General features: G+C 70.5%; 53 protein-coding genes, 4 tRNA genes and 1 pseudogene (1 of these 58 only partly in view). 42 read left to right on the plus strand and 16 right to left on the minus strand.

Going from position 1 to position 56005, the window contains the following annotated elements; genetic code table 11:
- Positions 1 to 146: 146 nt before the first annotated feature.
- Complete coding sequence (locus tag AC07CM_RS25210) at positions 147 to 1127, plus strand: ABC transporter ATP-binding protein (RefSeq protein WP_478878722.1); 981 nt, start codon at positions 147 to 149, stop codon at positions 1125 to 1127.
- On the plus strand, positions 1114 to 1995 hold the full coding sequence (locus AC07CM_RS25215; RefSeq protein WP_478878723.1) for an ABC transporter permease: 882 nt from the start codon (positions 1114 to 1116) through the stop codon (positions 1993 to 1995). Before AC07CM_RS25210 ends, AC07CM_RS25215 begins: the two co-directional genes overlap by 14 nt.
- 29 nt (positions 1996 to 2024) lie before the next feature.
- Here the strand turns inward: AC07CM_RS25215 and AC07CM_RS25220 are convergent, their stop codons facing one another.
- Positions 2025 to 2612: a flavodoxin family protein gene (locus AC07CM_RS25220; RefSeq protein ID WP_478878724.1), complete on the minus strand. Its 588-nt coding sequence runs from the start codon at positions 2610 to 2612 to the stop codon at positions 2025 to 2027.
- 195 nt (positions 2613 to 2807) lie between these two features.
- Here AC07CM_RS25220 and AC07CM_RS25225 point away from each other — a divergent pair, with 195 nt between their 5' ends.
- Positions 2808 to 4097 (plus strand): tetratricopeptide repeat protein, encoded by a 1290-nt coding sequence (locus AC07CM_RS25225; protein ID WP_478878725.1) that lies wholly within the window; start codon positions 2808 to 2810, stop codon positions 4095 to 4097.
- A 25-nt stretch (positions 4098 to 4122) separates the two neighbouring features.
- Here the strand turns inward: AC07CM_RS25225 and AC07CM_RS25230 are convergent, their stop codons facing one another.
- From AC07CM_RS25230 to AC07CM_RS25240, 3 genes are all read right to left on the minus strand, one after another.
- Positions 4123 to 4590, minus strand: a complete 468-nt coding sequence (locus tag AC07CM_RS25230) for a VOC family protein (RefSeq protein WP_478878726.1) — start codon at positions 4588 to 4590, stop codon at positions 4123 to 4125.
- Positions 4591 to 4631: 41 nt separating this feature from the next.
- Entirely contained in the window at positions 4632 to 5585 is a 954-nt protein-coding gene (gene rarD / locus AC07CM_RS25235; protein ID WP_478878727.1) for an EamA family transporter RarD, read from the minus strand.
- Between the two features lie 136 nt (positions 5586 to 5721).
- Positions 5722 to 6576 carry an SDR family oxidoreductase gene (locus AC07CM_RS25240; protein WP_478878728.1) on the minus strand — a complete coding sequence of 285 codons (855 nt, stop codon included), beginning with the start codon at positions 6574 to 6576 and terminating at the stop codon, positions 5722 to 5724.
- 91 nt (positions 6577 to 6667) lie between these two features.
- Between AC07CM_RS25240 and AC07CM_RS25245 the strand changes: the two genes are divergently transcribed.
- Complete coding sequence (locus AC07CM_RS25245) at positions 6668 to 7072, plus strand: winged helix-turn-helix transcriptional regulator (protein ID WP_478878729.1); 405 nt, start codon at positions 6668 to 6670, stop codon at positions 7070 to 7072.
- A 16-nt stretch (positions 7073 to 7088) separates the two neighbouring features.
- On the opposite strand, the gene AC07CM_RS25250 is transcribed toward AC07CM_RS25245, so the two are convergent.
- The 5 genes from AC07CM_RS25250 to AC07CM_RS25270 all read right to left on the minus strand — a co-directional run bounded on the left by AC07CM_RS25250 (position 7089) and on the right by AC07CM_RS25270 (position 13868).
- The gene (locus AC07CM_RS25250; protein WP_478878730.1) at positions 7089 to 8150 is read right to left on the minus strand and encodes a 2-oxoacid:ferredoxin oxidoreductase subunit beta; all 1062 of its coding nucleotides are present in this window, start codon (positions 8148 to 8150) and stop codon (positions 7089 to 7091) included.
- Positions 8143 to 10071, minus strand: coding sequence for a 2-oxoacid:acceptor oxidoreductase subunit alpha (locus tag AC07CM_RS25255; protein ID WP_478878731.1), 1929 nt, complete (start codon positions 10069 to 10071; stop codon positions 8143 to 8145). The genes AC07CM_RS25250 and AC07CM_RS25255 overlap by 8 nt, the downstream gene beginning before the upstream one ends.
- Positions 10072 to 10358: 287 nt before the next feature.
- Complete coding sequence (locus tag AC07CM_RS25260) at positions 10359 to 11018, minus strand: LuxR C-terminal-related transcriptional regulator (RefSeq protein WP_478878786.1); 660 nt, start codon at positions 11016 to 11018, stop codon at positions 10359 to 10361.
- Between the two features lie 146 nt (positions 11019 to 11164).
- Positions 11165 to 12529, minus strand: a complete 1365-nt coding sequence (locus AC07CM_RS25265) for a sensor histidine kinase (RefSeq protein ID WP_478878732.1) — start codon at positions 12527 to 12529, stop codon at positions 11165 to 11167.
- 157 nt (positions 12530 to 12686) lie between these two features.
- Positions 12687 to 13868, minus strand: coding sequence for a sensor histidine kinase (locus AC07CM_RS25270; protein WP_478878733.1), 1182 nt, complete (start codon positions 13866 to 13868; stop codon positions 12687 to 12689).
- Positions 13869 to 14105: 237 nt separating this feature from the next.
- Between AC07CM_RS25270 and AC07CM_RS25275 the strand changes: the two genes are divergently transcribed.
- The 12 genes from AC07CM_RS25275 to AC07CM_RS25330 all read left to right on the plus strand — a co-directional run bounded on the left by AC07CM_RS25275 (position 14106) and on the right by AC07CM_RS25330 (position 25552).
- The gene (locus AC07CM_RS25275) at positions 14106 to 14522 is read left to right on the plus strand and encodes an NADH-quinone oxidoreductase subunit A (protein WP_478878734.1); all 417 of its coding nucleotides are present in this window, start codon (positions 14106 to 14108) and stop codon (positions 14520 to 14522) included.
- A complete protein-coding gene (locus tag AC07CM_RS25280) occupies positions 14513 to 15130 on the plus strand; it encodes an NADH-quinone oxidoreductase subunit B (protein WP_478878735.1) in 618 nt (205 codons plus the stop codon). Before AC07CM_RS25275 ends, AC07CM_RS25280 begins: the two co-directional genes overlap by 10 nt.
- Positions 15127 to 16488, plus strand: coding sequence for an NADH-quinone oxidoreductase subunit C (locus AC07CM_RS25285; protein WP_478878736.1), 1362 nt, complete (start codon positions 15127 to 15129; stop codon positions 16486 to 16488). The genes AC07CM_RS25280 and AC07CM_RS25285 overlap by 4 nt, the downstream gene beginning before the upstream one ends.
- Complete coding sequence (locus tag AC07CM_RS25290; RefSeq protein ID WP_478878737.1) at positions 16485 to 17453, plus strand: complex I subunit 1/NuoH family protein; 969 nt, start codon at positions 16485 to 16487, stop codon at positions 17451 to 17453. Before AC07CM_RS25285 ends, AC07CM_RS25290 begins: the two co-directional genes overlap by 4 nt.
- Before the next feature lie 2 nt (positions 17454 to 17455).
- Complete coding sequence (locus AC07CM_RS25295; protein WP_478878738.1) at positions 17456 to 18025, plus strand: NuoI/complex I 23 kDa subunit family protein; 570 nt, start codon at positions 17456 to 17458, stop codon at positions 18023 to 18025.
- Positions 18022 to 18630 carry an NADH-quinone oxidoreductase subunit J family protein gene (locus tag AC07CM_RS25300; RefSeq protein WP_478878739.1) on the plus strand — a complete coding sequence of 203 codons (609 nt, stop codon included), beginning with the start codon at positions 18022 to 18024 and terminating at the stop codon, positions 18628 to 18630. Before AC07CM_RS25295 ends, AC07CM_RS25300 begins: the two co-directional genes overlap by 4 nt.
- A complete protein-coding gene (gene nuoK / locus AC07CM_RS25305; protein ID WP_391327434.1) occupies positions 18630 to 19016 on the plus strand; it encodes an NADH-quinone oxidoreductase subunit NuoK in 387 nt (128 codons plus the stop codon). Before AC07CM_RS25300 ends, nuoK begins: the two co-directional genes overlap by 1 nt.
- The gene (locus tag AC07CM_RS25310) at positions 19013 to 21007 is read left to right on the plus strand and encodes an NADH-quinone oxidoreductase subunit 5 family protein (RefSeq protein WP_478878740.1); all 1995 of its coding nucleotides are present in this window, start codon (positions 19013 to 19015) and stop codon (positions 21005 to 21007) included. The genes nuoK and AC07CM_RS25310 overlap by 4 nt, the downstream gene beginning before the upstream one ends.
- Positions 21008 to 21013: 6 nt before the next feature.
- Positions 21014 to 22588 carry an NADH-quinone oxidoreductase subunit M gene (locus AC07CM_RS25315; protein ID WP_478878741.1) on the plus strand — a complete coding sequence of 525 codons (1575 nt, stop codon included), beginning with the start codon at positions 21014 to 21016 and terminating at the stop codon, positions 22586 to 22588.
- Entirely contained in the window at positions 22585 to 24108 is a 1524-nt protein-coding gene (locus AC07CM_RS25320; protein WP_478878742.1) for an NADH-quinone oxidoreductase subunit N, read from the plus strand. The genes AC07CM_RS25315 and AC07CM_RS25320 overlap by 4 nt, the downstream gene beginning before the upstream one ends.
- A gap of 191 nt (positions 24109 to 24299) precedes the next feature.
- Positions 24300 to 25163 carry a zinc metalloprotease HtpX gene (htpX, locus tag AC07CM_RS25325; RefSeq protein ID WP_478878743.1) on the plus strand — a complete coding sequence of 288 codons (864 nt, stop codon included), beginning with the start codon at positions 24300 to 24302 and terminating at the stop codon, positions 25161 to 25163.
- Positions 25160 to 25552, plus strand: a complete 393-nt coding sequence (locus tag AC07CM_RS25330; RefSeq protein ID WP_478878744.1) for a YccF domain-containing protein — start codon at positions 25160 to 25162, stop codon at positions 25550 to 25552. The genes htpX and AC07CM_RS25330 overlap by 4 nt, the downstream gene beginning before the upstream one ends.
- Positions 25553 to 25559: 7 nt before the next feature.
- Here AC07CM_RS25330 and AC07CM_RS25335 read toward each other — a convergent pair whose 3' ends face one another.
- The gene (locus tag AC07CM_RS25335) at positions 25560 to 26837 is read right to left on the minus strand and encodes an APC family permease (protein ID WP_478878745.1); all 1278 of its coding nucleotides are present in this window, start codon (positions 26835 to 26837) and stop codon (positions 25560 to 25562) included.
- A gap of 150 nt (positions 26838 to 26987) precedes the next feature.
- Here AC07CM_RS25335 and AC07CM_RS25340 point away from each other — a divergent pair, with 150 nt between their 5' ends.
- The gene (locus AC07CM_RS25340; protein WP_478878746.1) at positions 26988 to 27254 is read left to right on the plus strand and encodes a GlsB/YeaQ/YmgE family stress response membrane protein; all 267 of its coding nucleotides are present in this window, start codon (positions 26988 to 26990) and stop codon (positions 27252 to 27254) included.
- A gap of 78 nt (positions 27255 to 27332) precedes the next feature.
- Here AC07CM_RS25340 and AC07CM_RS25345 read toward each other — a convergent pair whose 3' ends face one another.
- Positions 27333 to 27821, minus strand: a complete 489-nt coding sequence (locus AC07CM_RS25345; protein WP_478878747.1) for a YajQ family cyclic di-GMP-binding protein — start codon at positions 27819 to 27821, stop codon at positions 27333 to 27335.
- A gap of 225 nt (positions 27822 to 28046) precedes the next feature.
- Between AC07CM_RS25345 and AC07CM_RS25350 the strand changes: the two genes are divergently transcribed.
- Together AC07CM_RS25350 and AC07CM_RS25355 are read left to right on the plus strand one after the other, a co-directional pair.
- A tRNA-Tyr gene (locus AC07CM_RS25350) sits at positions 28047 to 28128 on the plus strand.
- A gap of 270 nt (positions 28129 to 28398) precedes the next feature.
- On the plus strand, positions 28399 to 28611 hold the full coding sequence (locus tag AC07CM_RS25355; protein ID WP_478878748.1) for a hypothetical protein: 213 nt from the start codon (positions 28399 to 28401) through the stop codon (positions 28609 to 28611).
- 24 nt (positions 28612 to 28635) lie between these two features.
- On the opposite strand, the gene AC07CM_RS25360 is transcribed toward AC07CM_RS25355, so the two are convergent.
- Together AC07CM_RS25360 and AC07CM_RS25365 are read right to left on the minus strand one after the other, a co-directional pair.
- Positions 28636 to 29292 carry an SDR family oxidoreductase gene (locus AC07CM_RS25360; protein WP_478878749.1) on the minus strand — a complete coding sequence of 219 codons (657 nt, stop codon included), beginning with the start codon at positions 29290 to 29292 and terminating at the stop codon, positions 28636 to 28638.
- 370 nt (positions 29293 to 29662) lie between these two features.
- Complete coding sequence (locus AC07CM_RS25365; RefSeq protein WP_478878750.1) at positions 29663 to 30922, minus strand: amidohydrolase family protein; 1260 nt, start codon at positions 30920 to 30922, stop codon at positions 29663 to 29665.
- A gap of 318 nt (positions 30923 to 31240) precedes the next feature.
- On the opposite strand from AC07CM_RS25365, the gene AC07CM_RS25370 reads away from it, so the two are divergent.
- From AC07CM_RS25370 to AC07CM_RS25415, 10 genes and pseudogenes are all read left to right on the plus strand, one after another.
- A tRNA-Thr gene (locus AC07CM_RS25370) sits at positions 31241 to 31313 on the plus strand.
- A gap of 45 nt (positions 31314 to 31358) precedes the next feature.
- Positions 31359 to 31431: transfer RNA gene (locus AC07CM_RS25375), tRNA-Met, on the plus strand.
- An 89-nt stretch (positions 31432 to 31520) separates the two neighbouring features.
- Positions 31521 to 31685, plus strand: a complete 165-nt coding sequence (gene rpmG / locus AC07CM_RS25380) for a 50S ribosomal protein L33 (protein ID WP_003948671.1) — start codon at positions 31521 to 31523, stop codon at positions 31683 to 31685.
- A 105-nt stretch (positions 31686 to 31790) separates the two neighbouring features.
- The gene (locus tag AC07CM_RS25385; protein ID WP_478878751.1) at positions 31791 to 32243 is read left to right on the plus strand and encodes an FAS1-like dehydratase domain-containing protein; all 453 of its coding nucleotides are present in this window, start codon (positions 31791 to 31793) and stop codon (positions 32241 to 32243) included.
- A 7-nt stretch (positions 32244 to 32250) separates the two neighbouring features.
- Complete coding sequence (locus AC07CM_RS25390) at positions 32251 to 32679, plus strand: MaoC family dehydratase (protein ID WP_478878787.1); 429 nt, start codon at positions 32251 to 32253, stop codon at positions 32677 to 32679.
- 137 nt (positions 32680 to 32816) lie between these two features.
- Complete coding sequence (locus AC07CM_RS25395) at positions 32817 to 33386, plus strand: TetR/AcrR family transcriptional regulator (protein ID WP_478878752.1); 570 nt, start codon at positions 32817 to 32819, stop codon at positions 33384 to 33386.
- A 104-nt stretch (positions 33387 to 33490) separates the two neighbouring features.
- Positions 33491 to 34933: a DHA2 family efflux MFS transporter permease subunit gene (locus AC07CM_RS25400; protein WP_478878753.1), complete on the plus strand. Its 1443-nt coding sequence runs from the start codon at positions 33491 to 33493 to the stop codon at positions 34931 to 34933.
- Between the two features lie 33 nt (positions 34934 to 34966).
- Positions 34967 to 35347, plus strand: coding sequence for a DUF3291 domain-containing protein (locus AC07CM_RS25405; protein WP_478878754.1), 381 nt, complete (start codon positions 34967 to 34969; stop codon positions 35345 to 35347).
- A gap of 179 nt (positions 35348 to 35526) precedes the next feature.
- Positions 35527 to 35620 (plus strand): annotated as a pseudogene (locus AC07CM_RS25410).
- An 83-nt stretch (positions 35621 to 35703) separates the two neighbouring features.
- Positions 35704 to 36759, plus strand: coding sequence for a UDP-N-acetylmuramate dehydrogenase (locus tag AC07CM_RS25415; protein ID WP_478878755.1), 1056 nt, complete (start codon positions 35704 to 35706; stop codon positions 36757 to 36759).
- Positions 36760 to 36829: 70 nt separating this feature from the next.
- Here the strand turns inward: AC07CM_RS25415 and AC07CM_RS25420 are convergent, their stop codons facing one another.
- On the minus strand, positions 36830 to 37462 hold the full coding sequence (locus AC07CM_RS25420) for an NAD(P)-dependent oxidoreductase (protein ID WP_478878756.1): 633 nt from the start codon (positions 37460 to 37462) through the stop codon (positions 36830 to 36832).
- Positions 37463 to 37561: 99 nt separating this feature from the next.
- Between AC07CM_RS25420 and AC07CM_RS25425 the strand changes: the two genes are divergently transcribed.
- Positions 37562 to 38173 (plus strand): TetR/AcrR family transcriptional regulator, encoded by a 612-nt coding sequence (locus AC07CM_RS25425; protein ID WP_478878757.1) that lies wholly within the window; start codon positions 37562 to 37564, stop codon positions 38171 to 38173.
- Positions 38174 to 38218: 45 nt separating this feature from the next.
- Positions 38219 to 38929, plus strand: coding sequence for a hypothetical protein (locus AC07CM_RS25430; protein ID WP_478878758.1), 711 nt, complete (start codon positions 38219 to 38221; stop codon positions 38927 to 38929).
- Here the strand turns inward: AC07CM_RS25430 and AC07CM_RS25435 are convergent.
- A complete protein-coding gene (locus tag AC07CM_RS25435) occupies positions 38874 to 39914 on the minus strand; it encodes an adenosine deaminase (protein WP_478878759.1) in 1041 nt (346 codons plus the stop codon). The genes AC07CM_RS25430 and AC07CM_RS25435 overlap by 56 nt on opposite strands.
- Before the next feature lie 133 nt (positions 39915 to 40047).
- Positions 40048 to 41274 carry a pyridoxal phosphate-dependent aminotransferase gene (locus AC07CM_RS25440; protein WP_478878760.1) on the minus strand — a complete coding sequence of 409 codons (1227 nt, stop codon included), beginning with the start codon at positions 41272 to 41274 and terminating at the stop codon, positions 40048 to 40050.
- A gap of 260 nt (positions 41275 to 41534) precedes the next feature.
- Here AC07CM_RS25440 and AC07CM_RS25445 point away from each other — a divergent pair.
- The 11 genes from AC07CM_RS25445 to rpsL all read left to right on the plus strand — a co-directional run.
- Positions 41535 to 41607, plus strand: a tRNA-Trp gene (locus AC07CM_RS25445).
- Positions 41608 to 41714: 107 nt separating this feature from the next.
- Positions 41715 to 41999 carry a preprotein translocase subunit SecE gene (gene secE / locus AC07CM_RS25450; protein WP_020941654.1) on the plus strand — a complete coding sequence of 95 codons (285 nt, stop codon included), beginning with the start codon at positions 41715 to 41717 and terminating at the stop codon, positions 41997 to 41999.
- A gap of 80 nt (positions 42000 to 42079) precedes the next feature.
- Complete coding sequence (gene nusG, locus AC07CM_RS25455) at positions 42080 to 42955, plus strand: transcription termination/antitermination protein NusG (protein WP_478878761.1); 876 nt, start codon at positions 42080 to 42082, stop codon at positions 42953 to 42955.
- Between the two features lie 168 nt (positions 42956 to 43123).
- Positions 43124 to 43558 carry a 50S ribosomal protein L11 gene (rplK, locus tag AC07CM_RS25460; RefSeq protein WP_003998857.1) on the plus strand — a complete coding sequence of 145 codons (435 nt, stop codon included), beginning with the start codon at positions 43124 to 43126 and terminating at the stop codon, positions 43556 to 43558.
- An 84-nt stretch (positions 43559 to 43642) separates the two neighbouring features.
- Positions 43643 to 44368: a 50S ribosomal protein L1 gene (rplA, locus tag AC07CM_RS25465; RefSeq protein WP_478878762.1), complete on the plus strand. Its 726-nt coding sequence runs from the start codon at positions 43643 to 43645 to the stop codon at positions 44366 to 44368.
- Between the two features lie 162 nt (positions 44369 to 44530).
- Complete coding sequence (locus AC07CM_RS25470; RefSeq protein WP_478878763.1) at positions 44531 to 45430, plus strand: SCO4651 family lipoprotein; 900 nt, start codon at positions 44531 to 44533, stop codon at positions 45428 to 45430.
- 504 nt (positions 45431 to 45934) lie between these two features.
- Positions 45935 to 46465 (plus strand): 50S ribosomal protein L10, encoded by a 531-nt coding sequence (gene rplJ / locus AC07CM_RS25475; protein WP_360972843.1) that lies wholly within the window; start codon positions 45935 to 45937, stop codon positions 46463 to 46465.
- A gap of 114 nt (positions 46466 to 46579) precedes the next feature.
- A complete protein-coding gene (gene rplL, locus AC07CM_RS25480; RefSeq protein WP_478878764.1) occupies positions 46580 to 46963 on the plus strand; it encodes a 50S ribosomal protein L7/L12 in 384 nt (127 codons plus the stop codon).
- 571 nt (positions 46964 to 47534) lie between these two features.
- Entirely contained in the window at positions 47535 to 51020 is a 3486-nt protein-coding gene (rpoB, locus tag AC07CM_RS25485; RefSeq protein WP_478878765.1) for a DNA-directed RNA polymerase subunit beta, read from the plus strand.
- A gap of 98 nt (positions 51021 to 51118) precedes the next feature.
- Positions 51119 to 55018 (plus strand): DNA-directed RNA polymerase subunit beta', encoded by a 3900-nt coding sequence (locus tag AC07CM_RS25490; protein ID WP_478878766.1) that lies wholly within the window; start codon positions 51119 to 51121, stop codon positions 55016 to 55018.
- Positions 55019 to 55636: 618 nt separating this feature from the next.
- On the plus strand, positions 55637 to 56005 hold the 5' portion of the coding sequence (rpsL, locus tag AC07CM_RS25495; RefSeq protein ID WP_003948652.1) for a 30S ribosomal protein S12. It continues 3 nt past the right edge of the window; the window shows 369 of its 372 coding nt (coding positions 1-369); its start codon is at positions 55637 to 55639; its stop codon lies beyond the right edge, outside the window.

Consider the following 56005-nt stretch of genomic DNA (forward strand, 5'->3'; position numbering starts at 1 on the left):
ACCCCCCCCCCGCCCCCCCCCCTCCCCCCCCCCCCCCCCCCCCCCCCCCCCCACCCCCCCCCCCCCCCCCCACCCCCCCCCGCCCCCCCCCCCCCCCCCCCCCCCCCCCCCCCCCCCCCCGGCCACGAGGAATCGAGGGGGAGCCGATGGACGAACCGTCCGCCACGGAGCGGGACTCGGGAGACGCAGACGCGGCGGGGCACGTCATCGCCACGCGCGGTCTCACCAAGCGCTACCGCGGCGGACAGCTCGCCGTCGACGGTCTCGACCTGACCGTCCCGGCGGGCAGCGTCTTCGGCTTCCTCGGCCCCAACGGCTCCGGCAAGACCACCACCATCCGCATGCTGATGGGCCTGATCGAGCCGACCTCGGGCACGGTTCGCGTCCTGGGCCGCCCCATGCCCAGGTCAGGCCGCGCCGTCCTCCCGCACGTGGGTGCGCTGATCGAGGGACCCGCCCTGTACGGGTTCCTCTCCGGCCGCGACAACCTGCTGCGCTACGACGCCGCCGACCCGACCGCCGATCCGCGCACCCGGCGCGCACGGGTCGCGGCCGCACTGGACCGGGTGGGCCTGACGGCCGCCGCGGGCAAGAAGGCCAGGGCGTACTCGCTCGGCATGAAGCAGCGCCTGGGCCTGGCAGCCGCCCTGCTGCAGCCGCGCAGGATGCTGGTCCTGGACGAGCCGACCAACGGCCTCGACCCGCAGGGCATGCGCGAGATCCGCTCTCTGGTCCGGGAGTTGGCCTCCGACGGCACGACCGTGTTCCTCTCCTCCCACCTCCTCGACGAGATCGAGCAGGTGTGCACGCACGCGGCGGTGATGGCCCGGGGCCGCCTGGTCACGCAGGGCGCGGTGGCCGACCTGGCGGCCGGGGCGCGGGGCCGGCTGGTGGTGACCACACCCGATCCGGGCGAGGCGGCCCGGGTGCTGAAGGAGCAGGGCGTCGGGGACGTCACCGCTGACGGCGACCGGGTGACCGGTGAGCCGCCCGAGCGTGACCTCGCCGAGGTGACCGCGGCCCTGGTCACGGCGGGCGTCCGCGTGCGGGGCCTCACGCTCGAACGGGCCTCGCTGGAGGACGCGTTCGTGGCACTGACGGGGGAGGGCTTCGATGTCGCGGGCTGAGGCACCGCGGGCACCGGCGGTGCGCCGGACCAGTCCGCTGTGGACGTTCGGGCTGCTGCGCAGCGAGCTGGTGACCACCGTCCGCCGCTGGCGCACGCTCGCGCTGCTCGGGGTGCTGGCGGCGGTGCCCGTACTGGTCGGGATCGCGGTCAGGATCGAGACCCGGGGCGGTTCGACCGGGGGCCCGGGCGGCGGCGGGCCGGCGTTCATCGCGCAGATCACCAACAACGGCCTGTTCCTGGTGTTCACGGCACTCGCCGCGACCCTGCCGTTCTTCCTGCCGATGGCGGTCGGCGTCGTCGCGGGCGACGCGATCGCGGGCGAGGCGGGCGGCGGCACCCTGCGCTATCTGCTGGTCGCCCCGGCCGGCCGGACCCGTCTGCTGCTCACCAAGTACACGACGGTCATGGCCTTTTGCGTGCTGGCCACCCTGGTCGTGGCCGTCTCCGCACTGATCGTCGGCGCCCTGCTGTTCCCGCTCGGCGACCTCACGACCATCTCCGGCACCCGGATCACCTTTGCCGAGGGCCTCGGCCGGGCGCTGCTGATCGCCCTGGTCGTCGCCGCCTCACTGGTCGGCGTCGCGGCCCTCGGCCTGTTCGTGTCGACCCTGACCAACAGTGGCATCGCGGCGATGGCGACCACCGTCGGCCTGCTCATCACCGTCCAGATCCTCGACCAGATACCCCAGTTGCACGCGTTGCAGCCGTACTTCTTCTCCCACTACTGGCTGTCCTTCGCCGACCTGATGCGCGACCCCGTCTACTGGGACGACCTGGTGAAGAACCTCGGCCTGCAGGGCCTGTACGCGGCCGTGTTCGGCTCGGCGGCCTGGGCGCGGTTCACGACGAAGGACATCAACGCGTAGGGACGAGGGCGTCAACGCCCAAGGACGTCTCAGGCGTCCTCGTACGGGAAGCGGGCGAGCGGCGCCTCCTGGGCGAAGAAGGTCTTGGCGCGTGCCAGCGCGTCGGTGTCCTTGTGCACGTCCCCGCGGGCGCTGCCGTTGCCCAGCAGCACGCCGCCGAAGCGCATCCCCAGGTAGGCGGCGGAGTTGTTGAGCGTGCCCGTGAAGGGGTCGGCGACCGACGGCTCCCGGTCCGCGAGCGCGGCGATGCCCCACAGGGTGCGTCCGGCCAGCGTGGCCTTGAAGTCGACCTCGGGGGTGCGCAGCCAGGCCGACCAGTAGTCGAGGTAGCGCTTGGTGAGGCTGGACACCGAGTACCAGTACAGCGGCGAGGCGATCACGATGTCCGTCGCCGTGAGCGTGGCGTCCAGCAGCAGCCCGGTCTCGGTGTCCGCGGGCGGCCGCACGTGGTCGCTGTCGTGCCGCAGGTCCACGAAGTCGGGCAGCGGGTGCTCGGCGAGACGGATCCACTGCTGCTCGGCGTCCGCGGGCAACTGCTCGGCGGCAGCGCGGGCCAGGAGTTCGGTGTTGCCTTCGAGGCGGGCGCTGCCCAGGACGAACAGGAAGCGGCGGCTCATGGGTCCCCCAGAGTGAGGCGATGTCGTACCGCGAATATAAGCGTGTGCATTTTATGCACACGCAAGCAGTCTCCTCAAGGGTACGGCTGGTGCGAGGCTGTGACGTCGCGGTTACGCGGGAGCCGCCCTGAACCGACAGACTGGTTGGTAGGACGCGTACGACCGGATCGCGACGCCGGGGGAGCGAGGAAACCGATGTCTCGACTCAGCTTCGAGAAGAAGCGGGCGCAGCAGCCCGTGGCACACCCTGCGACGGTGTATGTCCGGGTGTCCGGCGCGGGCAGCGCGTCGGTGGGCGGGACGGCGGTCGTCGCGGCACCGGGCGAGGACATCCAGCAGGCCGTGCTGAACCACCTCCAGCGCCTGGCCATCAGCCTGGGCACGCCCATACTGGCCACCATCCACGACGAACGCGCCGGCTGCGTGGTTCCGCTCGAGGTCGCGGCGGACGGCTCCAGCACGGTGGCGGGAGATCCCGTACGAGTCGCTCCGCGGGGTGCGCCGGAGGAACCGTCCGCCGTCGCGCCGCGGCCGGCCGCCGGCACCGGGGCGGGCACGGTGAAGACTCCCACGGGAGTCTTCGGTCCTCCGCCCGTCATGGACGCACCCTCGACACGGGCCACGGCAACGGCCTCGCCGGACACCGACCCTGCCGCGGATCGTCCATCGGCCGCGCCGGACGCAGACCCTGCCTCCGTTGCCGCCCCGGCCGCAGCCGAAACCCGCCCCGCCTCCGTTGCCGTACCCGGATCGGCCCCGCGGTCCGGCCCCGTTGCCGCGCCGGAACCGGCCCCGCCGTCCGGCCCCGTGGTGGTGGTTCCCGTACCCGAATCCGCCCCGGCGCCCGGCCCCGCACCCGCGCTCGTCCCCATGCCGGGCCCCACGCCCACCTCGGCCCCCGCCCCGCTGCTCGACCCCGAGCCCGCCCGGGCCACCTCCGCCACCCCCACCCCAGCGCGCGGCTTCGACGCCGTTGCCGAAGAGGTGCTCGGGGACGAGCCGGTGACCGAGACCGCCGAGGGTGCCGAACTGCTCGGCGGGCCGATGGCGCGGATCAACGAGGCCGTCCGGGACGGTCTTATCGACACCGCCGCGGAACTCGCCGACCGCACGGTCGTCGAGGCCTCCGGGGTGCTGGGCCCGCGCCACCCCGAGGTGCTGCACCTGCGCGAACTGACCGCCTACATCGCCTACCTGGCCGGCGACCCGGTCCGCTCCTTCCACCTCTCGCTGGAGCTCGCCCGGCTGCGCCGGCAGGCGCGGGACGCGGAGGCGGCCTACGGCAACGTGCAGAGCGCGGCCACCGCGTGGCGGGCGGTCCGCGATCCGGAGGAGGGGCTGCGGATGGGCCGCGACCTGATCGACCTGTGGACGGACCTCACGGCGGAGCCGGGACCCGCGGCCGAGGACCCGGGACCGCTGGAGTCCGCCCGCGCCCGGATGGTCCGCCTGACCGACCGCGCGGCCCGGGCGGCGCAGGCGTAAGCCACCCGCCCGCGCCCCCGGCCGGCTACTGGACGCAGAACTCGTTGCCCTCCGGGTCCGCCATCAGCACCCACTCGCCGCCGGGTTCCTTCACCTCGCGCAGGACCCGCGCTCCCAGCGCCTCCAGGCGTGCCACCTCGTCCGCGCGCCGGCCGTCGCCGGCGTGCAGGTCGAGGTGGAGCCGGTTCTTGACCGTCTTCGCCTCCGGCACGCGCTGGAAGAGCAGCCGCCGCCCCAGCCCGGTGCCCGAGTCCGGGTCGTAGGAGTCGTCGGGGTGCCGTACGGCGATCAGGTCACGGAAGGCGGGACGGCCGTGGTACTCGACGGTGGCCGCCTCGGGCAGCGCGCCGGACGACAGCAGCCGTTCGACGAGCGCGCCGTTGTCCTCGGCCTCGTAGTGCAGCGCGGCGGCCCAGAAGTCGGCCTGCGCGTGCGGGTCGGCGGCGTCGATGACGAGTTTCCAGTGCAGTGGTGCGGGTGTCTGCGTCGGCATGGACACCACTTATAGCGGCCGCCACTGACATCCGGTCCGGGTCAGGCGTCCACCGGGGCGGAGTCGGGCGCCGCCTCGACGCGGGACGGCACGATGACCACCCTCGGCCTGCGCGCGGAGCGCAGCGCGTCGGCCGTGAGCAGGCCCAGCGCCAGCCACACCAGCGCGAAACCGGCCCAGCGCTCGGCCGGCATCGCCTCGTGGAAGTAGAGGATGCCCAGCAGGAACTGGAAGACGGGGGCCAGGTACTGCAGCAGCCCCAGCGTGGACAGGGGTACGCGGATCGCCGCCGCGCCGAAGCAGACCAGCGGCAGCGCGGTGACGAAGCCGGTCGAGGCGAGCAGGGCCCCGTGTCCCGCGCCCTCGGTGGCGAAGGTGGAGTCGCCGTGCGCGGTGAGCCAGATCAGATAGCCGAGCGCGGGCACGAACTGCACGGCGGTCTCGGCGGTCAGCGACTCGATGCCGCCGAGGGCGACCTTCTTCTTCACCAGCCCGTAGGTGGCGAAGGAGAAGGCGAGACAGAGGGAGATCCACGGCGGTCGGCCGTAGCCGACGGTCAGGACGACGACGGCGGCGAAGCCCACACCGACCGCCGCCCACTGCGCGGGCCGCAGTCGCTCCTTCAGGAGCAGCACGCCCATCGCGATGGTCACCAGCGGGTTGATGAAGTAGCCGAGGGAGGCCTCGACCACGTGGCCGGAGTTCACGGCCCAGATGTAGACGCCCCAGTTCACGGTGATGACGGCCGCGGCCACCACCACGAGCCCCAGCCGCCGCGGCTGCCGCAGCAGTTGGCCGGCCCAGGCCCAGCGCCGTACGACCACCAGGGCGACGGCGACGAAGACGAGGGACCACACCATGCGGTGGGCCAGGATCTCCATGGCCCCGGCGGGCTTCAGCAGCGGCCAGAACAGGGGGACCAGCCCCCACATGCCGTACGCGGCGAAACCGTTCAGCAGCCCTGTCCGGTGCTCACCCTTGGACGTCCCGGCCACGGGCCCCTCCCTCTCCATTCCACACACGCACGCGAGAACGAAGGTAACGCCGAACACCCCCGCCTGTCATGCCCGTATCGCCATACGGTCATGACAGGCGGGGGTGGGGTGCTCGCGGGTTCTCCGACGGAGCGGTTCAGCCCTTGAGCGCGGCGGTGATCGCCTCGGCGAGCGGGGTGGCCGGGCGGCCGGCCAGGCGGGACAGGTCGCCGGTGGAGACGGCCAGTTCGCCCTTCGCGATCGACACGTCGACGCCGGCGAGGATCCCGGCGAGCGGCTCCGGCAGCCCGGCGCCGGCCAGGATGCCCTGCAGCGCCTCGGTGGAGACGGAGTTGTAGACGATCTCCCGGCCGGTCTGCCGGCTCAGCTCGGCCGCGTACTCGGCGAAGCTCCAGGCCTCGTCGCCGCCCAGCTCGTACGTGGTGTTCTCGTGCCCCTCGCCGGTCAGCACGGCGACCGCGGCGGCCGCGTAGTCGGCGCGCGCGGCGGAGGAGACCCGGCCCTCGCCGGCCGCCGCGACGACCGCGTCGTGCTCCAGCACCGGGCCCAGGTTCTCGGTGTAGTTCTCGTGGTACCAGCCGTTGCGCAGCAGGCTGTACGGCAGACCGGAGGCGAGCAGCGCCTCCTCGGTGGCACGGTGGTCGTCGGCGAGCGCGGCCGTGAGGCTGCCGGGGGCGCTCGTGTACGCCAGCAGCGCCACGCCCGCGGCCCTGGCCGCGCCGATGACGACCTTGTGCTGACCCGCCCGGCCCTTGTCGAACTCGTTGCCGGAGATCAGCAGGACCTTGTCGCCGGCCGCGAACAGGCCGTCGAAGGTCTCGGGCCGGTTGTAGTCGGCGACGGCGAGGCGGACCCCGCGGGCCGCGAGGTCGGCGGCCTTCGCTTCGTCGCGCACGACGGCGGTGATCCGCTCCGCCGGAACCTTCTCCAGCAGCTGCTCCACCACGTGACGGCCGAGGTGTCCGGTGGCTCCGGTGACGACGATGCTCATGATCCATAACTCCTTGTGGGATGCCTGTGGCACTCACTCTAGGAGCGGCACTAACCAAGCGAAAGTACCCACTTTGAAGTAAGGTACTGACGTGGCAGTAAGTGGAAAGGTCTCGGAGTCCGAGGCGCTGTGCCCGCACCGGCTCGTCCTGGAGCACGTCACCAGCCGCTGGGGCGTCCTCGTCCTGATCGAGCTGCTCGAGCGGCCGTACCGCTTCAGCGAGCTGCGCCGGGCCATCAGCCGGTGGGGCGGCCGGGGCGTCAGCGAGAAGATGCTCACCCAGACCCTGCAGACCCTGGAACGCGACGGGCTGGTCCACCGGGACGCCCGGCCGGTCATCCCGCCCCGCGTCGACTACTCCCTGACCGACCTCGGCCGCGAGGCCGCGGAGCAGGTGCGGTCCCTGGCGCAGTGGACGGACGCCCGCATGGGACGGGTGGAGAAGGCCCGTCAGGCATACGACGAGGCCCGGGAAGCGCGCTCCCGGGCCTCGTAGCGAAACGGGTCGGCGCTCAGCCGACGACCGTCCAGGTGTCCCCGCCCGCCAGCAGCGCGGCCAGGTCGCCCTTGCCGTGCTGCTCGATGGCCACGTCGAGCTGGTCGGCCATCGCGGTGTCGTAGACCGGCCGCTCGACGGAGCGGAAGACGCCGATCGGGGTGTGGTGCAGCGTGTCGGGGTCGGCGAGGCGAGAGAGGGCGAAGGCGGTGGTGGGGGACGCGGAGCCCGCGTCGTGCACCAGGATGTCCGCCTCGTTCTCCTCGGTCACCGTCACCACCCTCAGGTCGCCGGTCTGCCGGTCCCGGACGACACCGCGCGTGCCCTCGGTCCCGAACCGGATCGGCTGCCCGTGCTCCAGGCGGATCAGCGCCTCCTCGGCCCGCTGCTTGTCCTTCAGCGCGTCGAAGGCGCCGTCGTTGAAGATGTTGCAGTTCTGGTAGATCTCGATCAGTGCCGTGCCCGGGTGGTCGGCGGCCGCGCGCAGCACCTCGGTGAGGTGCTTGCGGTCGGAGTCGATCGTGCGCGCGACGAAGGACGCCTCCGCGCCGATCGCCAGCGACACCGGGTTGAACGGCGCGTCCAGCGAACCCATGGGCGTCGACTTGGTGATCTTGCCGACCTCGGAGGTCGGGCTGTACTGGCCCTTGGTCAGACCGTAGATCCGGTTGTTGAACAGCAGGATCTTGAGGTTGACGTTGCGGCGCAGGGCGTGGATCAGGTGGTTGCCGCCGATGGACAGGGCGTCGCCGTCACCCGTGACCACCCACACCGACAGGTCCCGGCGGGAGGTCGCGAGGCCGGTCGCGATGGCCGGGGCGCGGCCGTGGATGGAGTGCATCCCGTAGGTGTTCATGTAGTACGGGAAGCGGGAGGAGCAGCCGATGCCGGAGACGAAGACGATGTTCTCCTTCGCCAGCCCCAGCTCCGGCATGAAGCCCTGGACGGCGGCCAGGATCGCGTAGTCGCCGCAGCCCGGGCACCAGCGCACTTCCTGGTCGGACTTGAAGTCCCGCATCGACTGCTTGGCCTCGGCCTTCGGGACCAGCTGCAGCAGCCCGTTGGTGGCGTCAGTCATCGATGGCCTCCTTCAGCGCGGCGGCGAGCTGTTCCGCCTTGAACGGCATGCCGTTGACCTGGTTGTACGAGTGGGCGTCCACCAGGTACTTCGCCCGGACCAGGGTGGCGAGCTGCCCGAGGTTCATCTCCGGGATCACCACCTTGTCGTACCGCTTCAGCACCGCGCCGAGGTTGCGCGGGAAGGGGTTGAGGTGGCGCAGGTGCGCCTGCGCGATCGACTCGCCGGCCGCGCGCAGCCGCCGTACCGCCGCCGTGATCGGGCCGTAGGTCGAGCCCCAGCCCAGGACCAGCGTCTTCGCCTCGTGCGGGTCGTCGACCTCGATGTCCGGGACCTCGATGCCGTCGATCTTGGCCTGGCGGGTGCGGACCATGAGGTCGTGGTTGGCGGGGTCGTAGGAGATGTTGCCCGTGCCGTCCTGCTTCTCGATGCCGCCGATGCGGTGCTCCAGGCCCGGCGTGCCCGGGATCGCCCACGGGCGGGCCAGGGTCTGCGGGTCCCGCTTGTACGGCCAGAAGACCTCGGTGCCGTCCTCCAGCGTGTGGTTCGGGCCCTGCGCGAACTGCACCCGCAGGTCCGGCAGCTCCTCCAGGTCCGGGATCCGCCACGGCTCGGAGCCGTTGGCCAGATAGCCGTCGGACAGCAGGAACACCGGGGTGCGGTACGTCAGCGCGATCCGTGCCGCCTCCAGCGCCGCGTCGAAGCAGTCGGCCGGCGTCTTCGGGGCGACGACCGGGACCGGCGCCTCGCCGTTGCGGCCGAACATCGCCTGCAGCAGGTCCGCCTGCTCGGTCTTGGTCGGCAGCCCGGTCGAGGGGCCGCCGCGCTGGATGTCCACGACCAGCAGCGGCAGCTCCAGGGAGACCGCGAGGCCGATCGTCTCGCTCTTCAGGGCGACACCGGGACCGGACGTGGTCGTCACCGCCAGCGAGCCGCCGAAGGCCGCTCCCAGCGCCGCGCCGATGCCGGCGATCTCGTCCTCCGCCTGGAAGGTCCGCACGCCGAAGTTCTTGTGCTTGCTCAGCTCGTGCAGGATGTCCGAGGCCGGTGTGATCGGGTACGAGCCGAGGAACAGCGGCAGATCCGCCTGCTGCGAGGCGGTGACCAGGCCGAAGGCCAGGGCCAGGTTCCCGGAGATGTTCCGGTAGGTGCCGACGGGGAAGGCCTTGGCCGCCGGGGCGACCTCGTAGGAGACCGCGAAGTCCTCCGTGGTCTCGCCGAAGTTCCAGCCCGCGCGGAACGCGGTGATGTTGGCCCGCGCGATGTCGGGCTTCTTGGCGAACTTGCTCTTCAGGAACTTCTCGGTGCCCTCGGTGGGCCGGTGGTACATCCAGCTCAGCAGGCCCAGGGCGAACATGTTCTTGCTGCGCTCGGCCTCCTTGCGGGAGAGGTCGAACTCCTTCAGCGCCTCCACCGTGAGGGTGGTCAGCGGCACCGTGTGCAGGTTGTAGCCGTCCAGCGAGCCGTCCTCCAGCGGCGAGGCGGTGTAGCCGACCTTCTGCAGGGCGCGCTTGGTGAACTCGTCCGTGTTGACGATGATCTCGGCGCCGCGCGGCAGGTCGCCGATGTTGGCCTTCAGAGCGGCCGGGTTCATCGCGACCAGCACGTTCGGCGCGTCGCCCGGGGTGAGGATGTCGTGGTCGGCGAAGTGGAGCTGGAACGAGGAGACGCCGGGGAGGGTGCCGGCGGGGGCGCGGATCTCGGCGGGGAAGTTGGGGAGGGTGGAGAGGTCGTTGCCGAAGGACGCGGTCTCCGAGGTGAACCGGTCACCTGTGAGCTGCATGCCGTCGCCCGAGTCCCCCGCGAACCGGATGATCACCCGGTCCAGGCGCCGCACGTCCTTCGCTCCGCCCGGTTTGCGCTGCTCTCCCACGACGGCTGCGTCGGCCTGCTCCGCTGGGCTGCTGACCTGGCTGGTCACTGAACTGGACCTCCTTCGAGGCGGCTGTCCGGGCGTGGTCTTCCCACGGACCATCCCAGGATCAACCCTACGTCGGTTAGGGTCGCCTTCCCGCGGCCATCCGAATGATGGACGGCTTTTCGAGACGGCCCGTAGCGCTGACTTGTCATGATGTCCCGCACCGCTGAAGCGTCCATGAAGACGCTCGCCGCGATTCCTCCGGTTCTCTCCTGTCGCCTCCCACCCGGGTACCCGCCCCTCCACAGAAGCCGGACGGACTGACGCGCTGCTGACACAGTGTCGGCCCGTTACGAGTTCAGGTAGGTCAGAACGGCCAGAACACGCCGGTGGTCGCCGTCGCTCTGGGACAGTCCGAGCTTCACGAAGATGTTGCTGACGTGCTTCTCCACGGCCCCGTCGCTGACCACCAGCTGCCGGGCGACGGCCGAGTTCGTCCGCCCCTCCGCCATCAGCCCCAGCACCTCGCGCTCACGCGGAGTGAGCCCCGCCAGCACGTCCTGCTTGCGGCTGCGCCCGAGCAGCTGCGCGACCACCTCGGGGTCCAGCGCCGTGCCGCCCCCGGCCACCCGCACCACGGCGTCGACGAACTCACGCACCTCGGCGACCCGGTCCTTCAGCAGATAGCCGACGCCCCGGCTGGACCCGGCCAGCAGTTCGGTGGCGTAGCGCTCCTCGACGTACTGCGACAGCACCAGCACCCCGAGCCCCGGGTGCGCCTTGCGCAGCTTCACGGCCGCGCGCACGCCCTCGTCGGTGTGTGTCGGCGGCATCCGCACGTCCGCCACCACGACGTCGGGCAGTTCGCCCTGCGCGTCCAGGTCGGCGATGGTCTTCAGCAGCGCCTCCGCGTCTCCGACGCCCGCCACGACGTCGTGCCCACGGTCGGTCAGCAGTCGGGTCAGGCCCTCCCTGAGCAGCACCGAGTCCTCGGCGATGACCACCCGCACCCTGTCCTCCACGATCTCCCGGCCCCCCACAGCCCGACCTTCCGACGGCGTCTCGTACGGAAGTCCAGCATTCCAGCATTCGGGCCGTCATGCGCGGGAGCCGGGGAAAGCGCGGTGTCGGGGATTTCCCCGTCGGACGGGTTCGGTCAGGCCCGCCAGGGCAGCTCGGCGATCACCCGGGTGGGGCCGCCGGCCGGGGAGTCCACCACGAGGACGCCGTCCACCGCGTCCAGACGGCCGGCCAGGCCCGCCAGGCCCGAGCCCCCTGAGGCGTCCGCGCCGCCCACGCCGTCGTCCATGACCTGGATCATCAGCCGGTCCTCCGAGCGCCACACGTCCACCGAGGCCGAGCGGGCCCGGCTGTGCTTGCTGATGTTCTGCAGCAGTTCGGAGACGGTGAAGTAGGCGATGCCCTCGATGGCCGCCGCGGGCCGGGCAGGCAGGTCGACCTCTACCCGTACCGGCACCGTGCAGCGGGAGGCGACCGAGGACAGGGCCGCGTCCAGGCCGCGGTCGGTCAGCACGGCCGGATGGATGCCGCGTGCCAGGTCGCGCAGCTCCTGCAGGGCCGTCTTCACCTCGCCGTGCGCGTCCTCCACCATCCGGGCCGCCTCCCGCGGGTCCTCCCGCAGCTTCTCCTTGGCCAGGCCCAGATCCATGGCCAGGGCCACCAGCCGGGCCTGTGCCCCGTCGTGCAGGTCCCGCTCGATGCGGCGCAGGTCGGCGGCCGCCGTGTCGACCACGACCCCGCGGTCCGACTCCAGCTCCACCACTCGTGCCGACAGCCGCGACGGCCCGAGCAGCCCGCGCACCAGCAGTCCGTCCACCGCGGTCAGCGCCCGCACGATCCACGGCGTGGCCAGCGTGAACAGCAGTCCGACCAGCGCGGTCAGGGTGATCTCGAACGGGTTGTCGAGATAGACGGTGTGGTGCTCGTCGCCGTAGAGCTGCAGGCCGCCCTGGCCGCCGTACAGCGGGAACACCCAGAACCACAGCGGGTACGTCAGCAGCGCCCAGCCGTACGCCCAGAAGTTCACCGCCACGACGAACGAGAACACCGCCCAGGGGAACTGCAGCAGCGCGTACAGCAGGTGCCGCCACGAGCTGCCGCTCTTCAGGACCGCGCCCATCCACGCGAAGACGCCCGGCTTGGCCGGCCGCAGCGGCTCCGGGGCGGCCACCTCAAGACCCAGCAGGGCGCGCGCCCGCGTGCGCTCCAGCGCGCCGATGCCCCGGCAGCCGGCCAGCGCCACCGCCAGCACCGGTATCCCGAGGAAGGTCACCAGCAGGCCCGCGCCGAGCGCCACCATGGTGACCGTCCAAGTGAACAGCACGATCGCGATCGGCAGGCCCAGCAGCACATGGGCGAACTCGCGCAGGCTGCGCGCCTCGACGGGCGTCCGCAGGACGGCGGGCAGCAGGTGCCGCCGGTCCCCCTCGGGGGCGGTGAAGCCGGATCCGGCCGGGTGCCCGTGTCCCCGCCCGTACCCCTGTCCGTACTCCGTGGCCATCGGTGTCGTCCCGTTCTCCTCGTTCTGACGGCGTTGGTGCCGTGCCTCCAGCCTGGTGTGCGGCGCCCGCGCGGGCCATGGAGGCCGTCGGCGTCTTGGACCGGGGGTTTTCCCCACCCCCGTAGGGCGTCCACCGCCTCGGCGGGGGCGGCCCCGCTCAGTCCCTGCGGTTCCGCCACGGCAGCTCCGCCGTGACCACCGTCGGCCCGCCGACCGGCGAGTCGACCACGAACAGGCCGTCCACCGCCCCGAGCCGCTCCGCCAGGCCCCGCATCCCGCTGCCGCCCTCGAACCGGGCGCCCCCGCGGCCGTCGTCCCGGACCTGGATGAGCAGCCGGTCCTCCGAGCGCCACACGTCCACCGAGGCGGCGCGCGCCCCGCTGTGCTTGCTGATGTTCTGCAGCAGTTCGGAGACGGTGAAGTACGCGATGCCCTCGATGGCCGCCGCCGGCCGGTCCGGCAGGTCCGCCGTCACCTTCACCGGCACCGTGCAGCGCGAGGCGACCGAGGACAGGGCCGCGTCCAGGCCGCGGTCGGTCAGCACGGCCGGATGGATGCCCCGGGCCAGATCCCGCAGCTCCTGCAACGCGAGCTTCACCTCGCCGTGCGCCTCGTCCACCATCGCCGCGGCCGAATCCGGATCCTCCAGCAGCTTCTCCTTGGCCAGGCCCAGACCCATCGCCAGGTTCACCAGCCGCGCCTGCGCCCCGTCGTGCAGATCCCGCTCGATGCGGCGCAGGTCGGCGGCCGCCGTGTCGACCACGACCCCCCGGTCCGACTCCAGCTCGGCGATACGGCGTTCCAGCTCGTCGGAGGGCGAGAGCAGCCCGCGCACCATCGCCCGGTCCACGTTGCTCAGCCCCCGCGCGATCAACGGCAGCACCGGCCACAGCACGAACAGCGAGGTCAGCACGATGGTGAAGGTGAGAACCCCCCAGGGCAGCCGGATGAGGTCGTACAGCAGCGTCCGCCAGCCCACCGGGTCCTTCAGCGCCAGCCACAGCCGCTGCACCGGCCCGCCGCCCCGGGCGAGCGGCAGCGGAGTCGGCTCCTCGACGTGCACCCCGAGCAGCGCCCGGGACCGGATCCGCTCCAGCTTGCCCAGCTGGCGGGCGCCCAGCAGACAGACGGCCAGCAGCGGGAGCCCGACCACCGTGAGAGTGAGGACCCCGCTGACGAGCACCACGGTGAACACGTACGTGAAGCCGAACAGCGACGCCGGCAGGTTCAGCAGGAGATGCGCGATCTCCCTCCAGGTGTGCGCGCCCAGGGCGAGCCGGGCCGGAGGGAGGCGGTCGGTGCCGTCGGTCCGTTCGGAGGCGGAGGCGGAAGCGGTCATGGCGGCCAGCCTGCCGTGCCCGGCACCCGTCGCGCCATGCGGTCCGCCGCCTCCGTGCCCGGGGGAAAACCCCACCCTCCACAGGGTCCTCGCGTCTCACGGTGTGACGGGCTGCTTACCGCGTCTTTATCAGGGCCTAGACTCCCGTGCGTACAGATCCTCGAATCACGTCGCAGCGCGTTGCAGCGCTGAGGCACAAGGTCACAAGGTCACGAGGTCAGGGAGCGAGGGCGGACGGTGCGGGAGACGTGGGGGACCTCGACGGTCGCCGCGGCGGACGTCGCGGCCGGTTACTTCCGGTCGTACTCGGTCGTGGGACTGCTCGCCCTGATCGGCGTGCTCTTCGTCGCGGTCGCCTTCGGCGCCGGCCGCCTGCTGCGCCCGGTGGTGCCCACCCCGGAGAAACTCCTGACCTACGAGTGCGGCGTCGATCCCGTCGGCGAGGGCTGGGCCCACACCCAGGTCCGCTACTACGTCTACGCCTTCCTCTACGTGATCTTCGCGGTCGACTCGATCTTCCTGTTCCCGTGGGCGACGGTCTTCGCCGCCCCCGGCTACGGTGCGACGACCCTGGTGGAGATGTTCATCTTCCTCGGCTTCCTGGCCGTGGGCCTGCTGTACGCCTACAAGAAGGGGGTCCTGGCATGGACGTGAACGCCTCGACTCCGTCGGTCTCCGAGCCCGTGCCGCTTCCCGAGCCGAAGCGGCTGGGCGCGCTCGCCCGGCTCGCCCCCGAGCCCATGAAGGTGGTCCTGAACTGGGGCCGCCGCTACTCGCTGTGGGTGTTCAACTTCGGCCTCGCCTGCTGCGCGATCGAGTTCATCGCCGCGTCGATGGCCCGCCACGACTTCATCCGCCTCGGCGTCATTCCCTTCGCGCCGGGCCCCCGGCAGGCCGACCTGATGGTCGTCTCCGGCACGGTCACCGACAAGATGGCCCCGGCGGTGAAGCGCCTGTACGAGCAGATGCCGGAACCGAAGTACGTCATCTCCTTCGGCGCCTGTTCCAACTGCGGCGGCCCCTACTGGGACTCCTACTCCGTCACCAAGGGCGTCGACCAGATCATCCCGGTCGACGTGTACGTCCCCGGCTGCCCGCCTCGTCCCGAGGCGCTGCTCCAGGGCATCCTCAAGCTCCAGGAGAAGATCGCCCGAGAGTCACTGGAGGACCGGTACGGGCCTGCCCGGCCGTCCGCCGCCGCCCTGCAGAGCGGCCTCGTGAAGCCGCCGGTCCCCATGGCCGGCGAGGGGGAAGCGCGATGAGCACGGCCGGCTGGCTGCCCGCCCCCGCCGAGGAACTGTTCGGCACGGAGGCCACCGCCGAGGAGGCCTACGAGGTCCTGACGGTGGACGTTCCGCCGTCCTCCTGGCTCACCGCCCTGGAGACCGCCCGTACGACCCTGTCCTGCACCTACTTCGACTGGCTGAGCGCGGTCGACGAACCGGGTACGGGCTTCCGTGTCTCCGCCCACGTCGTCGCCCTCTCGCCGGTCCGCCGGCTGCTGCTGCGGACGACCGTCCCGCACGAGGCGCCGACGCTGCCCTCGGCCGTCGGCGTCTACGCCGGTGCGGCCTGGCACGAGCGCGAGACGCACGAGATGTTCGGGGTCGACTTCGAGGGCCACCCGGGCCTGGATCACCTCCTCCTGCCGGAGACCTTCGAGGGCCACCCGCTGCGCAAGGACTTCGTCCTCGCGGCCCGGGTCGCCAAGGCGTGGCCGGGCGCCAAGGAGCCCGGCGAGTCCGACCACGGCGGGCCCAAGCGCCGCCAGATGCTGCCGCCGGGTGTCCCGGACCCCAACGAGTGGGGCCCCCTCAAGGGCCAGCTGCCTCCCGCACCGGCGCGTCCGGCCCGGGGAGCGGGGCGCGCGGCGGGCGAGCGACCCGCGCGTGCGGCGGGCGAACGGCCGGTACGGCGGACGCGTACGGCGGCGGAGGGCTCCGCCGGCCAGGCCGAGGCCGGGGAGACCACCGGTGCCGGTGCCGACGCCGCTGCGGGAGCCGCTGCCGGTGCGGCTGCTCGGCCCCGTCGGACGCGGAGCGCGAGCGAGGGCTCGGTGAGTCAGGCAGCGGCTCCGGCACAGGACGCGGTGGAGCGGAAGCAGACGGCGGCCGAGGGCGATGCCTCCAGCAAGGCGGCCGAAGGACCCGCGGCGGAGGCCTCGGTGGCCCACGAGCCCTCGGCGGCCCCTGTACGGCCGCGCCGCGCACGCAGCGCCTCGCAGGGCTCGGCCTCGCAGCGGCCCGAGGCAGCGGAACCGGCACCGGCGGAACCCGCACCGGCGGAGCCGGCCGAACCGGACGGCTCCGACCGCCCCGCACGGCGGAGCGCGGCCCCGGGCAGCTCGGACGCCCCGTGGCACCACGCCCGCCCGGCGTTCGACGAGGAACAGAAGCAGGCGCAGGCGCCGGAGCCGGAGGAGGCGCCGGCACCGGAAGCGGAGCCCGAGCAGGCACCGGAGCCGACACGGGCCCGGGCGCCCGAGCCTCGGCCGGAGCAGGTGCCCGAACCGGAGCAGGCGCCGGAAGAGAACAGCGCACCCGAGCCGCCCCGGCCCGGAGCACCCGAGGCGACCGAAGAGCGCAACACCCCCGACGACCCCACAGGAGGCCCGCAGTGAACGGCGCGCTGGACGTCGCCCTGCGACTCCTCGTCGTGTTCGTCGTCTTCCTCACCTTCCCCCTGATCGTCGGCCAGACCGAGCACAAGGTGATGGCCCACATGCAGGGCCGCCTCGGCCCGATGTACGCGGGCGGCTTCCACGGCTGGGCCCAGCTCATCGCCGACGGCGTCAAGTTCGCGCAGAAGGAGGACGTGGTCCCGGCGGGCGCGGACCGCCGCGTCTTCCAACTGGCCCCCGCCGTGGCCCTGCTGCCGTACCTGCTGGTCCTGCTCGCCATCCCGATCGGGCCGAGTGAGGGGGCCGTCGGCCAGGTCCTGGACGCGGGCGTCTTCTTCGTGCTCGCCGTGATGGGCGTGGGCGTCCTCGGCTCGCTCATGGCCGGCTGGGCCAGCGCGAACAAGTTCTCCCTGCTCGGCGGCCTGCGCACCGCGGCCCAGCTGCTCGCCTACGAACTCCCGATGCTGCTCGCCGCGGCCTCCGTCGCCATGGCGGCCGGCACCGTCTCCCTGCCCGGCATCCTGCACGCCTTCCACTGGTGGTGGCTGCCCTGGCAGATCGTGGGCGCGGTCGTGTTCTTCGTGGCCGGCCTCGCCGAGCTGCAGCGCCCGCCCTTCGACATGCCCGTCGCCGACTCGGAGATCATCTTCGGGGCGTACACCGAGTACACCGGCCTCAGGTTCGCCCTGTTCCTGCTCGCCGAGTACGCCGGAATCATCGTCCTGTGCGGCCTGACCACCGTCCTCTTCCTGGGCGGCTGGCACGGCCCCTGGGGAGCCGACGGCCTGGGCTGGCTGTGGACCCTGCTGAAGACCGCGATCCTCGCCTTCGTCGTCATCTGGCTCCGCGTGACCTATCCCCGCCTGCGCGAGGACCAGCTCCAGAAGCTCTCCTGGACCCTCCTCGTCCCCCTCTCCCTCGCCCAGATCGCCCTCACCGGCATCGTCAAGGTGGTGATCCAGTAGCCATGGCGCCCATCCCCGGCTCCGGCCTCGCCAAGGGCCTGGCCGTCACCCTGCGCACGATGACGAAGAAGACCGTCACCGAGCAGTACCCCGACGCCCTGCCCGAACTGCCGCCCCGCACCCGCGGCGTGATCGGCCTGTTCGAGGAGAACTGCACGGTCTGCATGCTGTGCGCCCGTGAGTGCCCGGACTGGTGCATCTACATCGACTCCCACAAGGAGACGGTCCCGGCGGCCGCCCCCGGCGGACGCGAGCGCAGCCGCAACGTCCTCGACCGGTTCGCCATCGACTTCTCCCTGTGCATGTACTGCGGCATCTGCATCGAGGTCTGCCCTTTCGACGCGCTGTTCTGGTCCCCGGAGTTCGAGTACGCCGAGACCGACATCCGCGACCTCACCCACGAGCGCGACAAGCTCCGCGAGTGGATGTGGACCGTCCCGGCCCCGCCCGCGCCGGATCCCGGTGCGGAGGAACCGAAGGAGATCGCCGCCGCCCGCAAGACGGCCGAGAAGCTGGCCGCCGCACAGGCCGTGGCACAGGAACCGCAGCAGCCTCAGGAGGGTGAGTCGTGAGCCTCGCCGCAGCCCAGCACGGCTTCCTGTCCCCGACCGGTGTCGAGATCGCCTTCCTGCTCGTCGGCCTGGTCACCTTCGGCGCGGCCCTCGTCACCGTCACCACCCGGCAGCTGGTCCACGCCGCCCTGTGGCTGGTGGTCACACTCGGCGGCCTCGCCGTCGAGTACCTGCTGCTGACCGCCGAGTTCATCGCCTGGGTGCAGGTCCTCATCTACGTCGGTTCCGTCGTCGTCCTCCTCCTGTTCGGTCTGATGCTCACCAGGGCCCCCATCGGCCGCTCCCCGGACGCCGACTCCGGCAACCGCTGGGTCGCCCTCGCCGTCGCCGTGGTCGCCGCCGGCGCCCTGGTGTGGGTGGTCGTCGACGCGTTCCGCACGACCTGGATCGACCTGAACGGCCCGGCCGCCGGCAGCACCCGCGTCACCGGCGAGAGCCTCTTCCAGAACTGGGTCCTGCCCTTCGAGGCCCTCTCCGTTCTCCTCCTCGCGGCGCTGGTCGGCGCGATCGTCCTGTCCCGCAAGGCCAAGGCGGACGCGGATGCCCCGCCCGCCACCGCAGGGGAAGCCACCCCCGCGGTCTCCGGCAAGGAAGGCGCCCGCTGATGCATCTCGCCTATCCCGCCGTCCTCTCCGCCCTCCTCTTCTGCACCGGTCTGTACGGCGTCCTCGCCCGCCGCAACGCGATCCTGGTCCTGATGTCGGTCGAGCTGATGCTCAACGCCGTCAACCTCAACCTGGTCGCCTTCGACGTCTGGCTCAGCCGGGCCGCCGAGGAGACCCTGCACTCCGGCCAGGCGCTGACCCTGTTCACCATCGCCATCGCCGCCGCCGAGATCGGCATCGGCCTGGCGATCGTGCTCGCCGTGTACCGCAACCGAGGCACCTCCGACATCGACAAGCTCCGCGACACCGCCGAGGGCCACGGCGACGACACCGACGGCCCCGGCACCGACACCCCCGCGGCCGAGAAGGCTGAGGCCACCGCGTGACCACGACCACCCTCGCCGTACTCGTCCCCCTCCTGCCGTTCCTGGGCGCCGCGGCCGGTCTGCTCCTGGGCCGTACCGCCCCCGGTTTTGTCCGCCCGCTCGCCGTCCTGCCGGCGCTGGCCGCGCTCGTGCTGGCCGCGCTCGTCGCCGTACGCCAGGGCGGCGGCCCGGCCATCCTGGCCCAGACAGAGCTGACCCCCACGGGTTCGGTCCCGATCGACCTGGCCCTGGACATCGACGGCTTCGCCGCGCTCGTCGCCGTCCTGGTCGCCTTCGTCGCGAGCTGCGTGCAGATCTACTCGACCGGCTACCTGCGCGACGACCCGCGCTACCCCTCCTACGCGGCCCTCGTCTCCCTCTTCACCTCCGCGATGCTCGTGGTCGTCTACTCGGGCGACCTGATCGTGCTGCTGGTCGGCTGGGAAGTCATGGGCATCTGCTCCTACTTCCTGGTCGGCCACTACTGGGAAACGCCCGAGGCCCGTGCCGCCTCCCTGAAGGCCTTCCTGGTCACGAAGCTCGGCGACGTGCCGTTCCTCATCGGCCTGTTCGCCCTCGGCACCGACGCCGGGTCGTTCCAGATCACGCGGGTCCTCGGCACGGTCGCGAGCGGCGGCCTCGACCATCCGACCGTCATCGCCCTGCTGCTCCTCGCGGGCGTGGCCGGAAAGTCGGCGCAGTTCCCGCTGCACACCTGGCTCCCCGACGCGATGGCGGGCCCGACACCCGTCTCGGCACTGATCCACGCCGCGACGATGGTCGCCGCCGGTGTCTACTTCGTCGCCCGTCTCCTTCCGGTCTTCGAGGCCTCACAGGCCGCGATGGTGGTCCTCGCCGTCATGGCCGCCGTGACCATGACCGGCTCGGGTCTGGCCGCGCTCGCCCAGGACGACATCAAACGCGTCCTCGCCTACTCGACGATCGGTCAGCTCGGCTACATGACCGGCGCCCTCGCCGTCGGCGACCGCGGTGCCGCCGTCTTCCACCTCCTGTCCCACGGCGCCTTCAAGGCGCTGCTGTTCCTCGCGGCCGGCGTGATCATCCACGCCGCCGGCACCAACTCACTGGCCGCCATGTCCCGGATGAGCCACCTGCGCGACCGCGTCCCGGACGCCTACTGGACGATGACCGTGGCGCTGCTCGCCCTCGCCGCGGTCCCTCCCTTCAGCGGCTTCTTCTCCAAGGAGTCGGTCCTCGGCGCCGCCGAGCACGTGATCAGCGGCCACACCGACCACGCCCCCGGCGCCGCCGGCTGGCTGGTCCTGGTCGCGGGCCTGGTCACCGCCCTGCTCACCGCCGCCTACGCCACCCGCCTGTGGCTGCTGGCCTTCCGCGGCCGGGGCGCGGAGGCCCCCGACCACGGCCGCCAGCCGCTGACGATGACCGTGGTGCTGTGGGTCCTGGCCGTGCCGTCCCTGGCCTTCGGCGGGTTCGCCTACCGCTCGCTGCCCAGCTGGTTCGACGGCCGCGGCCTCACCCCGACCCTCCTCACCTCCGTCCTCGGTACCGGTCTCGCGCTGGTCGGGGGACTGCTCACCTACGGCGCCTGGCAGCGCACCAGGACACTCGCCGCCCACGTCACGCTGGGCGCGGTCGCCGCCCACCCCGAAGGCGACGCGGGCCTGGTCGAGGCCGAGGCCATCGCCAGCCACGAGCCCGCCTACGGCGACATCGCCTACGCGCCCGACCCGGCCGACCCCGGCCGTCTGCTGCTCGGTCCGCTGCACCGGCACGCGGCCGCGGGCTTCCACCTGGACGCCGTGTACTCGGCGCTGTTCGTCCGACCGGTCCAGGCCGGAGCGAGTCTCGTCCGGTTCCTCGACAGCGCGGTCGTCGACACCTACGTACGCGGCGCGGCCGCCCTGCCCCGGCTGCTCGGGGCCGCCGTACGGCGGGCGCAGACCGGCAATGTGCAGACCTATGTGAGCGCGCTGCTCGCCGGCACCGTCGTCCTGGCGGTCGCCGTCCTCCTCGTCGCCACGGGAGCGTGAGCAGGCGTGATCGATATCAACGAGTCCGTGATGCAGTTCCTTCTGGCGTTCGTCGTCGGCGGCCCGCTCCTCGGCGCCGTCGCCGCCCTCCTCCCGGCCCCGCCCGGACTGAAGGGGAAGTCGCCCGGGCAGGCCGTGCTGCGGCACGGCGTGACCGTGACCGGCGTGATCCTCGTCGCCGCGATCGTCCTCGCGCTCGGCTTCGACCACGACCATCCGTCGAAGATGCAGGCCACGACCGACATCAGCTGGATCCCGGCACTCGACGTGCGGATCCACCTCGGCATCGACGGCATCTCCCTCCCCCTTCTGGTCCTGACCGCGCTGCTGACCTTCCTCTGCGCGCTCTACTCGTACTTCAAGCCGCCCACGGGCCCGTCCCCCAAGGGCTTCGTCGCGCTGCTGCTCCTGCTCGAGTCCGGCACCCTCGCGACCTTCGCCGTCCTCGACCTGCTGCTGTTCTTCCTCGCGTTCGAGACGGTGCTCATCCCGATGTACTTCCTCATCGCCCGCTGGGGCGGCGAGGGCCGGACCCGGGCCGCGTGGAAGTTCATCCTGTTCACCCTGCTCGGCTCCGTCGTCATGCTGCTCGGCCTGCTCCTGATCGGGATCAAGGCGGGCACGTTCGACATGGTGGCACTCGCCACTGACAACGGCCGTTCGCTGACCACGTCCGTGCAGGTCATCGCCGTTCTGGCGATCGGTGTCGGGCTCGCGGTCAAGACGCCGATGTGGCCGCTGCACAGCTGGCTGCCCGACGCCCACACCGCGGCCCCGACCGTCGGCTCGGTCCTGCTGGCCGGCGTCCTGCTGAAGATGGGTACGTACGGGTTCGTTCGAATCCTGCTGCCGGTGGCGCCGGAGGGCTTCCAGACCTTCGCGCCCTACCTCGCCGCGTTCGCCGTGGTCGGGATCATCTACGGGTCCCTGGCCTGCCTGGCCCTGGCCAAGCAGGGCGCGAAGGGCGACCTGAAGCGCCTCATCGCCTACTCCTCCGTCGGTCACATGGGCTTCGTCCTGCTGGGCATCGCCACCATGACCCCGACCGGCGTGAACGGCGCCCTGTTCGCCAACATCGCCCACGGCCTCATCACCGGCCTGCTGTTCTTCCTGGTCGGCGCCGTGAAGGACCGGACGGGCAGCACCGATCTGGACACCCTCGCCGAGGAGTCGGGCGCCGCCCTGTACGGCAAGGCCCCGCGCCTCGGCGGGCTGCTCGCCTTCGGCGCCGTGGCCTCCCTCGGGCTGCCCGGACTCGCCGGGTTCTGGGGCGAGATGCTGGCCCTGTTCGGCGCGTTCAACCCCGCCGCCGACCTCAGCCGGCCCGCGTTCCTCACCTTCATGGCGATCGGCGCGTTCGGCACCCTGCTGACAGCCGCGTACATGCTCGTCGTGGTCCGCCGGGTCTGCATGGGCGACGTGCGGCAGGAGGTCCCGAAGCTCGCAGACGTGCACGGCTACGAGTTCGCGGCCTGGACCCCGCTCGTCGCCCTCACCGTCCTCGCCGGGCTGTGGCCGAGGGTCCTGCTCGGCCTGACAGACCCGGCCGTGCAGCAGCTCCTCGCAGGAGGCACCCGATGAGCGCCCTGGCCCAGCCGCTGGCCCAGTCAGCGGTCCAGTCCGTCGACTGGCTCGCGATCGCCCCGCCCACCATCGCCGCGGTGGTCGCGCTCGCGGTGCTCGTCGCCGACCTGTTCGTGCCGGAGGCGCGCAAGCCGCTGCTCGGCTGGGTCTCCGTCGCGGGCCTGGCCGCCGCCGCGCTGATGCTGCTGCCGCTCCTGGACGGCGACCGCAGCACCTTCTGCCTGACCGGGCAGGCGAACGTGTGCAGCTACACCGCCGACCACTTCACGCTCGTCATCCAGTTCCTCGTCCTCGGCGGCGCCCTGCTCGCGGCCCTGCTGTCGGTCACCAACCTGGACGACGACCGCCGGCGCGTCCCGCCAGGGGAGTTCTGGTTCCTGCTGCTGTCCTCGGCCGCCGGCGCCGCCCTGCTGCCCGCCTCCCGCGACCTGGCCACCCTGATCGTCGCCCTGGAGGTCGCCTCCCTGCCCGCCTTCGCCCTCGTGGGCATCCGGCACGGCGACAAGCGGTCCTCCGAGGCCGCCCTGAAGTTCTTCCTGTCCTCGGTCACCGCCACCGCGGTCAGCCTGATGGGCATCAGCTTCGTCTACGCCTCCACCGGCACCCTCTACCTCACCCAGGTCGCGCAGCGGATCCAGCACGTCGACGGGCAGCTCGACACCCTCGCCCAGACCGGTGTCGTCCTCACCCTGGTCGGCTTCGCCTTCAAGACCGCCGCCGTACCGTTCCACTTCTGGGTGCCCGACACCTACGTGGGCGCGCCGCTGCCCATCGCCGCCTACCTGTCGGTCGTCGGCAAGGCGGTCGGCTTCTCCGGCCTGATCCTCGTCACCGTCGTCGCCCTCCCGTCGTACGCCGACGCCTGGGGGCCCGCGCTCGCCGCCCTGGCCGCGCTCACCATGACCGTCGGCAACGTCGGCGCCCTGCGCCAGCAGGCCACGCGCGCGTACAGCGCCGTACGGCTGCTCGCCTGGTCCTCCGTCGGCCAGGCCGGCTACCTGCTGGTGCCCATCGCCGCCGCCGGATACGTCAAGGACCCCCAGAAGGCGATCGGTTCGACGGTCGCGTACGCCCTCATGTACGCCGCCGTGAACCTCGGCGCCTTCGCGGTGGCGGCCGTGGTGGGCCGTACGAAGTCGCTCAACCGGATCAGCGACTACCGCGGCCTGTACGCCACCAACCCCGTCACGGCCCTGCTCCTGGCCTTCTTCCTGCTGTGTCTCGCCGGGCTGCCGCCCGGCGTCATCGGCCTGTTCGCCAAGGTCACCGTGTTCTCCGCGGCCGTCGACGCGGGCCTGGGCTGGCTCGCCGTGGTCATGGCCGTCAACGTGGTGATCGCCCTCTTCTACTACCTGCAGTGGACGGCCCTGCTGTTCCGCGCCCCCGAGGGCGAACCCGCCCGGCACCGGGTCCCGGCCCCCCTCACCGCCGCGCTCGCCCTCACCGGCGTCCTCGCCGTCGCCCTGTCCGGCGTACCCCAACTGGTCCTGCGCTTCGCCGCCACCGGACTGTTCTGAGGACTCGCCACGCGCGCGTGGGGCACCCGTGCTCCCGCGCGCACGGAGAGTCGTATGAGCACGTCACCCGTACGGCCGACGCGTGCCCGGGCGCACACCAGGGAACTCGGGGCCGCCGCCTGGCGTTGACCAGAGCGGGAGGGTCCACTGGACCAAAGGGTTCCCCCGCTGCACGACTTGGAGGGCGTACCGTGCACCGCCGGCACAACGGGCTAAGGACCGCAGTACTCCTCGGGGGACTGTCCGCACTCATCATCGTCATCGGCAGCTTCTTCGGCCGGACGGGACTGATCGTGGCGGTCCTGATCGCGCTGGCCACGAACGCGTACGCGTACTGGAACAGCGACAAGCTCGCCCTCCGCGCGATGCGCGCCCGCCCGGTGAGCGAGTTCGAGGCCCCCGCGCTGTACCGGATGGTCCGCGAGCTGTCGACGCAGGCCCGCCAGCCCATGCCCCGCCTGTACATCTCCCCGACAGAGGCGCCCAACGCCTTCGCGACCGGCCGCAACCCGCGCAACGCGGCCGTGTGCTGCACCGAGGGCATCCTGCGCCTGCTCGACGAGCGCGAGCTGCGCGGCGTCATCGGCCACGAGCTGAGCCACGTCTACAACCGCGACATCCTCATCTCCTCCGTGGCCGGCGCCCTCGCCTCGGTGATCATGTTCCTGGTCAACTTCGCCTGGCTGATCCCCGTCGGCCGCTCGGACGACGACGACGGTCCCGGCCTGCTCGGCATGCTGCTGATCATGATCCTGGGCCCGATCGCCGCCACCCTCATCCAGCTGGCCATCAGCCGCTCCAGGGAGTACGAGGCCGACGCCTCCGGCGCCCAGCTCACCGGCGACCCGCTGGCCCTCGCCGGCGCGCTGCGCAAGCTGGAGATCGGCACACAGCAGCTGCCCCTGCCCCCCGAGCCCCGGATCGAGACCGCGAGTCACATGATGATCGCGAACCCCTTCCGCCCCGGTCAGGGGCTGTCCAAGATGTTCTCCACACACCCGCCGATGGCGGAGCGCATCGCCCGGCTCGAGAGGATGGCAGGTCGTCACCAGTGAAGATCATCCTGAACATCATCTGGCTCGTCCTGAGCGGCTTCTGGCTGTTCCTCGCCTATCTGCTCGCGGGCGTCCTGCTCTGCGTCACGATCATCGGCATCCCCTTCGGGATCGCCGCCTTCCGCATCGGCGTCTACGCCCTGTGGCCCTTCGGGTACACCACCGTGGAGCGCAGGGACGCGGGCGCACCCTCCTGCGTCGGCAACGTGCTGTGGCTGGTCCTGGCCGGCTGGTGGCTCGCCCTCGCCCACATCACCACCGGCATCGCGCTGTGCCTGACGATCATCGGCATCCCGTTCGGCATCGCCAACTTCAAGCTGATCCCCGTCTCCCTGCTGCCGCTGGGCCGCGAGATCGTCCGCACGGACGAACCGTTCGCCGCCCGCTGACCTACCGTCACGGAGCCCCGTCGGCCCCGGCTCCGTCCGGGGAGCGCCCCGTCCACCGGCGCCGTACGCCGTAGGCCGCCACACCCACCGCGAGCACCCCCGCTCCCACGGCGACCGAGACCACCGGCAGGGCGAACGCCAGCGTGGCGCAGCCCAGCAGCCCCACCGCCGGCAGCACCCGTGCCGAAAGGGCCGGGCTCAGCGTCCAGGCGGAGGCGTTGGCCACGGCGTAGTAGGCCAGCACGCCGAACGAGGAGAAGCCGATCGCGCCGCGCACGTCCACCGTCGCGGCCAGCACGGCGACCACCGCGCCCACGGCCAGCTCCGCCCGGTGCGGGACCTGGTAGCGCGGATGCACGGCGGCCAGCGCCCCGGGCAGATGGCGGTCGCGGGCCATGGCGAGCGTCGTCCGGGACACACCGAGGATCAGCGCGAGCAGCGACCCGAGCGCGGCCACCGCGGCCCCCACCCGCACCACGGGCGCGAGACCCGGCACCCCGGCCGCCCGCACCGCGTCGGCCAGCGGCGCCGCCGCGTGCCCCAGCCGGTCGGCACCGAGCACGCTCAGCACGGCCACAGCCACGGCCACGTAGACGACCAGGGCGATGCCGAGGGCCAGCGGGACGGCCCGGGGAATGGTGCGCGCGGGATCGCGCACCTCCTCGCCCAGGGTCGCGATCCGGGCGTACCCCGCGAACGCGAAGAACAGCAGACCGGCCGCCTGGAGCACCCCGCCCACACCCGACGACACCCCGATGCCGAGCCGCCCCGCGTCGGCCTCCGCGGAGGTCAGGCACACGAACACGACGGCCGCGAGGACGGCCAGCACGACGGCCACGATCACCCGTGTCAGCCAAGCCGACTTCTGGATGCCGCCGTAGTTCACGGCGGTCAGGGCCACCACGGCGGCCACCGCCACCGCGTGCGCCTGCCCCGGCCACACGTACGCCCCCACGGTGAGCGCCATGGCCGCGCAGGAGGCCGTCTTGCCGACGACGAAGGCCCAGCCGGCGAGGTAGCCCCAGAACGCGCCCAGGCGTTCCCTGCCGTACACGTACGTCCCGCCCGACGCCGGATAGAGGGCGGCCAGGCGGGCCGAGGACATGGCGTTGCAATATGCGACCACGGCCGCGACGGCCAGCCCGAGCAGCAGTCCCGGCCCGGCGGCCCGCGCGGCCGGGCCGAGGGCGGAGAAGACGCCGGCCCCGATCATCGAGCCGAGGCCCACGACCACGGCGTCCCGCACGCCCAGGGTGCGTCGCAACTCGGTGCCGGAAGGTGTCATGCCGCGCACCCTACTGATCGCCGCAACCGCGCGGTGGACCCGTGACGTCCTCTTCATCGACACGGCACGAACACGCGCGGACAGCCGATCCTCACCGGATTCTCAGAACCCGGACAGTGCGGGCACAGCGCGGAAGGGCAGGTTCACGGCATGAGCATCATCGGTTGGATCATCCTGGGGCTTCTGGCCGGAGCCATCGCCAAGGTCCTGCTGCCGGGCCGCGACCCGGGCGGCTTCATCGGTACGACCCTCATCGGCATCGCGGGCGCGTTCATCGGTGGCTGGATCTCGGCCCGCTGGCTGGACCACCCGGTCACCAAGCACTTCTACGACGGCGCGACCTGGGCCGCCGCGATCGGCGGCTCGCTGGTCCTGCTGATCGTCTACCGCCTCTTGTTCGGCAACTCGCGCGACTGAGACGCGGACGACCGAAGGGTGGGCACCGACGGGTGCCCACCCTCGGGGGTCCATTTCCTACCGGGTCCTGCCGGTGTCCTACCGGTAGTTGACGAACTGCAGCGCGAAGTCGAAGTCCTTGCCCTTCAGCAGGGTGATCACGGCCTGCAGGTCGTCGCGGCTCTTGGAGCTGACCCGCAGCTCGTCACCCTGGACCTGGGCCTTCACGCCCTTGGGGCCCTCGTCGCGGATGATCTTCGCCACCTTCTTCGCGTTCTCCTGTGAGATGCCCTCCTCGATCGACGCGAAGACCTTGTACTCCTTGCCGGACAGCTGGGGCTCGCCCGCGTCCAGCGCCTTGAGGGAGATGCCGCGCTTGATCAGCTTGGACTGGAAGACGTCGAGGACAGCCTTCACCCGGTCCTCGGAGTTCGCCTCCATGAGGATCTTGTCACCGGACCACGAGATCGAGGCACCCACACCCTTGAAGTCGTAGCGCTGCGAGATCTCCTTGGCGGCCTGGTTGAGGGCGTTGTCGACCTCCTGCCGCTCGACCTTCGAGACGATGTCGAAACTGGAGTCGGCCATGTCCTGTGGCTCCTTGTATCGGGGTGCGTGTCGGGTGCGTGCCGGCGTGCGTGGCGGCGGCCGCCGAGCCCGGCATGGTGTCGGGCCGCATCCGCACCAGCCTAGCCACCCCGCGTCCCGGGAGGCGCAGATCAATCGGGTGGCGAAGCACCCCTCCGTATCGGGTATTGTTTACGTCGTTGCCAGGGAGCACCGCCGAAGAGCGGTTCGAACGGCAGCATCCCCGGCGGTGTGCCCGAGCGGCCAAAGGGAGCAGACTGTAAATCTGCCGGCTCAGCCTTCCCAGGTTCGAATCCTGGCGCCGCCACACTGGGGTAGACCCCCTCCGATCTGCGGAAACGTAGAGCGGAGGGGGTCTTCTTGTATGCGAACGCACTCCTTCGAACGGCAATCGAAAAATACCCCGGCCCGGTGTCGAAATGACGCCGGGCCCGACTGCCTGTCCTGCCGGGCACCGCCGCACGAGAATCGGCCGGTGCGGTCTCTTCGTTTTCCAGGGGACTGCGGGCACTGCGGTCGCTTCCGAACTCCGACCGGTGCCGAGGTGGTTCGGGCGGGAGGCGGGCACACTGACGGCATGGCCTCCCGTCGTAGAACCTGTCCCGTGTGCCGTCGCGAGATCGCCGTCGTCGCGGGGCGCTTCGCTCGGCACGATCCGCCCGGGGTGCGGGAGAGCGCGGAACTCGTCTCCTGCTCCGGGTCGCGGCTGCAGGCCCAACTCGGTGCGGCCCAGCCGGCGTTGGACGGGTACGCCGTGCCGGACTTTCCCGGGCAGTTGCCTCTCTTCTGACGGGTGAACGGGGGGCGGCCCGCCTCAGTTCCCCGCGACCGACTTCACGGCGACCGAGACCGGCGTCGACCCGCCGATCAGCTCCAGCGTCAGGCCGGCCGTCGCCGAGGTGTCCACCAGCTCCGCCAGTACGGCCGCCACGTCGTCCCTGGGGATCGGGCCGCGCCCGGTGCGGGCCTCCAGGCGGACCAGGCCGGTGCCCGCGTCGTTCGTCAGCGCGCCGGGCCGCAGGATCGTCCAGTCCAGGGCTTCCTGACGGCTGACGTGTGCGTCCGCCTCGCCCTTGGCGCGCAGGTACACGTCGAAGACGTCGTCGCCCTGGTGCGCGGGGTTCGCGCCCATGGAGGAGACCACCACGAAACGGCGCACGCCCGCGCGAACGGCCGCGTCGGCGAACAGCACCGCCGCACCCTTGTCCACCGTGTCCTTGCGGGCCGTGCCGCTGCCCGGGCCGGCGCCGGCCGCGAAGACCGCCGCGTCCGCGCCCTGCAGATGCGTCGCGACCTCCTCCAGCGAGGCGGACTCCAGGTCGAGCAGGACCGGTTCGGCACCGGCCTCCCGCAGATCGTCGCCCTGTTCGGCCTTACGGATGATCCCCGCGACCTCGTCCCCACGCGCGGAGAGCAGCCGCTCCAGCCGCAGCGCGATCTGACCATGACCACCAGCGATGACAATGCGCATGATTCCGACCGTACGCCCGAAGAAGCGCATCCGCCGCACGAGTTAACACCGGGTCGCGGCGCGGCTCCGGGCGCCTCGGCGCACGATCGAAGGCGCACAGAGCACGGGCTCCGGCGTGCGTGGCGGACGGCAGCCATCGCCTCGGACGCCGGCCACCGCGTCGGGCGGCAGCCATCGGCCCGCAACGGGTCCTACGCCCCAGGAGGCCGCTGCGCCCCGAACTGCGGTGGCCTGCGCCCCGATACCAGCCACCACCCCGGACTGCGGCCTGCGCCCCCGGACGCCAACCACCGCGCCGGACGCCGGCCACCACCCTGCATGCGGCGCACCACCTCGGACGCCACTGGGCACCCCCACCCCGCCGCCCCCCTCACGACAACTCCTTGCGCCCCTGTCGCGGCAGCCCCAGTTCTGCTGCGGCCGCCGAGCTGCAGTACTCGCGGACCGCGCTCGTGCGGGCCACGACCCGGCCCCGGTGGATCACGATCCGGCTGTAGGCGAGGGAGAGGGCACCGGAGAGGCGGTCGCCCCGTACGGCCAGCAGTTCGGCGGGGAAACCCGCCTCCACGCGGACCTCGGGCAGCCCCAGGGCCGTGCGGGCCGAGCCGCTGACCGTCTCGTAGGCCTCCTCGGGGCGCAGGCCGTGGGCGGAGGCGAGGAGGTAGGCGGCCTCCAGGGGGTCGCCGCGGCCGACGGGGTTCGCGACGTCCCGGAGGGCGCCGCTGCCGGCCGCCACCCGCACCCCGGCCGCGCGCAGCAGCCGTACCGGCGCCGTGCCCCGCCGGTCCGCGCCCGCGCAGCCGCCCTGGGGCAGGCACACCACCGTCACACCGGCCGCCGCGAGCTGGTCGGCGAGCCGGGCGGCGGCCTCGGTGGGCAGGCGCGCGAGACCGGCGCACGGGCCGACCGTCACGCCGGGGCGCAGACCACCCGCCATGGCCGCGAGCCGGGACAGCCGGGCCGGGTCGGCGGCGTCCGTGTGCAGGTCCACCGGGCAGCCGTGCTCCGAGGCCACCTCCAGCACGGCCTCCACATAGCCCGTCGGATCCGGGTCGAGGTCGGGGCAGCCGCCCACCACGGCGGCGCCCATCTTCACCGCGTCCCGCAGCATCGCGAGACCGTCGGCCCCGGCCGCCCCGGTCAGCAGGCGCGGCATCGCCACCGTGGTCAGCTCCGCGAGCCCCCGCAGGGAGCGCCGTGCCTGCAGTACGGCGCCGAGCGCGCCCAGACCCTGGACGTCGCCCACGCGCACGTGCGCGCGTACGGCCGTCGCGCCGTGGCCGAGCTGGAGCAGCGCCGCCTCCGTGGCCCGGCGCTGGACGTCCTCGGGTGTGTACGAGACCGGTCCGGGGTGTTCGGCGGACAGTGCGGTGTCGCTGTGGGCGTGCGGTTCGGCCGGGGCCGGGAGGAGCAGGTAGCCGCCGAGGTCCACGCGGGCCGCGGACGTCCGTGCCGGGCCGGGGGTGAGGCTCCCGGCCGTGCCGACCGCCTCGATGCGCCCGCCGCCCAGCCGCACGTCCACGCTCCGGCCGTCGCTGAGCCGCGCCCCGCACAGCAGCAGGGCGGCCGGCCCGGACTGTCCGGAGGGCCCGGACGGGTTCGACGGCGGTTGCGGCTGGCTGTCGGGCATCGGACTCCAGGGGTCGGCCGGGGGCTCGGGGCAGGCCGCGTGAGGGCTCGGGGCCACGACGGGCTGAAGATCACGCAGAGTGAGTCGAGCCTAGGGTGGCGAGGCGGGCACGGCGCGGAGGAGCGCAATAGTCGTACCGGCGTGGTCCGCCCATGGTGGTGCGCGCCGAGCCCTCCCGTATGACCTGCCCTCACGCGCGCGTGGCCGTGCGGCACGCGGCCTGCGAGGCCCTTGGGAGCCCCGGGACGGGGTGTGCGGAGGGCGGCCGGATACGGATTTGGGTGAACGGCGGCGGACCGTGTAATGTCTTCATCGCTCGCCCCAATAGCTCAGTCGGCAGAGCGTCTCCATGGTAAGGAGAAGGTCAACGGTTCGATTCCGTTTTGGGGCTCTGGTGTGAGAGGTTCCCGTCGCGAGGCGGGGCTGATCTCATCAAAGCGGTGTAGCTCAGTCGGTAGAGCAAGCGGCTCATAATCGCTGTGTCACCGGTTCAAGTCCGGTCACCGCTACTGACAGTAGCCGATTGCGGGGTCGGTCCTTCGATCGGCTACTCTTTTCTGCGTTAATTCAGTCAATCCGTTCGTCAAGGAGCACTCACGTGGCTGCCACCGACGTCCGCCCGAAGATCACGCTGGCCTGCGTGGAGTGCAAGGAGCGGAACTACATCACCAAGAAGAACCGGCGTAACAACCCGGACCGTCTTGAGATGAAGAAGCACTGCCCGCGTTGCAACGCGCACACCGCGCACCGCGAGACGCGATAAATCAGGCTCGTACGTGAGGCCGTCCCCGCAGTTCGGGGGCGGCCTCACGTCGTTTCACACGCTGCCGAGAGCAGACACGCTGCTGAGACCAGGAGGTGCCGGGCCATGGCGCTCGACCAGTCCTTCGTGGGGCGGAGCTACCCGCCCACCGCGCCCTACGAGGTGGGCCGGGAGAAGATCCGCGAGTTCGCCGAGGCGATCGGGGAGAACAATCCCGTGTACACGGACCCGGAGGCCGCCAAGGCGTTCGGTCACGCCGATGTGATCGCCCCGCCGACCTTCGTGTTCTCCATCACCTTCCGGGCCGCCGGACAGGTCGTCGAGGACCCGCAGCTCGGTCTCGACTACAGCCGTGTGGTGCACGGCGACCAGAAGTTCGCCTACAGCCGCCCGGTGCGCGCCGGCGACCGGCTCTCGGTCACCTCCACCATCGAGGGAATCAAGTCCCTCGCGGGCAACGACGTCCTGGACATCCGTGGCGAGGTGCACGACGAGGCGGGCGAGCACGTGGTGACCGCCTGGACCAAGCTCGTGGCCCGTGCGGCCGAGGAGGCGTGAGGTGACGATGGCGGCGAAGATCGCGTACGACGACGTCGAGGTCGGCACCGAACTGCCGGCGCAGACCTTCTCCGTGACCCGCGCCACGCTGGTGCGGTACGCGGGTGCCTCCGGGGACTTCAACCCGATCCACTGGAACGAGAAGTTCGCCAAGGAGGTGGGCCTGCCGGACGTCATCGCGCACGGCATGTTCACCATGGCCGAGGCGGTCCGCGTGGTCACCGACTGGACCGGTGACCCGGGCGCGGTCGTGGAGTACGGCGTCCGCTTCACCAAGCCGATCGTCGTGCCCAACGACGACGAGGGCGCGGTGATCGAGGTCAGCGGCAAGGTCGCGGCCAAGCTCGACGACAACACCGTGCGGGTGGACCTGACCGCGATGAGCGGCGGCCAGAAGGTGCTGGGCATGTCCCGGGCGGTCGTCCGCCTGGCCTGACAGAGGCTCATGGGTAAGGGGCGCCGACCCAGGGGTGGCGCCCCTTACCCATGCGCTCGACCTGGGCGTTGTGCGCCCTCACCCGTGCTCTCCATCCGTCGCTTGACTAGTTAGTGATTGAGTACTAACTTTCTCGCATGGTCAGGATGAGCGCAGAGGAGCGGCGCGAGAGCGTCATCCGTGCGGCGATCGCGGAGTTCGCGCGGAAGGGCTACTACGGCACCTCGACGGAGGCGATCGCCAAGCGCGTGGGTGTCTCGCAGCCCTATCTCTTCCGGCTCTTCCCGGGCAAGAAGGCGATCTTCGCCGCCGCGTCGCTGCGGTGCGTGGAGGACACCTGCCGGGTCTTCGAGGAGGCGGCCGAGGAGCTGAAGGGCGAGGAGGCCCTGCACGCCATGGCGAACGCCTACGTGCGGCTGATCACGGAGCACCCCGAGAAGCTGCAGATGCAGATGCAGACGTACATCACGGTCGCCGCCGCCGAGGCGGAGGGCGACCACGAGTTCGGTGAGGCCGTGCGGGCCGGCTGGATGAAGCTCTGGGACATCGTGCATCTGCCGCTGGGGGCGGACGACAACGAGACCACGACCTTCCTGGCGTACGGAATGCTGATCAACGCCCTCACGGCCATGGGGTTTCCGCCCCGGCACCGGGTCTGGCAGGGGATGTACCCCTCGGCCCGACTCACCGGGCGGCTGGAGAAGTAGGGCAAGGAAGGGCGGCAGCGGGCAAAACCCCTGCGCCTTTTCATGCCCGCAAAAGTTAGTCATCAATAACTAATCAACGGCAGTGATCACCCTCTGGGGGAGCGATGTCAGAACAGACAGCACGTCGCGGGGGCGCCGCCTGGGCCCTCGTCATCACCAGCGTCGCCGGTTTCATGGCGGCCCTCGACAACCTCGTCGTCACCACCGCCCTGCCCTCGCTGCGCAAGGACCTCGGCGGCGCGCTGGACGACCTCGAGTGGACCGTGAGCGCCTACACGCTCACCTTCGCCGTGCTGCTGATGTTCGGCGCCGCGCTCGGCGACCGCTTCGGGCGCCGCCGGCTCTTCCTCGCCGGACTCGCCGTCTTCACCGGCGCCTCCGCCGCCGCGGCCATGGCCCCCGGCATCGGTTCCCTGATCGCCGCCCGCGCGGTCCAGGGCGTCGGCGCGGCCGTGATGATGCCGCTCACACTCACGCTGCTGACCGCGGCGGTGCCCGCCGCCAAGCGCGGTATGGCGTACGGCATCTGGGGCGCCGTCAACGGCCTCGCCGTCGCCTCCGGGCCGCTCATCGGCGGCAGTCTGACCGAGCACATCTCCTGGCACTGGATCTTCTGGCTGAACGTCCCGCTCGGTGTGGCCCTGCTGCCGCTCGCCCGGCTGCGCCTCGCCGAATCCCACGGCACCGGCGCCCGGCTCGACCTTCCCGGCACCCTGCTGGCCAGCGGCGGACTCTTCGGCATCGTGTACGGCCTGGTCCGCGGGCCCGCCGACGGCTGGACCGACTCCCTGGTGCTGACCGCGCTGTTCGCCGGAAGCGCCCTGCTGGTGGGCTTCGTCCTCTACAGCTCCCGCGCCAAGAACCCGATGCTGCCCATGCGGCTGTTCCGCTCCCGTGCCTTCTCCGGTATCAACGCGGCCAGCCTGCTGATGTTCGTCGGGATGTTCGGCTCGATCTTCCTGCTCAGCCAGTACATGCAGGGCGTGCTCGGCTACTCGCCCACCGAGGCGGGCCTCAGGATGCTGCCGTGGACCGGCATGCCCATGCTCGTGGCGCCGATCGCCGGGATCCTCTCCGACCGCATCGGCGGCCGCCCCGTCGTCGCCACCGGCCTGTTCCTGCAGGCCATGGGTCTCGGCTACATGGCCTCCGTGGTCGCGGCGGACGTCTCCTACGCCGCCCAGCTGCCCGGCCTGATCATCAGCGGCATCGGCATGGCCCTGTACTTCGCCCCGGCCGCCAACCTGGTGATGTCCAGCGTCCGGCCACAGGAGCAGGGCATCGCCTCCGGCGCCAACAACGCCCTGCGCGAGGTGGGCGGCGCGCTCGGCATCGCGGTCATGTCGTCGATCTTCTCCGCGCAGGGCGGCTACGCGAGCGCGCAGAACTTCGTGGACGGTCTGCGGCCCGCCCTCGTCACCGGCGCGGCGGTGGTGGCCGTCGCCGGCGTGGCGGCCCTGCTCATCCCGGCCCGGCGGCGGGCGCACCAGAGCACGACCGCGTCCGAGCAGGCCCCCGCACCGGCCGTCGAAGCCCTGTCCCACTGAGCGCACGGCGAGCCGAACGAAAGGAGAACGGTCGTGCCCACCCTGCCCTGGACCGTGCCGAACAGCCCGCCGCCCGGGACCGAGGTCCATGTCTTCGCCTCCCGCTTCGAGACCCGCACCCGCTGGGGAGCCCTCCTCTTCTTCCTGCGCACTCCGGCCGTGTGGCGACAGGTCGGCAAGGCCCCCGGCGCCTACGGGGCGTCGCTCAAGGCGCAGCCCCTGCGACGGACCTTCTGGACCCTGTCGGCCTGGGAGTCGGCGGACGCGCTGCGTGCCTTCGCCCGTTCCGGAGCACACGCGCCGGCCGCCGGTGGCCTCGCCCCACAGATGCGGGACGCCAAGTTCGCCCGCTGGCGGGCATCGAGCGAAGACCTGCCGGTGAGCTGGCAGGAGGCCTTCCGGCGGCTGACCTGAGCCGGCCGAACCGAGCCGGCTGACCTGAGCCGGCCACCCTGCACCCGCACGGGCGCGTGGACCGCACGAGGTCCACGCGCCCGTGCCGTTTCCGTGTGCACCACGCGTGTCAGCATGCCGTCAGCGGGGCCTGCCACAGTGATGCATGTGAACGGCACGGGAGACCGGGCCGGGAGCAGGGAGAGGTGCCCGGAGTGGTTGATCGGGGACCGGCGAGCACGCCTCGAGGTCGGGCCCATGCGGCCCACGCAGGTTCAAATCCTGCCCTCTCCGCTCGGGACGGGAATCACGGCCGGGAGCGGCCCCCGCCCCCAGGTGCGGCAGGGCTGTCGGTCCCGTCTCGTAGTCTTGGGCCCGTGCAGGTACTCCACGACGCCCCCCTCGCCCCGCTGACCACGTTCCGGCTGGGCGGCCCCGCGGCCCGGCTGGTCACCGCCTCCACCGACGCCGAGGTGATCGACGCCGTCCGCGAGGCCGACGACAGCCGGACCCCGCTGCTGGTCGTCGGCGGCGGTTCCAACCTGGTCATCGGCGACAAGGGCTTCGACGGCACCGCCCTGCGTATCGCCACGCGCGGCGTCGAGCTGCGCGGCACCACGCTGGAGCTGGCGGCCGGCGAGGTGTGGACGGACGCCGTCGCCCGTACCGTCGAGGCCGGCCTGGCCGGGATCGAGTGCCTGGCCGGGATCCCGGGCTCCGCGGGCGCCACCCCGATCCAGAACGTGGGCGCCTACGGCCAGGAGGTCTCCTCGACGGTCACCGAGGTGATCGCCTACGACCGCCGGGCCGGCGAGACCGTCACGCTGACGAACGAGGAGTGCGCCTTCTCGTACCGGCACAGCCGCTTCAAGGCCGACCCCGAGCGCTATGTCGTACTGCGCGTCCGCTTCGAGCTGGAGGACGCGGACGGGCTGTCGGCGCCGGTCAAGTACGCCGAGGCGGCCCGCGCGCTCGGTGTGCAGGCGGGGGAGAGGGTGCCGCTCGCCGCCGCCCGCGAGACCGTCCTGAAGCTGCGTGCCGGCAAGGGCATGGTCCTGGACCCCGAGGACCACGACACCTGGTCCGCCGGGTCCTTCTTCACCAACCCGATCCTCACCGAGAAGCAGTTCGCCGCCTTCCACGCGCGCGTGCGGGAGCGGCTGGGCGAGGGCGTCGAGCCGCCCGCGTACCCGGCGGCAGAGGGCCGCACCAAGACCTCGGCGGCGTGGCTGATCGACAAGGCAGGCTTCACCAAGGGCTACGGCAGCGGGCCCGCCCGCATCTCCACCAAGCACACCCTCGCCCTCACCAACCGGGGCGGCGCCACCACCGAGGACCTGCTGGCCCTGGCCCGCGAGGTCGTCGCCGGAGTCCGCGAGGCCTTCGGGATCACGCTGGTCAACGAGCCGGTCACGGTGGGCGTGGCCCTCTAGAACCCTCGGCCCTCTAGAACCCTCGGCCCCCTAGAACCCTCGGCCCTGGCCGGGCCCTCGGCCGAGCGGCTCAGTACGCGACTCCCACCCCCTGCTTCACCGTCCGGATGTCGTCGATCATCGACAGCATCGCGTGGGCGACGTCCGCGCGCGCGATGAAGCGGCCCTTGGGCGGGAAACCGCCGACGACCGTGCGGTAACGGCCGGTGAGCGGCTTGTCCAGCAGGCGGGGCGGCCGTACGGACGTCCAGTCCGTGTTGCTGCGCGCCAGCTCGGCCTCCATCTCGCGCAGGTCGATGTAGACGTCCTTGAGCACCGCCGACACCAGGCCTCGCACCCCGCGGTCCAGGAGGCCGTCGTCCGCGGGAGCCGGTCCGACCGGTCCGGCGCTGACCACCAGCAGCCGTCGTACCCCCTCGGCCTGCATGGCTCCGAGGACCGTACGGGTCAGCCGTGCCGCCACGCCCGCGTCCTTGCGGCCGCGCGCCCCGAGACCCGAGAGGACCGCGTTTCGTCCGGCGACCGCAGCGCGCAGTTCCTCCGGGTCGGTGACGTCCGCGCGGAACACCTCCAGTGCGTCCCCCGTGACCTCCAGCCTGGCCGGATCGCGCACGACGGCGGTCACCCGGTGGCCGGCGCCGAGGGCCTGACGGACGATCTCCCGGCCGATTCCGCCGGTGGCGCCGAAGACGGTGAGCTGCATGGCGAACCCCTCCCCTGAGGTGGGTGAGCGTTTACTCACCTCGGTTGCCTTCTAGAGTGAGTAAGCACTCACCCACCCGTCAAGCCCGATTGGACGCCCATGGAGACGAAGCCGGCGCGTGTCCGCATCCTCGACGCCGCCCACGAGCTGATGCTCACCGTCGGACTCGCCCGTGCCACGACCAAGGAGATCGCCCGGGCGGCCGGCTGCTCCGAGGCTGCGCTCTACAAGTACTTCGACAGCAAGGAGGAGTTGTTCGTCCGGGTGCTCGCCGAGCGACTGCCCCGCCTCACCCCGCTGCTGAGCAGCCTCGCGGCCGAGCCGGGACAGGGCACCCTGGAGGCGAACCTCACCGAGATCGCCCGCCAGGCGGCCCTCTTCTACGAGCAGAGCTTCCCGATCGCAGCCTCCCTCTACGCCGAGACGCAGCTCAAGCGGCGGCACGACGACGTGCTGCGCAAGATCGGCTCCGGCCCGCACATACCGATCGAGGGCCTGGCCGCCTATCTGGGCGCCGAGCAGGCCGCCGGCCGCGTCCACGCCGACGCGGACACCTTCGCGGCCGCCTCGCTCCTGCTCGGCGCGTGCGCGCAGCGGGCGTTCGCGTACGACGCCACCGAGAGCGGCGAGCGCCCGCCCGTGGACGACTTCGCGCGGCGCCTCGCGCGGACACTGCTGCTGGGAATCTCCGTTGCGGACCCCACCGCATGAGCATCACGCTGAGGGCATGGCAGAGACCTCCACAAGCGCCTTCGCATGCGGCTGAGGCTGCGTGAGTTCCGGCCCCGGACAGGGCCGCACCGGCACCGTGTCGTTCAGCCCTGGGAGCCCCTGCGGCACACGTCGCTGCGCGACCCCGCACCGTACGGCGTCCTGACCGGGGACCACGACGGGCTGAACCGGCTGGCCGGCCTGTTCTCCTTCGCCGCCTCCTCGCGGCGCACCATCGTCCACGTCCCGCTGCGCCACACCGCCACGGAGCACCACGCGGGCGTCGGCGACCCGGTCGACCTGGTGCTGGTCCACCACAGCTACGGGCTACGGCCCAGCCGTTGGCCCGAGGTGCGCCGCGGACTCGGCCGGGGCACCCCGCTGACCGTCCGGACCGACGAGGCGCGCACCGCACGGGACGCTGCGGCCTGGGAGCGGCGCCGCCGGGACGCGGACTGCCGGGACGAGCTGCGGCACACCACGTACGCGCGGACGTTCTTCCTCATCGGCAGCCGTGACGTCTTCGCCGACACGGCCATGTCCTGCGCGTACGCGGCGGGCTGGGGCCCACGGCAGAAACGGATCGTGAAGGGTGGCTCAGCCCTCATGGGCTGCGTCCAGGGCTTGCAGGACGAGCCCGACCCCTGGCGCAGTCCCGAGGTGCTGATCTGCTTCCAGGCCTATCCGCCCTACGCCCAATTCAGGCGGCCGGGCGAGCCAGCCAGTCGTCCACGCCGGCCAGCAGCCGCGCCCTGACCTCCTCCGGGGCCGCCGAAGCCCGCACCGACTGCCGGGCCAGTTCCGCCAGCTCCGCGTCCGTGAAGCCGTGGTGGTGGCGGGCGATCTCGTACTGGGCCGCGAGGCGGGAGCCGAACAGCAGCGGGTCGTCCGCGCCCAGCGCCATCGGGACACCCGCCTCGAACAGCGTGCGCAGCGGTACGTCCTCCGGCTTCTCGTAGACGCCGAGCGCCACGTTCGAGGCCGGGCACACCTCACAGGTCACACCCCGGTCGGCGAGCCGCTTCAGCAGCCGTGGGTCCTCCGCCGCGCGCACCCCGTGGCCCACCCGGTGGGCGTGCAGGTCGTCCAGGCAGTCGCGCACGGACGCCGGGCCGGTCAGCTCGCCGCCGTGCGGGGCCGAGAGCAGGCCGCCGTCGCGTGCGATGGCGAAGGCCCGGTCGAAGTCCCGGGCCATGCCCCGCCGTTCGTCGTTGGACAGCCCGAAGCCCACCACACCCCGGTCGGCGTACCGCACCGCGAGCCGGGCCAGCGTGCGCGCGTCCAGGGGGTGCTTCATGCGGTTCGCGGCCACCAGCACGCGCATGCCCAGGCCGGTGTCCCGCGCGGTCGTCTCCACCGCGTCCAGGATGATCTCCAGCGCCGGAATGAGACCGCCCAGGCGGGGCGCGTACGAGGTCGGGTCCACCTGGATCTCCAGCCAGCCCGAGCCGTCCGCCAGATCCTCCTGCGCGGCCTCCCGGACCAGCCGCCGGATGTCCTCGGGTTCCCTGAGGCAGGAGCGTGCCGCGTCGTAGAGCCGCTGGAAGCGGAACCAGCCCCGCTCGTCCGTGGCCCGCAGCCTGGGCGGTTCCCCGCTGGTCAGTGCCTCAGTCAGCGTCTCGGGCAGACGCACGCCGTGCTTGTCGGCGAGTTCCAGGACGGTCCCGGGCCGCATCGAGCCGGTGAAGTGCAGGTGCAGATGGGCTTTCGGCAGCTCAGAGAGATCACGTACACGCTCCATCCCAGGATCCTGCCGTACGCCCCCGTCACCCCGGTAGCTCTTTCCCCGAACGTGGTCTTGCTCGCACATGCGAACGGGCCGCCTCCCCGGGGGGAAGCGACCCGCACGCGCGCGTAGAGCTCGGAAATCCGGATCAGTCCCGGGCCTCGGCCAGCAGCTTCTGGATCCGGCTCACGCCCTCGACGAGGTCCTCGTCGCCGAGCGCGTACGACAGCCGCAGGTAGCCCGGCGTGCCGAACGCCTCGCCCGGGACGACCGCGACCTCGGCCTCCTCCAGGATCAGCGCGGCCAGCTCGACGGTGTCCTGCGGCCGCTTGCCGCGGATCTCCTTGCCGAGCAGGGCCTTCACCGACGGGTAGGCGTAGAAGGCGCCCTCGGGCTCCGGGCAGACCACGCCGTCGATCTCGTTGAGCATCCGCACGATGGTCTTGCGGCGCCGGTCGAAGGCCTCGCGCATCTTCGCCACGGCCTCGAGGTCGCCGGAGACGGCGGCCAGGGCGGCCACCTGGGCCACGTTGGAGACGTTCGAGGTGGCGTGCGACTGCAGGTTCGTCGCGGCCTTGACGACGTCCTTCGGGCCGATGACCCAGCCCACGCGCCAGCCGGTCATGGCGTACGTCTTCGCCACACCGTTGACGACGATGCACTTGTCCCGCAGCTCGGGCAGCAGCGCGGGCAGCGACACGGAGACCGCGTCGCCGTAGACGAGGTGCTCGTAGATCTCGTCGGTGAGTACCCACAGGCCGTGCTCCACGGCCCAGCGGCCGATCGCCTCGGTCTCGGCCTCGGAGTACACGGCGCCGGTCGGGTTGGACGGGGAGACGAAGAGGACGACCTTCGTCTTCTCCGTGCGCGCCGCCTCCAGCTGCTCGACGGAGACCCGGTAGCCGGTGGTCTCGTCGGCGACGACCTCCACCGGGACACCGCCGGCCAGGCGGATCGACTCCGGGTAGGTCGTCCAGTACGGCGCCGGGACGATGACCTCGTCACCCGGGTCGAGGATCGCGGCGAACGCCTCGTAGATGGCCTGCTTGCCACCGTTGGTGACCAGGACCTGCGAGACGTCGGGCTCCCACCCGGAGTCGCGCAGGGTCTTCGCGGCGATCGCGGCCTTCAGCTCGGGCAGGCCGCCGGCCGGGGTGTAGCGGTGGTACTTCGGGTTCTTGCAGGCCTCGACGGCCGCCTCGACGATGTAGTCCGGGGTCGGGAAGTCGGGCTCACCCGCGCCGAAGCCGATCACCGGACGCCCGGCGGCCTTCAGGGCCTTGGCCTTGGCGTCCACGGCGAGGGTGGCGGACTCGGAGATCGCGCCGACTCGGGCGGAGACCCGGCGCTCGGTGGGAGGGGTTGCAGCGCTCATGGACCCATCGTTTCAGACCGGAAATGCCCCCGGCACGCGGGTTTCACAGACTGAACAGCAAGGGGTCGAGGCGTGAACAGGGGTACGAATCCGGCCTCCGGCCAGGACGATCTTCGGCCCGGGGGCTCCGGACAGGCACTTTCTGTTCGACGCCGGGCCGCGGACCACGTACACTCTCCTCTCGTTGGTCATCAGCAGCCGCTCCACAACCGGTGCACACCGAGCACCCGTCCGGATGCGGTACGTTGGGGGCACACCAAAGGGTCGTAGCTCAATTGGTAGAGCACCGGTCTCCAAAACCGGCGGTTGGGGGTTCAAGTCCCTCCGGCCCTGCTACACACACCGCCAGGATGTGTGCGCATGTACGTACAGCAATGCACCGCCGTGCGGCTCAGAAACCGGGCGCGGCACGGCCACGACCCGGGATCAGGTGAGGACGAATGACGGACGCCGTGGGCTCCATCGACACGCCTGATGCCGATGAGGTGCCCGAGTCCAAGAAGAAGGCCCGCAAGGGCGGCAAGCGCGCCAAGAAGGGCCCGCTGAAGCGCCTCGCCATCTTCTACCGCCAGATCGTCGCGGAACTCCGCAAGGTCGTCTGGCCGACGCGCAACCAGCTGACGTCGTACACCACTGTGGTGATCTTCTTCGTCGCGATCATGATCGCCCTGGTGACCGTGATTGACTATGGGCTCAACCACGCGGCCAAGTACGTCTTCGGCTGAGCCAAGAGCGAAGGGCGCCGTGGTACCGGCGCCCGTTTTCGCATGTTCCACCCCTATGTATCCAGGAAGAAGCAGCCATCGTGTCTGACCCGAACCTGAACGACGCCATCGAGCCTCGCGGGAATGCCGCCGAGACGGTGGACGACGAGCTCGACATCGTCGAGGGCGCGGACGAGCAGGACGAGTTCGAGGCTGCCGAGGCCGAACTGGGGGAGCCGGCCGAGGAGGCCGCTCTTCACGTCGAGGCTGACGAGGACGTCGAGGCTGACGAGGACGTCGAGGCCGACGGGACCGTCGCCCCGGCCGAGGAAGCCGCCGAGGAAGAGCCCGCCGAGCCCGTCGACCCGATCCAGGCCCTGCGCGAGGAACTGCGCACCCTGCCCGGCGAGTGGTACGTCATCCACACCTACGCCGGCTACGAGAACCGCGTGAAGACCAACCTGGAGCAGCGCGCCGTCTCGCTGAACGTCGAGGACTACATCTTCCAGGCCGAGGTGCCGCAGGAAGAGGTCGTCCAGATCAAGAACGGCGACCGCAAGACGATCAAGCAGAACAAGCTGCCGGGTTACGTCCTGGTCCGCATGGACCTCACCAACGAGTCCTGGGGCGTCGTCCGCAACACCCCGGGCGTCACCGGCTTCGTCGGCAACGCCTACGACCCCTACCCGCTGACCCTGGACGAGATCGTCAAGATGCTCGCCCCGGAGGCCGAGGAGAAGGCCGCTCGCGAAGCCGCCGAGGCCGAGGGCAAGCCCGCCCCGCAGCGCAAGGTCGAGGTCCAGGTGCTGGACTTCGAGGTCGGCGACTCGGTCACCGTCACCGACGGCCCGTTCGCCACGCTGCAGGCGACCATCAACGAGATCAACCCCGACTCGAAGAAGGTCAAGGGCCTGGTGGAGATCTTCGGCCGCGAGACGCCGGTCGAGCTCTCCTTCGACCAGATCCAGAAGAACTAGTTCCTTCTGGACCTCTTGCTTCCGTGCAGGTCAGGCGGGCTGCTTCAGCCCGTCTGACCTGCACGGTTTTTGGCCGCGCATCTATACCCGTTATCGTTGTGCGGTATGCCTGCGTCCGGGTGGTCCCCGGATGCCGGCAGGACCCGAATTGAAAGGACCCGGAGAGCCATGCCTCCCAAGAAGAAGAAGGTCACGGGGCTCATCAAGCTCCAGATCCAGGCCGGCGCCGCCAACCCGGCCCCGCCGGTCGGCCCCGCGCTGGGTCAGCACGGCGTCAACATCATGGAGTTCTGCAAGGCCTACAACGCCGCGACCGAGTCGCAGCGCGGTTGGGTCATCCCGGTGGAGATCACGGTCTACGAGGACCGCTCCTTCACCTTCATCACCAAGACGCCGCCGGCCGCCAAGATGATCCTCAAGGCCGCGGGCATCGAGAAGGGCTCCGGCGAGCCGCACAAGACCAAGGTCGCCAAGATCACCGAGGCGCAGGTCCGCGAGATCGCCCAGACCAAGCTGCCCGACCTCAACGCCAACGACCTGGACGCCGCCGCGAAGATCATCGCCGGTACCGCGCGTTCCATGGGCGTCACGGTCGAGGGCTGACCTCAACCCCCGTAAGCAGAAATACCCGTGGCAGGGCCTGCTCGGCCCGTACCACGACTCCTTTCAGAACACACAGGAGCAGTTGTGAGCAAGCGCAGCAAGGCTCTCCGCGCTGCGGACGCCAAGGTCGACCGGGAGAAGCTCTACGCCCCGCTCGAGGCCGTCCGTCTCGCCAAGGAGACCTCCACGACCAAGTTCGACGGCACCGTCGAGGTCGCCTTCCGCCTGGGTGTCGACCCGCGCAAGGCCGACCAGATGGTCCGTGGCACCGTGAACCTGCCGCACGGCACCGGCAAGACTGCCCGGGTCCTGGTCTTCGCGACCGGTGACCGTGCTGCGGCCGCGGAGGCCGCGGGCGCCGACATCGTCGGCTCCGACGAGCTGATCGACGAGGTGTCGAAGGGCCGCCTGGACTTCGACGCCGTCGTCGCCACCCCGGACCTCATGGGCAAGGTCGGCCGCCTCGGCCGCGTCCTCGGCCCGCGTGGTCTGATGCCGAACCCGAAGACCGGCACCGTCACCCCCGACGTGGCCAAGGCCGTCACCGACATCAAGGGCGGCAAGATCGAGTTCCGCGTCGACAAGCACTCGAACCTGCACTTCATCATCGGCAAGGTGTCGTTCGACGACACCAAGCTGGTGGAGAACTACGGCGCCGCGCTGGAGGAGATCCTCCGTCTGAAGCCGTCCGCCGCCAAGGGTCGCTACATCAAGAAGGCCGCCATCACCACCACGATGGGCCCCGGCGTTCCGGTCGACCCGAACCGCACCCGCAACCTCCTCGTCGAGGAGGACCCGGCCGCCGTCTGAGCCCCGCGCTCACCCCGGTAGCCGCGTCAGGGACGCACACGAAGGGCGGGCCCCGGAACCTTCCAGGTTCGGGGCCCGTCCTTTCTTTGTGCGACTTTCGCACGACTGTCAGTGGCCTGGATTAGCGTGCAGGCAACAGGACTCGCATTGGGGTGGGACGACATGAAGAGCAGGACCGTACGCCGCGTGGCCCTTTCCGTGGCGGTGGTGGCCGCGCTGACGGGGGTGGCCGCATGCGGCTCCGGGAAGAGTGACAAGACGGTAGGCAAGAGCGTCACGCACGTCAGCCCGCTCGCCGCGCTGCGTTCGGCCGAGAAGTCCACGGACAAGGCCGAGTCCGCCAAGGTCCGCTCCAGCACGTCCATCGGCGACACGATGTCGATGACGGCCAACGGCGCCCTCGCCTGGGGCGACGGCCTCAAGGGCAACCTCACCATCACGTACACCGGCGGCCAGATGGCCGAGGCGATGCGCCAGGCCGGCTCCACGTCGATGGAGGCCCGCTATCTGCCGGACGCCTACTACGCGAAGATGAGCGAGAAGTTCGCCCAGCAGTTCGGCAAGCACTGGATCAGGTACGCGTACGACGACCTCGCCAAGCTCGGCGGCAGCTCCGGCGCGTACCTGAAGGACCAGATGCAGAACACCACGCCGAACCAGTCGGTGAAGCTGCTGCTGGCCTCCGGCGACGTGAAGAAGGTCGGCGAGGAGAAGGTCTCCGGTGTCGCCGCCACGCACTACTCGGGCACGGTCGACGTGGCCGACCTCGCCGACAAGAACAGCAACCTCACCGCCGAGCAGCTGGCCGGTCTGAAGAAGCAGCTCAGTCAGGCGGGCGTCACCACGGAGACCGTCGACATCTGGGTCAACGACCAGGACCTGCTGGTCAAGAAGGTCGAGAAGGCGAACACCGCGTCCGGCGCCATGACCAGCACGGCCTACTACAGCGACTACGGCGTCAAGGTCTCCGCCGAGGCGCCCCCGGCCGGAGACACGAAGGACTTCAAGGAGCTGATGAAGTCCGGCGGCACCGTGGCGGGCGGCTCCGGCACCAGCTCCTGAGCCCGCCGGAACCCGGCAGGTCCCCGAGGGGCGCCCACGATCCCGCCGCGCGTCCACCGTGCGCCGTCGAGGGCGTTCTCCGGGGCCGGGCGGTCGTCCACCCGCCCGCCCGCTTTCCCGTCGCCGCAGCGCGCCCGCACGACGGCCGCAGCCGGCGGGGGAGCGGTCCGCAGGGGGCCCGGGCCTGACCGTCCCTTCCGCTCCCGCAGCGGGCCGGCGCCGGGGCCCGTAGAGCCCGATTTGCTCGAAGGCGACCCGGTCCCGTACATTCCTTGAGAAGCCAAAGACCGCTGGTCGTTGCCGCACGCTTGAACGAGGGTGTGGTGACCGAAGGATCCGCTGTGAAGTGGACGACCCGCGCAGGTGACAGTGGAAGAACTCCCGGAGTGCGCGCTCTCCCGCGTGTGTGTCCGGTCGAGTCCGCCCCGTGCGCCTGCGCCGGGGCGTTTCGTTTTGTCAGCCCCTTCTGAGCGGTCCCATCACCCGGAAGGAGGCCGACGCTCTATGGCAAGGCCCGACAAGGCTGCCGCGGTAGCCGAGCTCGCGGAGCAGTTCCGCAGCTCGAACGCCGCCGTGCTGACCGAGTACCGGGGTCTCACCGTGGCGCAGCTCAAGACGCTGCGTCGTTCGCTCGGTGAGAACGCCCAGTACGCCGTGGTGAAGAACACGCTGACCAAGATTGCGGCCAACGAGGCCGGGATCACGACGCTCGACGACCTGTTCAACGGTCCGACGGCGGTCGCCTTCGTCACCGGTGACCCGGTGGAGTCGGCGAAGGGTCTTCGTGACTTCGCCAAGGACAACCCGAACCTCGTCATCAAGGGCGGTGTCCTTGAAGGCAAGGCGCTGTCCGCCGACGAGATCAAGAAGCTTGCGGACCTCGAGTCCCGCGAGGTTCTGCTCGCCAAGCTGGCGGGCGCCTTCAAGGGCAAGCAGACCCAGGCTGCTCAGGTCTTCCAGGCGCTCCCGTCGAAGCTCGTCCGCACCGTGGACGCTCTTCGTGCCAAGCAGGCCGAGCAGGGCGGTGCCGAGTAACTCGGCTCGCGAAATGACCGCCGCCGCCTGAGGCGGAGGTCGTAGCGGGCCGAACGTACGCCCGCCATACATGTACATCCGGCACCAGCCGAATTAGTGGAAGGATCGCCCACCATGGCGAAGCTCAGCCAGGAAGACCTGCTCGCGCAGTTCGAGGAGATGACCCTCATCGAGCTCTCCGAGTTCGTGAAGGCCTTCGAGGAGAAGTTCGACGTCACCGCCGCCGCCGCGGTCGCCGTTGCCGGCCCGGCCGGTCCGGCCGCCGCCGCCGAGGCCGAGGAGGAGAAGGACGAGTTCGACGTCATCCTCACCGGCGCCGGCGACAAGAAGATCCAGGTCATCAAGGTCGTGCGCGAGCTCACCTCCCTGGGCCTCAAGGAGGCCAAGGACCTGGTCGACGGCACCCCGAAGCCGGTCCTCGAGAAGGTCAACAAGGAGCAGGCCGAGAAGGCCGCCGAGTCCCTCAAGGGCGCCGGCGCCTCCGTCGAGGTCAAGTAAGACCTCTCGGAGTCTCCGTGACTCTCTCCGCGCGCTGAGTACGGCCCCCTGGGGCTGTAACGCGAACGCACCGAAGAGCGATCATCCATCCGGGTGGTCGCTCTTCGGCGTATCCGGAGCCCGGCCTCGGTTGCCTTGCACTCGTGACGGCGAGGGGTATGGTGATCTTCGTCGTGTCTCCGGCCAGTCTCGTTTGGGCAAGGGGGCCTTGACGAACCGCACGCAGCGCGCAATTCTCAGGACGCGTCGTCACAAGGATCCGAATCCGAGGCATGGATCGACGACGAAGAGGGCAGTATGAACGTGCGTTGAGGGCAGGCATGCCGAGGGCGTTGACAAGGGCGTTGAGAACAACGAGGGTCTCGAAAAACCCGCACTGGACATCAGTGTGCCAAGTGGCTACACTGACCCTTTGCGCTGCCTGTTAGCTGTCCCCTGCCCGTCACCAGGGGTCTGCCCTCACTCGAACGCCGATGACCGAAGCCACCTTGACCTGGGGTTTCCGTCTCTGTGTCTGGGATGAGGGGCCGGTACGCGCGTAGTGAGTCCGAGCCCTCGGAAGGACCCCCTCTTGGCCGCCTCGCGCAACGCCTCGACCGCGAATACGAACAACGGCGCCAGCACTGCCCCGCTGCGCATTTCCTTTGCAAAGATCAAGGAGCCTCTCGAGGTTCCGAACCTGCTCGCGCTGCAGACCGAGAGCTTCGACTGGCTGCTCGGCAACACCGCCTGGCAGAGTCGGGTCGAGGAGGCTCTTGAGAACGGTCAGGACGTCCCCACCAAGTCCGGTCTGGAGGAGATCTTCGAGGAGATCTCCCCGATCGAGGACTTCTCCGGGTCGATGTCGCTGACGTTCCGGGACCACCGCTTCGAGCCGCCGAAGAACTCCATCGACGAGTGCAAGGAGCGCGACTTCACGTACGCCGCCCCGCTCTTCGTCACCGCCGAGTTCACCAACAACGAGACCGGTGAGATCAAGTCCCAGACGGTCTTCATGGGCGACTTCCCGCTCATGACGAACAAGGGCACCTTCGTCATCAACGGCACCGAGCGTGTCGTTGTGTCTCAGCTGGTCCGTTCCCCCGGTGTCTACTTCGATTCCTCGATCGACAAGACGTCCGACAAGGACATCTTCTCCGCCAAGATCATCCCGTCCCGGGGTGCCTGGCTGGAGATGGAGATCGACAAGCGCGACATGGTCGGTGTCCGTATCGACCGCAAGCGCAAGCAGTCGGTCACCGTGCTGCTGAAGGCGCTCGGCTGGACGACCGAGCAGATCCTCGAGGAGTTCGGCGACTACGAGTCGATGCGCGCCACCCTGGAGAAGGACCACACCCAGGGCCAGGACGACGCGCTGCTCGACATCTACCGCAAGCTGCGTCCGGGCGAGCCCCCCACGCGTGAGGCCGCGCAGACCCTGCTGGAGAACCTCTACTTCAACCCCAAGCGCTACGACCTCGCCAAGGTCGGCCGCTACAAGGTCAACAAGAAGCTGGGTGCGGACGCTCCGCTCGACGCGGGCATCCTGACCGTCGAGGACATCATCTCGACGATCAAGTACCTGGTGCAGCTGCACGCCGGCGAGACCGAGACCACCGTTGACAACGGTGACACGATCGTCGTCGAGACCGACGACATCGACCACTTCGGCAACCGTCGTCTGCGCAGCGTCGGCGAGCTGATCCAGAACCAGGTCCGTACGGGTCTCGCCCGTATGGAGCGTGTCGTGCGCGAGCGCATGACCACCCAGGACGTCGAGGCGATCACGCCGCAGACCCTGATCAACATCCGGCCGGTCGTCGCCTCCATCAAGGAGTTCTTCGGCACCAGCCAGCTGTCCCAGTTCATGGACCAGAACAACCCGCTGTCGGGTCTCACCCACAAGCGCCGTCTGTCGGCCCTTGGTCCCGGTGGTCTCTCCCGTGAGCGGGCCGGCTTCGAGGTCCGTGACGTGCACCCGTCGCACTACGGCCGTATGTGCCCGATCGAGACGCCGGAAGGCCCGAACATCGGTCTGATCGGCTCGCTCGCCTCCTACGGCCGGGTCAACGCGTTCGGTTTCGTCGAGACCCCGTACCGCAAGGTGAACGACGGCCAGGTCACCGACGAGGTCGACTACCTGACCGCCGACGAGGAGGACCGCTTCGTCATCGCGCAGGCCAACGCCACGCTGAACGACGAGCTCCGGTTCGCCGAGGCGCGTGTCCTGGTCCGCCGCCGTGGCGGTGAGGTCGACTACGTCAGCCCCGAGGACGTCGACTACATGGACGTCTCGCCGCGCCAGATGGTGTCGGTCGCGACCGCCATGATCCCCTTCCTCGAGCACGACGACGCCAACCGTGCCCTCATGGGCGCGAACATGATGCGCCAGGCCGTCCCGCTGATTAAGTCGGAGGCCCCGCTCGTCGGCACCGGCATGGAGTACCGCTCCGCGGTCGACGCCGGCGACGTGGTCAAGGCCGAGAAGGCCGGTGTGGTCCAGGAGGTCTCCGCGGACTACATCACCACCGCCAACGACGACGGCACGTACATCACGTACCGCCTGGCCAAGTTCGCCCGTTCCAACCAGGGCACCTCGGTCAACCAGAAGGTCATCGTCAACGAGGGCGACCGCGTCATCGAGGGCCAGGTCCTCTCCGACGGCCCGGCCACCCAGAACGGCGAGATGGCCCTCGGCAAGAACCTGCTCGTGGCGTTCATGCCGTGGGAGGGTCACAACTACGAGGACGCGATCATCCTGTCGCAGCGCCTCGTGCAGGACGACGTCCTCTCCTCGATCCACATCGAGGAGCACGAGGTCGACGCCCGTGACACCAAGCTCGGCCCCGAGGAGATCACCCGGGACATCCCGAACGTCTCCGAGGAGGTCCTCGCCGACCTCGACGAGCGCGGCATCATCCGCATCGGCGCCGAGGTCATCGCCGGCGACATCCTCGTCGGCAAGGTGACCCCGAAGGGTGAGACCGAGCTGACCCCCGAGGAGCGCCTGCTGCGCGCGATCTTCGGCGAGAAGGCCCGTGAGGTCCGTGACACCTCGCTGAAGGTGCCGCACGGCGAGACCGGCAAGGTCATCGGCGTCCGCGTCTTCGACCGCGAGGAGGGCGACGAGCTTCCCCCGGGTGTGAACCAGCTTGTGCGCGTGTACGTGGCGCAGAAGCGCAAGATCACCGACGGTGACAAGCTCGCCGGCCGTCACGGCAACAAGGGTGTCATCTCCAAGATCCTGCCGATCGAGGACATGCCGTTCCTGGAGGACGGCACCCCGGTCGACATCATCCTGAACCCGCTGGGTGTGCCGTCCCGAATGAACCCGGGACAGGTCCTGGAGATCCACCTGGGCTGGCTCGCCAGCCGCGGCTGGGACGTCTCCGGCCTCGCGGACGAGTGGGCGCAGCGCCTCCAGGCGATCGGCGCCGACTCCGTCGCCCCCGGCACCAACGTCGCGACCCCGGTCTTCGACGGTGCCCGCGAGGACGAGCTGGCGGGTCTGCTGCAGCACACCATCCCGAACCGCGACGGCGAGCGCATGGTGCTCCCGACCGGTAAGGCGCGGCTGTTCGACGGCCGTAGCGGTGAGCCGTTCCCGGACCCGATCTCGGTCGGCTACATGTACATCCTGAAGCTGCACCACCTGGTCGACGACAAGCTGCACGCCCGCTCGACCGGTCCGTACTCGATGATCACCCAGCAGCCGCTGGGTGGTAAGGCCCAGTTCGGTGGCCAGCGGTTCGGCGAGATGGAGGTGTGGGCACTCGAGGCCTACGGTGCCGCCTACGCCCTCCAGGAGCTGCTGACCATCAAGTCCGACGACGTCACCGGCCGCGTGAAGGTCTACGAGGCCATCGTCAAGGGCGAGAACATCCCCGAGCCCGGCATCCCCGAGTCCTTCAAGGTGCTCATCAAGGAGATGCAGTCGCTCTGCCTGAACGTGGAGGTGCTGTCCAGCGACGGTATGTCCATCGAGATGCGCGACACCGACGAGGACGTCTTCCGCGCTGCGGAGGAGCTCGGTATCGACCTGTCCCGGCGCGAGCCGAGCAGCGTCGAAGAGGTCTGACGGGAGTCCGGCGGAGCCCTGACCCACAAGGGCCCCGCCGACCCCCAGGCCCCCGTTTCAGACCAAAGACTTACGACCCTGAGAGGGATTGACGCATAGTGCTCGACGTCAACTTCTTCGACGAGCTCCGGATCGGCCTGGCCACCGCTGACGACATCCGTCAGTGGAGCCACGGTGAGGTCAAGAAGCCCGAGACCATCAACTACCGCACCCTCAAGCCCGAGAAGGACGGACTCTTCTGCGAGAAGATCTTCGGTCCGACCCGGGACTGGGAGTGCTACTGCGGCAAGTACAAGCGCGTCCGCTTCAAGGGCATCATCTGTGAGCGCTGTGGCGTCGAGGTCACGCGCGCCAAGGTGCGCCGTGAGCGGATGGGCCACATCGAGCTGGCCGCTCCCGTCACGCACATCTGGTACTTCAAGGGTGTTCCGTCGCGCCTGGGCTACCTGCTCGACCTGGCGCCGAAGGACCTCGAGAAGGTCATCTACTTCGCGGCGTACATGATCACGTACGTCGACGAGGAGCGCCGTACCCGCGACCTGCCCTCCCTGGAGGCGCACGTCTCCGTCGAGCGCCAGCAGGTCGAGAACCGCCGCGACGCCGACCTGGAGGCCCGCGCCAAGAAGCTCGAGGCCGACCTGGCCGAGCTGGAGGCCGAGGGTGCCAAGGCCGACGTGCGCCGCAAGGTGCGCGAGGGTGCCGAGCGCGAGATGAAGCAGCTGCGCGACCGCGCGCAGCGCGAGATCGACCGCCTGGACGAGGTGTGGACCCGGTTCAAGAACCTCAAGGTCCAGGACCTCGAGGGCGACGAGCTGCTCTACCGCGAGCTGCGTGACCGCTTCGGCACGTACTTCGACGGCTCGATGGGTGCCGCGGCGCTGCAGAAGCGCCTGGAGTCCTTCGACCTCGAGGAGGAGGCCGAGAAGCTCCGCGAGATCATCCGCACCGGCAAGGGCCAGAAGAAGACCCGCGCCCTGAAGCGGCTGAAGGTCGTCTCCGCGTTCCTGCAGACGTCCAACAGCCCCAAGGGCATGGTCCTGGACTGCGTCCCGGTCATCCCGCCGGACCTGCGTCCGATGGTGCAGCTGGACGGTGGCCGCTTCGCGACCTCCGACCTGAACGACCTGTACCGCCGTGTGATCAACCGCAACAACCGTCTGAAGAGGCTCCTGGACCTCGGTGCCCCGGAGATCATCGTCAACAACGAGAAGCGCATGCTTCAGGAGGCTGTTGACGCCCTCTTCGACAACGGCCGTCGCGGCCGTCCGGTCACCGGTCCCGGTAACCGCCCGCTGAAGTCCCTCAGCGACATGCTGAAGGGCAAGCAGGGTCGATTCCGGCAGAACCTGCTCGGCAAGCGAGTCGACTACTCGGCGCGTTCCGTCATCGTCGTCGGCCCGCAGCTGAAGCTGCACCAGTGCGGTCTGCCCAAGGCCATGGCGCTGGAGCTCTTCAAGCCGTTCGTGATGAAGCGCCTGGTCGACCTGAACCACGCGCAGAACATCAAGAGCGCCAAGCGCATGGTGGAGCGCGGCCGTACGGTCGTGTACGACGTCCTCGAAGAGGTCATCGCCGAGCACCCGGTCCTGCTGAACCGTGCTCCCACCCTGCACCGCCTCGGCATCCAGGCCTTCGAGCCGCAGCTGGTCGAGGGCAAGGCCATCCAGATCCACCCGCTCGTCTGCACCGCGTTCAACGCGGACTTCGACGGTGACCAGATGGCCGTGCACCTGCCGCTGTCCGCGGAGGCGCAGGCCGAGGCCCGCATCCTGATGCTGTCCTCGAACAACATCCTCAAGCCGGCCGACGGCCGTCCGGTGACGATGCCGACCCAGGACATGGTCCTCGGTCTGTTCTTCCTCACCACCGACGGCGAGCTGCGTGACACCAAGGGCGAGGGCCGCGCGTTCGGCTCCACGGCCGAGGCGATCATGGCGTTCGACGCCGGCGAGCTCGCGCTGCAGTCGGCGATCGACATCCGCTTCCCGGTGGGCACCATCCCGCCGCGCGGCTGGACCCCGCCGGCTCGCGAAGAGGGCGAGCCCGAGTGGCAGCAGGGTGACTCGTTCCGCCTGCGCACCACCCTGGGCCGCGCGCTCTTCAACGAGCTGCTGCCCGAGGACTACCCGTTCGTCGACTACTCGGTGGGCAAGAAGCAGCTCTCCGAGATCGTCAACGACCTGGCCGAGCGCTACCCCAAGGTCATCGTGGCGGCGACGCTCGACAACCTGAAGGCGGCCGGCTTCTACTGGGCGACCCGTTCCGGTGTCACCGTCGCCATCTCCGACGTCGTCGTTCCCGAGGCGAAGAAGGAGATCGTCCGCGGCTACGAGGCCCAGGACGAGAAGGTCCAGAAGCAGTACGAGCGCGGTCTGATCACCAAGGAAGAGCGCACTCAGGAGCTCATCGCGATCTGGACGAAGGCGACCAACGAGGTCGCCGAGGCGATGAACGAGAACTTCCCCAAGACGAACCCCATCTTCATGATGGTTGACTCGGGTGCCCGAGGAAACATGATGCAGATGCGGCAGATCGCCGGTATGCGTGGTCTGGTGTCGAACGCCAAGAACGAGACCATCCCGCGGCCCATCAAGGCGTCGTTCCGTGAGGGTCTCTCCGTGCTGGAGTACTTCATCTCCACGCACGGTGCCCGTAAGGGTCTGGCGGACACCGCCCTTCGTACCGCCGACTCGGGTTACCTGACCCGTCGTCTGGTCGACGTCTCCCAGGACGTCATCATCCGCGAGGAGGACTGCGGCACCGAGCGCGGTCTGAAGCTGCGGATCGCCCACCGCGGCGCCGACGGTGTGCTGCGCAAGGCGGACGACGTCGAGACGAGCGTCTACGCCCGCATGCTCGCCGAGGACGTCGTCATCGACGGCAAGGTGATCGCGCCGGCCAACGTGGACCTGGGCGACGTGCTCATCGACCAGCTGGTGCACCACGGCATCGAGGAGGTCAAGACCCGCTCGATCCTGACCTGCGAGTCGCACGTCGGCACCTGCGCGATGTGCTACGGCCGTTCGCTGGCCACCGGCAAGCTGGTCGACATCGGTGAGGCGGTCGGCATCATCGCCGCCCAGTCCATCGGTGAGCCCGGTACCCAGCTGACGATGCGTACCTTCCACACCGGTGGTGTGGCCGGTGACGACATCACCCAGGGTCTGCCCCGTGTCGTCGAGCTCTTCGAGGCCCGTACCCCGAAGGGTGTCGCCCCGATCTCCGAGGCCTCCGGCCGCGTGCGGATCGAGGAGACCGAGAAGACCAAGAAGATCGTCGTCACCCCGGACGACGGCAGCGACGAGACGGCGTTCCCGATCTCGAAGCGTGCCAAGGTCCTGGTCCGCGAGGGCGACCACGTCGAGGTGGGTCAGCAGCTGACCGTGGGTGCCACCAACCCGCACGACGTGCTGCGCATCCTGGGTCAGCGTGCCGTCCAGGTCCACCTGGTCGGCGAGGTCCAGAAGGTCTACAACTCGCAGGGTGTGTCGATCCACGACAAGCACATCGAGATCATCATCCGGCAGATGCTCCGCCGTGTGACGATCATCGAGTCCGGCGACGCCGAGCTGCTGCCCGGTGAGCTGGTCGAGCGCTCGAAGTTCGAGACCGAGAACCGTCGTGTGGTCCAGGAGGGCGGTCACCCGGCCTCCGGTCGTCCGCAGCTGATGGGTATCACCAAGGCCTCGCTGGCGACGGAGTCCTGGCTGTCGGCCGCCTCCTTCCAGGAGACGACCCGAGTCCTGACGGACGCGGCGATCAACGCCAAGTCCGACAGCCTCATCGGCCTCAAGGAGAACGTCATCATCGGTAAGCTCATCCCGGCCGGTACGGGTCTGTCCCGCTACCGCAACATCCGGGTCGAGCCGACCGAGGAGGCCAAGGCCGCGATGTACTCGGCCGTCGGCTACGACGACATCGACTACTCGCCGTTCGGCACGGGCTCCGGCCAGGCCGTTCCGCTGGAGGACTACGACTACGGTCCGTACAACCAGTAAGCGAGCAGCTTGAACTGAGGGGCGGTCACCTTTTGGGGTGGCCGCCCTTCGGCGTCTCCGGGGGGCGCTACGTCCCCCGGAGGGGGCGCTGCGTCCTCCGGGACGAGAGCCGGCGCGCTCCGCCCGGAACCGCACGGGTTGTGCCGCACCGGCTCGCCGTACGACGTGACGGGCCCGCTGGGACGCCTCGGAGGCCGAGAGGCGGCACCGGAGCGAGGCGCGGGCACCGGGGACGCACGGGTCGTGCCTGGGCCCCCACAGGGGCCCTGATCGAGATGGTGACCGGTTTCAGACGTGTTCGCTGGTTTTGGCCGCCGGACTCCGGCGATCGCCGCGCGTTCACGCGGTGTGTGGGCTTGACAGGCCCCCGGCCCGAGGGGGGTGGACCCCATTTGTTTTGACCACAGCGAATGAGGTAGGTACGCTCAGACCTTGTGCCTGGGGTGTGCCCTGGCTCCCGTGCGTGCCTTCAACCGCATAGTGAGCCGTTATCGGCCACCGTAATCTGTGCCCTTTTCGCCTTGCGGCGGAAGTCTGCGGATTCGACACACCCGACCGCGTGGGTCGGAGAAGTTCCAGGTTAGCTGTACCTATCGGCACACAGAAACCGGAGAAGTAGTGCCTACGATCCAGCAGCTGGTCCGCAAGGGCCGGCAGGACAAGGTCGAAAAGAACAAGACGCCCGCACTCGAGGGTTCGCCCCAGCGTCGCGGCGTCTGCACGCGTGTGTTCACGACCACCCCGAAGAAGCCGAACTCGGCCCTCCGCAAGGTCGCGCGTGTGCGTCTGACCAGCGGCATCGAGGTCACCGCTTACATTCCGGGTGAGGGACACAACCTGCAGGAGCACTCCATCGTGCTCGTGCGCGGCGGCCGTGTGAAGGACCTGCCGGGTGTTCGCTACAAGATCATCCGCGGTTCCCTCGACACCCAGGGTGTCAAGAACCGCAAGCAGGCCCGCAGCCGTTACGGCGCCAAGAAGGAGAAG

It is taken from the genome of Streptomyces sp. NPDC044061 (assembly GCF_056434305.1).

Bases quoted from the DNA above. Each gene is read 5' to 3' on its own strand.
- AC07CM_RS25385 (WP_478878751.1), top strand. From the start codon at position 31,791: ATGGCGCTCGACCAGTCCTTCGTGGGGCGGAGCTACCCGCCCACCGCG.
- AC07CM_RS25240 (WP_478878728.1), bottom strand. From the start codon at position 6,576: ATGAGCATCGTCGTCACCGGAGCCACCGGACACCTCGGCCGTCACGTG.
- AC07CM_RS25270 (WP_478878733.1), bottom strand. From the start codon at position 13,868: ATGACCGCTTCCGCCTCCGCCTCCGAACGGACCGACGGCACCGACCGC.
- AC07CM_RS25430 (WP_478878758.1), top strand. From the start codon at position 38,219: ATGCGGCTGAGGCTGCGTGAGTTCCGGCCCCGGACAGGGCCGCACCGG.
- AC07CM_RS25365 (WP_478878750.1), bottom strand. From the start codon at position 30,922: ATGCCCGACAGCCAGCCGCAACCGCCGTCGAACCCGTCCGGGCCCTCC.
- AC07CM_RS25230 (WP_478878726.1), bottom strand. From the start codon at position 4,590: ATGCCGACGCAGACACCCGCACCACTGCACTGGAAACTCGTCATCGAC.
- AC07CM_RS25435 (WP_478878759.1), bottom strand. From the start codon at position 39,914: ATGGAGCGTGTACGTGATCTCTCTGAGCTGCCGAAAGCCCATCTGCAC.
- nuoK (WP_391327434.1), top strand. From the start codon at position 18,630: ATGCATCTCGCCTATCCCGCCGTCCTCTCCGCCCTCCTCTTCTGCACC.
- AC07CM_RS25225 (WP_478878725.1), top strand. From the start codon at position 2,808: ATGTCTCGACTCAGCTTCGAGAAGAAGCGGGCGCAGCAGCCCGTGGCA.
- AC07CM_RS25390 (WP_478878787.1), top strand. From the start codon at position 32,251: ATGGCGGCGAAGATCGCGTACGACGACGTCGAGGTCGGCACCGAACTG.
- AC07CM_RS25395 (WP_478878752.1), top strand. From the start codon at position 32,817: ATGGTCAGGATGAGCGCAGAGGAGCGGCGCGAGAGCGTCATCCGTGCG.
- AC07CM_RS25320 (WP_478878742.1), top strand. From the start codon at position 22,585: ATGAGCGCCCTGGCCCAGCCGCTGGCCCAGTCAGCGGTCCAGTCCGTC.
- AC07CM_RS25280 (WP_478878735.1), top strand. From the start codon at position 14,513: ATGGACGTGAACGCCTCGACTCCGTCGGTCTCCGAGCCCGTGCCGCTT.
- rplL (WP_478878764.1), top strand. From the start codon at position 46,580: ATGGCGAAGCTCAGCCAGGAAGACCTGCTCGCGCAGTTCGAGGAGATG.
- AC07CM_RS25425 (WP_478878757.1), top strand. From the start codon at position 37,562: ATGGAGACGAAGCCGGCGCGTGTCCGCATCCTCGACGCCGCCCACGAG.
- AC07CM_RS25215 (WP_478878723.1), top strand. From the start codon at position 1,114: ATGTCGCGGGCTGAGGCACCGCGGGCACCGGCGGTGCGCCGGACCAGT.
- AC07CM_RS25210 (WP_478878722.1), top strand. From the start codon at position 147: ATGGACGAACCGTCCGCCACGGAGCGGGACTCGGGAGACGCAGACGCG.
- AC07CM_RS25360 (WP_478878749.1), bottom strand. From the start codon at position 29,292: ATGCGCATTGTCATCGCTGGTGGTCATGGTCAGATCGCGCTGCGGCTG.
- AC07CM_RS25400 (WP_478878753.1), top strand. From the start codon at position 33,491: ATGTCAGAACAGACAGCACGTCGCGGGGGCGCCGCCTGGGCCCTCGTC.
- secE (WP_020941654.1), top strand. From the start codon at position 41,715: ATGACGGACGCCGTGGGCTCCATCGACACGCCTGATGCCGATGAGGTG.
- AC07CM_RS25295 (WP_478878738.1), top strand. From the start codon at position 17,456: ATGGCGCCCATCCCCGGCTCCGGCCTCGCCAAGGGCCTGGCCGTCACC.
- rplJ (WP_360972843.1), top strand. From the start codon at position 45,935: ATGGCAAGGCCCGACAAGGCTGCCGCGGTAGCCGAGCTCGCGGAGCAG.
- AC07CM_RS25440 (WP_478878760.1), bottom strand. From the start codon at position 41,274: ATGAGCGCTGCAACCCCTCCCACCGAGCGCCGGGTCTCCGCCCGAGTC.
- AC07CM_RS25285 (WP_478878736.1), top strand. From the start codon at position 15,127: ATGAGCACGGCCGGCTGGCTGCCCGCCCCCGCCGAGGAACTGTTCGGC.
- AC07CM_RS25335 (WP_478878745.1), bottom strand. From the start codon at position 26,837: ATGACACCTTCCGGCACCGAGTTGCGACGCACCCTGGGCGTGCGGGAC.
- AC07CM_RS25340 (WP_478878746.1), top strand. From the start codon at position 26,988: ATGAGCATCATCGGTTGGATCATCCTGGGGCTTCTGGCCGGAGCCATC.
- AC07CM_RS25265 (WP_478878732.1), bottom strand. From the start codon at position 12,529: ATGGCCACGGAGTACGGACAGGGGTACGGGCGGGGACACGGGCACCCG.
- AC07CM_RS25470 (WP_478878763.1), top strand. From the start codon at position 44,531: ATGAAGAGCAGGACCGTACGCCGCGTGGCCCTTTCCGTGGCGGTGGTG.
- AC07CM_RS25220 (WP_478878724.1), bottom strand. From the start codon at position 2,612: ATGAGCCGCCGCTTCCTGTTCGTCCTGGGCAGCGCCCGCCTCGAAGGC.
- AC07CM_RS25250 (WP_478878730.1), bottom strand. From the start codon at position 8,150: ATGACTGACGCCACCAACGGGCTGCTGCAGCTGGTCCCGAAGGCCGAG.
- AC07CM_RS25420 (WP_478878756.1), bottom strand. From the start codon at position 37,462: ATGCAGCTCACCGTCTTCGGCGCCACCGGCGGAATCGGCCGGGAGATC.
- AC07CM_RS25345 (WP_478878747.1), bottom strand. From the start codon at position 27,821: ATGGCCGACTCCAGTTTCGACATCGTCTCGAAGGTCGAGCGGCAGGAG.
- AC07CM_RS25355 (WP_478878748.1), top strand. From the start codon at position 28,399: ATGGCCTCCCGTCGTAGAACCTGTCCCGTGTGCCGTCGCGAGATCGCC.
- rplK (WP_003998857.1), top strand. From the start codon at position 43,124: ATGCCTCCCAAGAAGAAGAAGGTCACGGGGCTCATCAAGCTCCAGATC.